Genomic DNA, 47,531 nt, shown 5'->3' on the forward strand with positions numbered 1-47,531 from the left:
GCCTGAGAGCTTACCGATACGTATTCGCCTGCGGCCATGGACAATGCACCTGCCACTAAACCGGCTGTTGCCGCCAGCAGAATAGGTTCTCTGCTCACGCTTGCAGCTGCCACGCCAATAGCCAGGCTGGTGGTGGATAAAATTCCGTCATTGGCGCCCAGAACTGCTGCCCTCAGCCACCCGCTTCTGGTGATGTAATGATTTTCAGCTTCCATGATTTTTTTGCATTAATTTAACCCAGTCCCGATTTTCAGATATTTTTGGACTGCCTCCAAAATTGGTTTTCAGCAGTTCCCTGATCTGAAATTGTGTCTTGTTCCGGGTGCTGTTTTTCCATTCATTAAAATCGTAAATATGAATCTGCTCTGCATTAGGATTTGCAATAAAAGAGATTCGGGATATGGAATACTTATATTTCTTCAGTTCATTTAAAGTACTGCGGCTGGGAACCACAATAAGTATGTTTTCCCAGTTCAGATAATCTTTAGCAATGTCATCTCTTTGCTCCAGTCCCAGAGACTCAAAGAAGGCTTTAATTTTTTGATTATTTAACCCTTCAATTTTTTTATCTATGTTTTTAAGAGTGTCCGAGAGAATCTCTCTATCCATAACATCCATTTTCATAGGTCTATAATTTCCAAATAAAATTACTTCAAAATACCTTTGGTTATCAGGCTGCTGCCGTTAGAATGATTCTAAATTTTATTCAGGCTTTTATTGCAGGATTAAATTGCAGGATTAAATTGCAGTAAGTTAGCAGTACAATAACAGTATCGGCTTTTTAAAATGATGCGGCTCCTGGTCATGGCATCAGTAATGAAACATAATGAAATCAGGGTAACTTTTTAAAATTGAATAGGAGAATTAAATTTAACAAAGGAAAGTCTTCATGTATACCATAAATACACAGCTGGCATATTTTAACTGCAGTTTTAATTCTAAAAGGTTAATTCTAAATCTCAAATGGTTCAGACTTGACAAGGCCGATAGTTCCAGTTTAAACGCACTGTGCTTTAATAGTACTGAGCTTGAGCAGTTTCAGGCTTTTATAGGGCAAAATCCACTTAACTTTCCAGGTCAGTCTTTTGTGGAGCCCACTAAAATAGAAGAATTTGTTTTTTTTATAAACGGTAATGTTCCGCAGGGAATATTGTCATTTTACCCTGTTCTTTCAAAAAATGCAGATACAGACACTCATCCTTCAATTCATCAGGTCATGAAAATTGTCCTCACCGATGAAAATTATCAGCCTGCTGCCCATTACACATTGGATTTTGATGTGATTGGCAAGATTGAAATTTACAGGAATGCAAAATAAAAAAAATATGTGTTTATGAAGCTGTCTAATATTATTTTATCAGACAGATTGCTGTTATTTGTAAAATTGCTCTAACGGCGGGAAGTTGTAAATTTCAATTTCTACAGCGTATCGGCTTTTTGTTGTAAAGGAAGGGTCACCGTAAATTCAGCGCCGTTGTCCTTTTCCCCGGCTGCAGTTATTTTACCATTATGCCTTTCGGCAATCTTTCTGCACAGGGCAAGCCCAAGGCCATTTCCCTCGTACTGGTCTTTGGAATGCAGTCTTTCAAATGCCGTAAAAATCTTTTCTGCAAATTCAGCCTCAATTCCAATACCATTATCCTTTATTTTTATCTGTACAAAATCCTGGCCGTCACTATTGATGATGCTGCTTGTTATGATAATCCTTGGAGGCTGGTCCGCTTTGGAAAATTTTAAGGCATTTTGCAGGAGGTTATAGAAAAGCTGGTTAATTAAAATCGGGGCTCCCTGAATCTGTGGAAGATCAGAAGTAACTAAAATAGCACCTTTTTCCCTTATTATGAGCTCAAGGTCTATTTTTATGTCTTCAATAACCTTATTAAGATTAATTGTTTCTATAACCTGTGAAGTTTTGTCAAGGGTGGAATAGGTCAAAATTCCCTCTATGATATTTTCCATTCTCTGGGCGGACTGGCTTACTTTATGAAGGTATTTTTTAGATTTTTCATTAACATTTTCTTCTATGTCATTTCGTAAGAGTGTATTGAAAATTTTAATTTTTCGCAGCGGCTCTCGAAGATCGTGGCTCACTACGCTGGCAAAATGCATCAGATCACGATTGGAACGCGTGAGCTCATTTGTACGGCTTGCGACCTGCTTTTTTAGTTCCTCCTGAAATTCCTTATGCTCGTGTATATCCTGAACAATACCAATGATGGTCTTTGCAGACCCGTCCTTGTCCTTGATAATCTTTCCATTGATTTTAGCCCAGCGGTAGGCGCCGTCATCATTTAAAATCCGCGCTTCATAGCATATTTTTCCCGTTTCCTCGGACTGCTGGTGCGCTTTTTCGCGCGCATGAAGGTCCTCTGGGTGCAGCTTTGCAATTAAATCGTCATTTGTTGTTTCGCTTCCAATCGAGCAGATCGTATTGAAATTTGCTGAAGTCTTGATTTTTTTGGTTTCAAGGTCTATTTCATAACTTCCTATCCCGGAACTTTCTATGGCTATGGTTAATTTTTCATTTGCTTTCAGGGTTTCTTCTTTTGCTTTGTGCAGATCTGTGATGTCAGCGCCGGTGTTAAGCACGCCATAGACTTTTCCATGCTCGTCAAAAAGCGGAATAAAACTATAATTAAAGTAATATTCGGTCATAATTCCCTGCATGACCAGATCTACTTTTCTGCCCACAGCATGAAAGGCAGTTCCGGTTTTAAGAACGCCAAGGGCCTCATCGAGAATCTGCTGGTTTTCAATTTCAGGAACCACGCTGAGATAGGTTTTTCCAAGCACATCATTTCCTTTGCCCCATGTTTTGACCATGGCATCATTGGCCAGTGCAATTTCTAAATTATCTCCCACATACACCCCGACGGGAAGAGGGATAGCATCAATTATATTTTGTAGAAGCCCTGGATTTCGGTACATAGCGTTAGGTTTGATTGGTGTTTTGGTCTTTAATGGCGAATATACTGGTTTTTAAAAAGTTTCCTGTTACAGGGATTCCATATTTTTTATCATAATTCCAATAATTGGCAGGTAATCATTTTTATTATTTCTTCTTTGCTATTTTGTTATTGGAAATGCCCCGCTGCTCTCTGCACTTAAAGCGGCTGATCTGCTCACAGCGTTTCTGCAGATGCTTTGTTTTACAATTTTCTACCCTTTTACGCCAAAGTATATAACTGCCGGTTTTGAGTTCCTTCTTCATTAAAGTTTTTACATCAGCTTCCTTAAGCGCAAACTGGTGTTCAATAGCCTCAAAAGGGGTTCTGTCTTCCCATGCCATTTCAATAATGCGGTCCAGGTCACGATCAGCAAACTGCTGTTTTAATTTTTTCATGATTGTATTTTTTGAGGGATTCTCCTTGAAGAATTGAGAAGAGCATAGCTAATTTAGATAAAATAATTTTTATTTTGTTTAATATTTATTTAAAATTGTCAAACAATTGTTATCTTTAAGATACTAAGATAACTTTATGCTAAAACACAGTTTAGCTTTTTTGATAATTAATAAAGAATATCTTATTTTATTAATAAAGAATATCTTATTTTATTGAAAATCATAGCACAAACAGTCCTCCCAGCTCTTAAATTTAATCTTAAAAAAATGAAAACTATTGTAATTGTTGGCGGCAGTAAAGGAATAGGGAATGCTGTTGTAATGCAGAATCTGGAAAACTGCCGGATTATCAATATCAGCAGGACAGCTCCTGATATTACCCATCCGAATTTAATTCATTTTGCAATCGATGTGCTCGGGGATCCTTTGCCTGAATTTGAAAGTATGGATGCCCTGGTTTATTGTCCGGGATCTATAAACCTGAAACCCATTCTGGGCTTAAGCCTGGATGATTTCAGAAATGATTTTGAAATTAATGTGGTGGGAGCAGTCAAAGTGATTCAGCATTATCTGCCTGCGTTAAAGAAAGGGGAAAAACCTTCTATTGTTTTATTCAGCAGTGTTGCGGCAAAACTCGGAATGCCTTTTCATGCCAGTATTGCGGCCTCGAAAGCAGCAGTAGAGGGTCTGGTTAAATCGCTCGGCGCCGAGCTTGCCCCGTTAATCCGTATCAATGCTATTGCCCCGACTATTACAGAGACTTCTTTGTCAGGATCTATTTTAAGAAACGACCGTATGAAAGAAAATATGATCGAGCGCCACCCCTTGAAAAATTACCTCAAGCCCGCAGAGGTGGCCCGTATGGCAGGGTATCTTATCTCTAAAGATGCAGCATCAATTTCAGGCCAGATTTTCGCGATGGATTATGGTTTGGTAAGCTTTAAATTGTAAAACAGCTCAGAGATGAAAATTCTTTTAACAGGCGCTACAGGTTATATCGGCAAGAGGCTGCTGCCCTTGCTGCTGGATCACGGAAATGAAGTAATCTGCTGCGTTCGGGATAAAAACAGGTTTTATTTTCCTGAACAGTTTAAAAATAAAATACAGGTCATTGAAGCTGATTTTCTGGATCCGGAAAGTCTTAAAAATATCCCTGATGATATAGATGCAGCTTATTACCTGATCCATTCCATGTCCGGCGCTTCCAATTATGATGAATTGGAAAGCATTTCGGCACATTATTTCATTGAAAAAATAAACCAGACAAATGCAAAACAGATTATTTACCTCAGCGGAATTGTAAATGATAAATCACTATCCAAACATTTATCATCAAGAAAGGCGGTGGAAGATATTTTAAAGACCGCAGCAGTGCCGTTAACTGTACTTCGGGCGGGAATAATAGTAGGATCAGGAAGCGCCTCTTTTGAAATAATACGCGATCTGGTGGATAAACTGCCTATTATGGTTACCCCTAAATGGCTCAATACAAAATGCCAGCCGATTGCCATCAGCGATGTTTTGGAATTTTTAATTCGCTCGCTGTTAAACCCAGTAGTTTATAATGAAAGTTTTGATATCGGGGGACCTGATATTTTGACCTACAAGGAAATGCTGCTGGAGTTTGCCAGAGTAAAAAAACTCCAAAGATACATTTACACCGTACCGGTGATGACCCCGAAATTATCGTCTTACTGGCTGTATTTTGTGACTTCAACTTCTTTTAAGCTGGCCTCGGCGCTGGTTAGCAGCATGAAAGTGGAAGTCATCTGCGGAGATAACAGAATTAATAATTTACTTGGAGTTACACCGATCTCTTACCAGCAGGCATTAGAAAGGGCTTTGAAAAAGATCAGTGATGATGATATTATTTCGAGCTGGAAAGATTCACAAGTAAGCGGACAGTTTAAGGGAAATGTTTCCCAATACCTGAAGGTTCCAAAAAAGGGATGTTACATTGACAGGAGAAAAAGAACAATTATAAACAGGGAATATACCATCGCACGGATCTGGTCCATAGGTGGGGACACAGGATGGTATTATGCCGATTGGCTTTGGGATCTACGTGGGTTCATCGATAAGATTTTTGGCGGTGTAGGCACAAGGAGGGGAAGAACACATAAAAAGGAAATACATGCAGGAGATGCGCTGGATTTTTGGAGGGTGGTATACGCCGATAAGAAGCAGGGCAAACTGCTTTTATATGCCGAGATGAAACTTCCCGGCGAAGCCTGGCTGGAATTTAAAATAATCAACAATACCTTATATCAGGCGGCCACTTTTAAACCGTGCGGGATTATGGGTAGGCTGTACTGGTATGCTGTCTTGCCATTCCATGGATTTATATTTAACGGCATGCTTAAAAAACTAATTTAAGGGATTGTCGGATAACATGGGCTTAGCCTGTGGACTATTTTACAGCAGGGGGTATATTGTACGGGCATAATTCTGTTTTCAATATTTCGCAGTTTAAAAGGGTTTGTAAAATGAGATCCTTTGACCATTAATTTTGTACGGCATAATTTCATTTGGGCATTTTTAGTACATTTGGAAATTATAAAACCGCTTCAATATGATAAGTGCTGAGAATCCGGATGCTGAAAGCCCAAAAGAAAAAGAGCCGATAAAAATTCTGCTGGCCGAGGATGATACCGAAGACCAGGAATTATTCATCGATGCCCTGGATGAAGCGCAGATTGCTTCTGAGGTAACGACCGTTGAAAATGGGCAGGAGCTCCTCGATACGCTCAGGGATGAATCGCAGAGCGATCCCGATATTATTTTTATAGATGTCAATATGCCCGTTAAAGGGGGCAAAAAGGCGCTGGAAGAAATAAAGAAAGACGATGATCTTCGTGGCATTCCCACCGTTATGCTCTCCACCTGGGATCATCCTGCCGATATTGAAGATACCTTTGCTAAAGGGGCAGACCTTTATGTGCAGAAACCAAATTCTTTTAACGCTTTTGTGCTGCTGCTGAAAAAAGTCTTTCTTCTGCACTGGGCAAAAGCCTTATTGGGTCCGGTGAGAAATTTATTTTTTGTTTCGGAAAAGAATGTCGGAAAGGGGTAAATGATTGCTTTTTAGTCTGCGTGTTTGATCTTGCGCGCTCCTATAATTGATTTGGCTAATTTAGTTTCAGGCTGCTCAGGGAACTTTATAAAACTTCGGGCTGTCGAAAATCCGGTCTATAGTATCCCGGGGCAATTTTATATGATATTATTTTTTTGGAGCTCTTCTGCTATACGTTCCACCCGAGCGCAGCGAACTTGCGAAGCAATCTTTTGCACCAAACACCAGCACAAAAGGATTTTCACTGCTATCGGGGCTAATAGGGAAAGGGCGTATCTATTTTTTCGAATTTATCTAATATTATATATTGTTTATTTAGTATCAAAAAATTACAATAAACCAAAAGAGAAAAAAAACTTATATCATTAACGGGATTTCGAACCATCGTTCAGCTTTGATTAAATCTCTAATAGCGACACTTTAAGACTGTTTATTTCAAACAGACTAAGAATTTCTTGTGGAAAAGTCGAATCACAAATACTAGGCTGTAAAGTATTCAAAAATTTACATATTTGTGTATAAAAAAAGAGACAACTATTAATTAGTTGTCTCTTTTAGTGACCTCGACTGGATTCAAACCAGTAACCTTCTGAGCCGTAATCAGATGCGCTATTCAGTTGCGCCACGAGGCCTTTTTGTTATCAATTAGCTATTTTTTTGTAGCTTTGTTGATTGCTTATTGCGGGTGCAAAGATAGACATAAATGTGAGATATACAAGAGAAAAATAACAGAAAAATAAAAAAAAATGCAGATTAAAAATTATATACGTGATATTCAGGGTTTTCCAAAAGAAGGAATTTTATTTAAAGATATAACACCTTTACTAAATGACCCTGAAGCACGAACAAATTGCTTAAAAATTTTGGTAGATTCTTAAATGATCAAAAAATAGATAAGGTTGTTGGTGCTGAATCTCGTGGTTTTTTCTTCGGAATGCTACTTGCGCAAGAATTAAATGCAGGATTTGTTCCCGTAAGAAAACCAAAAAAGCTTCCGTTTGATACCATTTCTGCTTCTTATGAATTAGAATATGGTTCTGATAGTTTAGAAATGCATACAGATGCTATTAAAAAAGGAGATAGAGTTTTAATTCACGACGATGTTTTAGCAACTGGCGGAACTGCAAAAGCAGTTTGCGAATTGGTAGAGAAATTAGGTGGCGAAATTGTACAATGCAACTTCTTAATGGAGCTGACTTTTCTCAACGGAAGAGAAAAAATAAAAGAGTATTCCGTTTTTGCTGCGCTAACATACTAACAGAAACGAAAAAAAAATCTAGTGCAGTAAAGGTTTGAGTCTGATTTCGCCTTTTATTACGCATTTAAGGCTAGAAAATTGTAAAATCATGATTCAGATTTAAAAAGAAGATAAAAGCCAAACAAAGCACCCTGTTTGGCTTGACACAATTTTAAACGCGCTAAAACTTGAAACTTGAAACCTGAAATAAAATAAAAAACCCGACAATTCATTTTGTCGGGTTTTTTACTTTTGAAGTAAGAAAGAAATTATCTTAAACTTGCACCAAGTTCAGTTTCGAAAGTCTGCTGTAATTTAGACATGATTTTGTCGATTTGAGCATCGGTTAATGTTTTAGTATTGTCTTGAATAGTAAAACTCAAAGCATATGATTTTTTTCCTTCTGGTAGTTTGTTTCCTTGATAAACATCAAATAGATTAATGTCTTTTAAAAGCGCTTTTTCTGTTTGTTTTGCCAGGTTGAAAATGCTTTCATAAGTCGTTTTTTCATCGATTAATAAAGCCAAATCTCTACGAACTTCTGGATATTTAGGAATTTCAGTATACTTAATTTTTCCTGTAATGATTTTTAAAACCAAATCCCAGTTAAAATCTGCGTAATAAACATCTTGTTTAATACCGAAATGCTTCAAAATGGGTTTTTTAACAATACCCATTTCAACCAAAATATCGTTGTTGTAAGTAATTGCTGTTCCTTCAGAATAAATATCAGATTGAACAGGAGCGTTACCTATTTTTTCAATTCCTAAACGAGATAGAATTGCTTTTACATATCCTTTCAACAAGAAGAAATCTGTTGTTTTCTGCGGATTTGTCCAACTTTCTTTGTTTCTGTTTCCAGAAATCAATAAAGAAAGGTGTTTATGCTCTTCGTAACCGTTTAAATACTTATGATATGTTTTTCCGAATTCAAATAATTTTAAATCTGAATTTTTTCTATTAATGTTATATGAAACGGCTTCCAATCCAGAAAATAATAAAGACTGGCGAAGTGTAGCTAAATCACTACTCAACGGATTCAACATCGATACATTATGCTCTTCTTTTAATGAAGCTGATAATTTCGCGTAAGCTGCAGTCGTCAATGAATTAGCCATCATTTCATGGAAACCTTGCGAATTCAGCTGAGAAGCTATTACGTTTTGTACTTTGTAATCTTCTGTTCTTGGCGAATTTGCTACTGTAGCATTAAATTTCTTAGAGAAGTTAATGTTATTATAACCGTAAACTCTCAAAATTTCTTCGATTACATCAATTTCGCGCTGAACGTCTACACGATATGCAGGAATCGTTAAACCTAAACCAGTATCAGAAACGCTATTTACTTTAATGTCTAAAGAAACTAAGATTTTTTTGATCGTGTCTTTTGGAATTTCTTGTCCGATAATTTTAGATACATGGCTAAAATTCAACAAAACAGAGAAATCTTCAACCTTTTTAGGATAAACTTCTACAACATCAGAAGTGATTTTTCCACCCGCAACTTCTTGAATTAGAAGCGCTGCACGTTTTAAAGCATATTCTGTAATCGTTGGATCAATTCCTCTTTCAAATCTAAAAGAAGCATCTGTGCTTAATTGGTGTCTTTTTGCTGTTTTACGAATGCTTACAGGATCAAAATAAGCACTTTCTAAGAATATAGAAGTAGTTCCTTCAGAAACTCCAGATTTTTTTCCTCCGAAAACCCCAGCAATACAAAGTGGACCTTTTTCGTCACAAATCATTAAATCTTCTTTATGAAGCGTTCTTTCAACATCATCAAGAGTAACAAATTTAGTTCCTTCTGCAACTGTCTTTACAATAATTTTTCCGTTGATTTTGGCAGCGTCAAAAGCATGTAAAGGTTGTCCTAATTCATGTAGAACATAATTAGTAACGTCAACAATATTATTTTTTGGAGTTAGACCAATAGCTTTTAAACGGTCTTGTAACCAGCTTGGAGATTCGTGTACAGAAATTCCAGAAATAGTTACACCGCAATATCTTGGAGCTAAATGGTTATCCTCAACATTCACGTCAATTTTAAGCGTACGCATATCAACTCTAAAATTGCTTACAGAAGGCGTAATCAATTCTACGTTTACACCACGTTGTAGCATTCCTGCTCTTAAATCACGAGCAGTTCCATAATGGCTCATTGCATCGGCACGATTTGGTGTTAATCCGATTTCGAAAACTTCATCATTTGCAATTTGAAAAACTTCAGAAGCAGGAGTTCCTGGAACCAAATCTTCGGCCAAAACCATAATTCCGTCATGGCTATTTCCTAAACCTAATTCGTCTTCAGCACAGATCATTCCGTGGCTTTCCTGTCCGCGAATTTTTCCTTTTTTAATAGTAAACTCTGCACCATCTTTATCGTATAAAACGGTTCCAATTGTTGCAACAGGCACTTTTTGTCCTGCAGCCACATTTGCAGCGCCGCAAACAATTTGTACAGGAGCTTCTAAACCTACATCAACTGTAGTAACTTTCAATCTATCAGCATCAGGATGTTTTTCGCAAGTTAGAACGTGTCCAACAACAACGCCTGCTAAACCTCCTTTAATTGATTCGTATTTTTCAACAACTTCAACTTCTAAACCTAAATCTGTTAGTAATTCAGAAGTCTGCTCAGATGTCCAATCAGTTTTAATAAATTGTTTTAACCAGTTGTAAGATATTTTCATTGTAGTTCTTTAATTCTTTGTATGAGGTTACAAATATAAGGATTGCGCGTTGGAGTAAGAAAAAATTGAGTAGTTTTTTCTATTTGTTTTTAAATGACCGAAAAATGCTGTCTACTAATTATTTAGTAATTTATGGATTAAAATTTTGCCAAATGATTATTATAAAAGTCTAAAAAAAACGAATGTGTAATTTTTGTGCTACAAGATGAATGAAAAGTGCTATTCTGTTTCTTTTTATGAAACTAAATTTGGAGTAAATCAAAAAAAGAAAATTATGAGTACCGCAGTAAAAAGACCTGAATTTAAGGCAAAATACGATAACTATATTGGTGGAAAGTTTGTAGCCCCAATTAAAGGAGAATACTTTGATGTTGTTTCTCCAATTGATGGAAAAGTATTTACAAAAGCAGCACATTCTGGGAAAGAAGATCTAGAATTGGCTGTAGATACTGCTTATGAAGCATTTAAAACTTGGGGAAAAACTTCGGTAACCGAAAGGAGTATTTTGTTAAACAATATTGCACAAAAAATTGAAGATAATTTAGAATATATTGCAGCAGTTGAAACGGTAGACAACGGAAAACCAATTCGTGAAACACTTGCTGCCGATATTCCATTGGCCATTGACCACTTTAGATATTTTGCAGGCGTAATTCGTGCAGAAGAAAGTTCGATAGCAGAATTGGATTCGCAAACTGTTTCTATTGCATTAAGCGAACCTCTTGGTGTTGTGGCGCAGATTATTCCGTGGAATTTCCCGATTTTAATGGCAGTTTGGAAAATTGCTCCAGCTCTCGCAGCAGGAAACACAATTGTTTTAAAACCAGCAGAAAGCACGCCAATTTCGATTATAGTTTTAATGGAATTAATTGGAGATATTCTTCCTACAGGAGTTTTAAACATAGTAAACGGTTTTGGTGCCGAATTAGGCCGTCCGTTGGTAACCAATAAAAAAGTGTCAAAAGCAGCATTTACGGGTTCTACTACAACAGGACGTTTGGTAATGCAGTACGCTACAGAAAACATTATTCCGGTTACTTTAGAATTGGGTGGAAAATCTCCAAATATTTTCTTCCCGTCAGTAGCAGATCACGACGATGATTTCTTTGATAAAGCCGTAGAAGGTGCTGTATTATTTGCTTTAAATCAAGGTGAAATCTGTACTTGTCCTTCTAGATTATTAATTCACGAAGATATTTACGACAAGTTCATCAAAAAAGTAATCGAAAGAACTGAAGCCATTATAGCTGGAAATCCGTTGGATAAATCGACTATGATTGGGGCTCAGACTTCGATTGTTCAGAAGGAAAAAATCATGTCTTACATTAAATTAGGAAAAGAAGAAGGAGCAGAGGTTTTAACTGGAGGGGATGAAAATAAATTAGGAGGCGAATTAGAAGGCGGTTATTACATCAAGCCAACTTTGTTTAAAGGTCACAATAAAATGAGAATCTTTCAAGAAGAGATTTTCGGGCCTGTTCTGGCGGTTACGACTTTTAAAACTACAGAAGAAGCGATTGAAATTGCAAATGATACAATGTACGGTTTAGGTGCAGGAGTTTGGACTCGTGATGCGCATGAAATTTATCAGGTTCCAAGAGCAATTCAGTCCGGTCGTGTATGGATAAATCAATACCATTCTTATCCTGCTGGTGCTCCGTTTGGCGGTTACAAACAATCTGGAATTGGTCGCGAAAACCATAAAATGATGTTGAGCCAATATCGTCAAACCAAAAACATGCTGATTTCTTATGACAAAAAGAAATTAGGATTCTTCTAAAGAATATAAACTTGAGAATAGAAAGCTAAAAAAGTTTTCTATTCTCTTAAAACCATAGAATTATGCTTCCAAAAACAATGAAAGCTGCGGTCGTTCGAGAATTCGGTTCTCTTTTAAGAATAGAAGAAGTCGAAGTAAAACGCCCTGGTAGAAATGAAATTCTTGTAAAAGTAATTGCAAGTGGAGTTTGTCACACTGATTTACATGCTGTAGAAGGCGATTGGCCAGTAAAACCGAAAATGCCTTTAATTCCTGGACACGAAGCCGTTGGCTATGTTGCTGCAGTAGGTCAGGATGTCAAAAATGTAAAAGAAGGAGATGCTGTTGGTGTGCCTTGGCTTTACAGTGCTTGCGGTGGCTGTGACCATTGCATTACAGGCTGGGAAACCTTATGCGAAAGCCAGCAGAATGGCGGTTACAGTGTAGATGGCGGATTTGCAGAATTTGTAATTGCAGATGCCAGATATATTGGAATTTTGCCTTCTAATGTGAATTTTATAGAAATGGCTCCCATCTTATGCGCAGGAGTTACGGTTTACAAAGGATTGAAAGAAACTGAGGTGAAACCTGGAGAATGGGTTGCAATTTCAGGAATTGGAGGTTTAGGACACGTTGCAGTGCAATATGCAAAAGCTATGGGAATGAATGTTGCAGCAATTGATATTGGAGATGATAAATTGGAATTGGCAAAAAAATTAGGTGCCGATTTGGTGGTTAACGCTAAAAATCAAAATCCTGGAGAATTCTTAAAGAAAGAAGTCGGTGGTATGCATGGGGCATTGGTTACCGCAGTTTCTCCAATTGCTTTCAAACAAGGGCTTGAAACATTGAGAAGAAAAGGTACAATGGCATTAAACGGACTTCCTCCAGGCAATTTTGATTTGTCTATTTTCGATACTGTTTTAAATAGAATTACGATAAGAGGTTCTATTGTTGGAACTAGAAAAGATATGAAAGAAGCTATTGAATTTGCTGTTGATGGCAAAGTCAAAGCAACCGTAACGCCTACAAAATTGGAAGATATTAATAATGTATTTGACAAAATGAAAAAAGGCGAAATAGAAGGAAGGGTTGTGCTCGATATAGCACAGTCTTAAATAGTTGGTTATGTTAAAGCAGTAAGTTCTTAATTGAATTTACTGCTTTTTTTAATACTTAAAAGTTATGATTAAACGAATTGATGCCACAGAAAAAGCAGTTGAACTGATAAATATTCTAAAAGAAAAACACGGTGATTTGATGTTTTACCAAGCTGGCGGATGCTGCGAAGGGACACAGCCACAGTGTTTTGAAAAAGGAGGCTATTATCAGCGAACTGGAGATGTTTGTATTGGTACAGTAGAAGATGTTGAATTTTGGGTAGATAAAGATTTATTTGAATATTGGAAACACGCACATTTTACCTTAACTGTAATTGATGCATTTGGAGTAGGGGGTTTTTCGCTAGAAACTCCATTAAAAAAGACTTTTCAAATAGAATATAGAATTTTTACTCCCGAAGAAGAGAAGGATTTGGAACCGGTTTTTAGGATTGAATAGTTTTTTTTGTTTTAAGTTTCAAGTTTCAAGTTGAAAAACTTAGAATCTCAGAATCTTAGCATCTTAGCATCTCTAATTGATATATAGTAACTGATACTGTTTTGGTGTAATTCCTTCATATTTTTTGAATAATCTAATGAAGTAATTCGCATCTTCAAACCCTGCTAAATAACAAACTTCGTTAATTTGAAGCGTTGGGTTTCTTAATAGGTTTTTAGCGCATTTTATTTTTTCATTTAAAATATATTCAATCGGACTCATTCCGAGTTCGCGTTTAAAGAAACGATAGAAAGAAGTGGTGCTCATACAAGCTTTTTCGCTCAGCGATTTCAAATTGATATTCTCTTTTAAATTTTGCTTAATATACTCAGTAACTTCTTTAATCGGATTGTTATCTTCAAAAGGTTTTCCTTCGTCAAGAGATTTTACGGTCTGAGTTTGAATAATCCTAATTAGTAATTCTTTTAAAGTCAAATCGGCAAAAATGTCTTTGGTAATCGAAGTACTCATACATTCTTTGATGAGTTTGTTTATGGTAGCAGCCATTTCGATATTATTGTAAAAGAAATAATTCTGGTAATTGAGTTGCCAGTACATATTACTGCCTTCTTTTGGGTATTGCTCATTTAAGAAATTTAAAATCTCGGCAATTTTATCCTGATCGATGGCCAATGCTAAACATTGCGTCGGATTGTTTTTTGAAGCTTCAGGAAAATCAATTTTCATTTCTACATTCGAAGGAACAATCACCGTTTCGCCAGGAAGATATACAAATTCAGGGTCATCAAAAAGATGCATGATTTTTTTACCGCGAAGCATGCTGGTCACCACCAAATCATTAAATTTTAATGGAACTTTTTGAGTCGATTCGTAGGTTTCAAATAGATTTAATTCACAATGATTCAAATTGTAAATAGTTCTATTTTCTACAAGAGTTTTTAATGATTTTTCTTGCGATAATTGGAGCGGATTGACTAAGAATCGTTGATTGTTCATTAAATTTATTTTTTGGTGAAGACTTTAAATTTAATGAAAATAAGAATATAAACTGCAGATTTAACGTTTAATTATATCAATTCTTCCACATGTTTTCTGATGTTTTCCGATATTTTTTTTGTTGGAAGGTCGTTCTCATCATTTCCAAACGGATCTTCAATTTCTTCAGCAATAAGTTCTAAACTTGCTAAAACATAAAAAATAAAAACAACAACAGGAGCAACTAGATAACCTAAACTAACAGAATATCCAAACGGAAGCGTCATAGTATAAAAGAAGATGAATTTCTTTATAAAAGCACTGTAAGAGTAGGGAATAGGAGTGTTTTTAATACGTTCGCATGCTCCGCAAATGTCTGTGAAAGCAACTAATTCTTCATTTATAGTAATGAGTTGTTCTCCAGATATTTTTTTAGCATCATACAAATCATTGATTTTATGGTACATGATTCTCTTTAATTGATTCGGCTTGTGTTTATGCTGATCAATCTCAAGTTCAACATCTTCAAACAGCATTTTGCCAGTATCTTCATCTTTTAAATGATGATGAAGTATATCTGCGTACATGGGAATGTATTTTCTAAAAAACTTTCTATCATTTTCATCTTTTAAAATTGCGGATAGTTTTATAGCAAGATTACGACTGTTATTTACAAGTCCGCCCCAAAGTTTTCGGCCTTCCCACCATCTGTCATAAGCGGTATTGGTTCTAAAAACAAGCAAAAGTGAGATTACAAATCCAAGCATTCCGTGCATGATTGGAATGTTGTGGATATAATCGTTTTTGGTTACTTTAAAATAATGAAGTTCAAGATAGCAGACAGCTGTGGCATAAACTCCAATTGCAATCATAATTGTAAACAGTTTTCGAACTGTATCTGACTTATGAAAATGAAAAATAAAAGTAAACCAATCTTTGGTATTGTATGTAATCATTGAAACTTGTTTTGTAACAAATTTAAAGTAAAAAAATATTCTGTTGGAAGTAAATTATAAAAATATTCAGCACCAAGAACAAACAGAATGTTTTCTTAAAAACGTTATGTAACTTTTGCTGAAATTTAAAAAAAAATCTGCTAAATCTGCGAGCTATTTTCTCTCGCAGATTTAGCAGATTGGGCAGATAATATTTGATTTTTAAAAGTGAATTAAAAATTAATATTTCCCGCTAATTCTTTTAAAGCAATTTCAGATAATTTTGCTTCGTATTGCGCGTTGCTGTAACGCACTTTTGCATTAACGTAATTGAGCTGGGCAGTTCTAAAATCTAGCGTTGTAATAGTTCCGATTTTAAATTTGTCCAAAGTAATTTCTAAATTCTGCCTTGCGATTGCTTCGTTATCTTCTTCTAAATCAATTAATTCTAAATTGGTTAAATAGGTTTGGAAAGCAGTGCTCAACTGTGTGTTTAAAGTTATGTTCTGCTGTTCTATAGCAAGCTGTGAATTTTCGATCTGTAATTTGGCAACTTTTTCATTACGATGCTGATTGAAACCGTCGAATATATTCATAGAAGCATTAAAACCATAATTTAAACCTTTAGAAGATGTTTCACTAGTAAATCCTAAACTAGACTGGCTTTCAGAAAAATTGTATCCCGTAGTTAACCTCAAAGTAGGGTAGCGGTCTGCTTTTACTTGTTTAAGTTGTAATTCGGCTATACGTTTGTTTATAATTTCAGCTTCTAAACCTGGATTTTGCTTTTGAGCCAATTCCATTAAATCAGCCAAAACCAATTTATTATCAACTGTAACTTTATCAGTCACTTTAAAGTCAATTTTAGGATCGCGCGCTAAATGCTGATTCAGCAAAATTTTACCATTAGCATACGCTTCTTTTTGTCTCAATAAAGCAACCTGATCTGAGTTTAAATCCACCTGTGCATTTAATACTTCCAGTTTTGAAGCTTTTCCTATGCTAAAGCGGTTTTTAGCTAAAGTCAAACGTTGGTTCGAAATTACGATTGTAGTGTCTAATGCAGACAATTGCTGTTGCATTTGAACTAAATCATAATAAGCCGAATTTACCTGAGCAATTTTGACTAAAATAGTTCTTTTAAGTTCTGCATCGCCCAGTTTTTGAAGCTCTTTTAGCTGGTCTAGTTTGGCAAACATTTTCATTCCGTCAAAAACGGTCCAGCCTAAGCTCACGCCATAATTTAAACTATTGTTTTTAGCATTGTTCAATGTAGTTGATGTACCATCTTGACGTACTTGTGTTGAATTCGTAAGATTATTATTGTCTGTAATATTTGCGGTTGCAGTCGGCAACATTCCTGCATTACCAATTGTTACATTTGTTTCGGTTATTTTGGAATTATTTTTAGCAATTTTAATCTCAAAATTATTTTCCAAAGCTATGGTCATAGCTTGTTCAATAGTAAGAACTTCCTGTGCCTTTGTCTGAATTGCACAAAAAAGCAGGATAAGTACTGTACAGTATATTTTTTTGATATTCATATTCGTTTTCTTTAACCAGAAAGTATATTTCTGGTTTTTATTTAATGCTTTCTCTTTCGTATTCGTCAATATGATCAAACTCAGGATAATGTTTTCTGGCTTTAGACCACATTAAATAAATGGCAGGAATTACAAAAAGCGTTAAAGCCAATGAGAAAATAGTTCCTCCCACAATTACAACTCCCATACCAATTCTACTTGTAGACGCGGCTCCAAGAGACATTGCAATTGGAAGCGCTCCCAATGCAATAGCCAAACTCGTCATTAAAATTGGACGTAAACGTGCTTCTGAAGCTTCTAAAATAGCCTCTAATTTAGGTTTGCCTTGTTCTCGCAACTGATTGGCAAATTCTACAATCAAAATACCGTTTTTGGTTACCAGACCAATCAACATTACCGTACCAATCTGGCTAAAAATATTCCATGTTTGATTGAAGAGCCATAATGAAAATAAAGCCCCTGCAACCGCCATTGGAACCGTCAAAATGATAATGAATGGATCAATGAAACTTTCAAATTGTGCCGCAAGAATCAAGAAGATTAACAATAAAGCCAATCCGAAAGCGAAAGAAGTATTAGAGCTACTTTCTACGAAATCTCGTGATTCTCCAGCTAAATCTGTAGTGAAGCTTTCATCTAAAACTTTTGCTTTAATACGATCCATTTCTTGAATTCCGTCTCCCATACTTTTTCCTGGCGCTAAACCAGCAGAAACTGTTGCAGACATGTATCTGTTATTATGATACAATTGCGGCGGATTACTTTGTTCGTATACGTTTACAACGTTATCCATCTGAATCAATTCGCCATTTTTGTTTTTCACAAACATAGAAGTCAAATCCAAAGGTTTCGATCTGTCTTTTTGGTCAAATTGTCCAATTACTTGATATTGTTTTCCGTTTTTAATAAAATAGCCAAAACGCTGTCCACTTAAAGAAAGCTGCAAAGTCTGTGCAATGTCAAGGATGGAAATTCCTAAACTTTCTGCTTTTGCACGGTCAATGGTAACGTTGATTTCAGGCTTGTTAAATTTTAAGTTTACATCTGTTGTCGAAAATACATCGCTTTTACCTACTTCATTCATAAAAACAGGGATTTTTTCTCTCAACTTATCAAAGTTTGGAGCCTGAATAATATATTGTATTGGTAAACCGCCACGTCTGTTAACGGCAATTGTAGGCTGTTGAATTACTGCTATTTTAGCATCAGGATATCTTTTTGTCCATTTGCTTAATTTGTCTGCAATTTCTTTTTGAGATCTGGTTCTTTCGTCTGGTTCTTTTAATGACAGTCTCACAAAACCTGAGTTAGTTGCAGAACCTCCAGATCCTCCAGCAGTAATTACTAAACTAACTTTTTTTTCAGGGATTGAATCGTCAACAAGTTTTGAAATTTCTTGCATAAAACGATAAGTATAATCATAAGAAGAGCCTTCTGGCGTGGTCATACGCATGGTAACAGAACTTCTGTCATCATAAGGTGCTGTTTCTTTTGGAAGAATCGTAAAGAATAAATAAATAATTCCAAAACAAGCAATTAAAATAGGAAAGCTGATCCATTTTTTGTCCATGAATTTTGTCAGTGATTCAGCATAACTGCTGTTCATTTTTTCAAAAAATGGCTCAGTTTTAATATAGAATTTTGATTTCTTTTGTTCGCCGCCTTTCATTAAATAGGCATTTAACATTGGTGTTAAAGTCAAGGAGACAAAGGCTGAAATCAATACTGCAGCTCCAATTACAACTCCAAATTCTCTAAAGAGTCGGCCAACAAAACCTTCTAAGAAAATTACTGGCAAAAATACCGCTGCTAAAGTGACAGAAATGGATATAACAGCGTAAAAGATTTCATTAGAACCTTTAATAGCTGCTTCGATAGGAGACATTCCTTCTTCGACCTTTTTGAAAATATTTTCAGTTACAACAATTCCGTCATCCACAACAAGTCCTGTTGCAAGCACAATAGCAAGAAGTGTTAATACATTTATTGAGAAACCAAAAAGCCACATAATGAAGAATGTAGCAATTAACGATACAGGGATGTCAATTAATGGCCTGAAAGCAATTGCCCAGTCTCTAAAAAATAAATAAATAATGATAATTACCAGAACGATTGATATTCCTAAAGTTTCGGCAACCTCCAATACAGATTTCTTTACAAATTGCGTGTTATCAAGCGCAATATTAAGTTTAATGTCTTTAGGTAAATCTTTTTTTAAGGCTTCAAATTTTTTGTAAAATTCAGCTGAAATATCCAGGTAATTCGCTCCTGGCATTGGAACAATAGCCATTCCAATCATTGGGAGCCCGGAAGACATCAAGGAAGTCTCTATATTCTCTGGACCTAATTCGGCACCGCCTACATCACTAAGCCTTACGATTTTATCGCCATCTGTGCGAATGATAATATTGTTGAATTCTTCTGGTTTAGAAAGATTTCCAACTGTTTTTACAGTTAATTCGGTATTGTTTCCTGTTAATTTACCAGATGGCAGTTCGACGTTCTGAGCATTTAATGCGTTTCTCACATCGGCAACTGTACACTTATAAGCATTTAGTTTTACAGGATCTATCCATAGACGCATTGCATAGCGTTTTTGCCCCCAAATTTGCACGCCACTTACGCCTGGAATAGTTTCCAAACGCTGAGAAATAACATTTTCGGCATAATCGCTTAATTCTAAAGAGCTTCTGCTGTCACTTTGAACCGTCATCGAAATAATAGATTCGCTATCTGCATCGGCTTTAGAAACAACTGGTGGGGCATCTATATCTTGTGGAAGATTTCTAATGGCTTGCGAGACCTTGTCTCGAACATCATTAGCCGCTTCCTCTAAATCCTTATCTAAATTAAACTCGATTGTAATTGTACTGCTTCCTTGGTTGCTGGATGAAGTAATATTTCGAATTCCATCAATCGCATTTACGGCTTTTTCTAGAGGCTCTGTAATTTGCGATTCAATAATATCAGAATTGGCACCAGTGTAATTGGTACGAATGGAAACCTGCGCAGGATCAATAGATGGAAACTCTCTGACTCCTAGAAACGTATAACCAATAAAACCGAATAGTATAATTAACAGATTCAGTACTATTGTTAAGACAGGTCTTTTTATACTTGTAGTTGATAAACTCATGTTTGATTTTAGATTGTAGAGTTCGGATTTTAGATTTTTGATTAGTAAGATTTACTTTTAACTCATAACCCAAAACTCATAACTCATAATTATTTTACTTTAACTTTGATAGGAGCTTCGTTTTTTAATGACATAACGCCGCTTGTAATTAAAGTGTCTCCAGGTTTTAATCCTGCTAAAATTAAAATTGAAGAATCTGTTCTTGTTGTTGCATCAACCATTACTTCTTTTGCTTGCCCGTTGTTGGCAACAAATACTTTTTTACCGTCTTGAATTGGAATAATTGCTTGAGAAGGAACAACTATTGCGTCTTTGATAATATTTAAAGGCAATTTGATGTCGGCAAAAGTCCCAGGAAAAAGTTTTCCGTCATTATTATCAGCAAGCGCACGAATCTGAAGTGTACGTGTAGCAACAGCAACTTCTGGTTCGATAGCATAGATTTTTGCATTATACGTTTTGTCAGATCCAGAAACTCTAAAATCGATTACAGATCCAGATTTTACTTCGGCAGCATATTTTTCTGGAATAGAAAAAGTAATTTTTAATTTACTGGTATTTACCAATTTTGCGACTAAAACAGTTGGTGTGATATAAGTTCCCGGAGAAATATTACGTAAACCAATTTTTCCTGAAAAAGGAGCTCTAACCGAGGTTTTAGAAATTTGCGCTCTAATTAATTGGCTTTGAGCTTGAGCAGAAGCAAGATCTGCTTTTGCGACATCTGCTTCTTCTTGACTTATGGCTTCTTTTTGCAGTAATAATTTTGCTCTTCTTGCGTTTTCAGCAGCCAAATCTTCTCTAGTTAGAGCTTGTCTTAGCTGTGCTTTTAATTCGATATCATTTACTTTAAGAAGCACTTGTCCTTTTGTTACATTGCTGCCTTCGTTAAAAAATATTCCTTCAACAATTCCTGAAACCTCACTATGAATTTCTACTTGTTCGTTTGCTTCAATAGATCCTGATAATGCTAAATTATTGTCAAAAGTAGCCGTCTTTATTACAATTCCATTAACAGTTGTTGGAGCTTTTTTATCATTGAAATTTTTAGATTCATCGTTTTTACCCTTGTTCGAAATAATTCTGTAGGTGATAAAGCCACCAATTGCAACAATTAAAAGGGTGTAAATGAGGTGTTTTAGTTTCATAAAAATGAGGTGAGTATAGAATTTAGGTTTTTGTTTTTAGTAAGCTTACAAATTTAACTTTTTGGTGCGAAATCGAAAGCTGTTAGCGTTTATTTAACATTTGTAGGTACAAAGGTTTGCATTTAGACTACAAGCAGGCAAAAAGGTTTAATTTAAGTTTAATTTTTTTGAAGAAAGTAGAGACGCTTAGGGTAAAATTACGTTCTAAGACTTAGATAAGCGCTTATCGTTTCTAGTATAGAAGATTTTTTTTGCAATTTGTCTGATTTTTTTTGCACTTTATCGATTTTATTTGTAACATTGATATGTTAAACAAAATTAAAGATTTTAACACGAATGCTGACGGTTATGTTTGATTTTTTTGTTAAAATACGTATGTAGAAGTTGTTTTTTTGGTTTTTGATTATATATAATGAATAATTATATTAACAAGTGTTTATTGTTTGTTGTTGAATGATATTAAAAAAAATAATTTATGAAGAAAAAATTACTTCTAAGCTTATGGTTTACATTTTTGCTTCTTTCAATTGGTTATCTGTTTTGGCAGAATGAGTTCCAATACAGTCTTCCAACACCTATTCCCAAAAATTATCATGCGATTGCAATGGGTTCAAAAATAGAACTTGGTCCGTGCTGTGCATTTGACAACAAACCTATATTTATCCATTTTTATAATCCCGAATGTCCCTGTTCGCGGTTTAATGTCCCACATGTTAGCGACTTAATTAAAAAATACGGAGATCAGGTCAATTTTAAAATTGTAGTGTTAAACAAACAGAAGAGTTTTACGATTGATGAAATTCAGGAAAAGTTTGGCGCTGAGATCCCTGTATATTTTGATGAAGCAATAGCCAAAAAATGTGGTGTTTTCTCTACTCCGCAGGCAGTTTTACTAGATCAGTCACATAATTTATATTATAGAGGGAATTACAATAAAACAAGATATTGTACAGATACCAAAAGCAATTATGCTCAAATGGCGATTGATTCTCTTCTCAACCAAAAAGAGAAACCTTCTTTTAATGCTTTAGCTCTTAAAGCATATGGATGTTCGTTACCAAAATGTACTAAATAACTTTTTCCAAAAACCTAAATCTAAACCTATGAAAACAAAAGCTAGCTTAAACGAACAAGATTATCTGCATAGTTTTATGTCTACAATGACGCAAAAATCAGATACCATTATTAATTATGTACTTGCAGTATATTTTCTTCTTGGTATCGGACTTTCTTTTAAATATGATACTTTCGAAATTGGTGTTGGCGTTGGGACATTGAATCTTTTGCTTTATTATTCGGCAAAATTTTTCATGAAAAATTCCAAATTTTACCAATACGTTTTATCTGTCGTTCTGGCTATTTTTATGGCGCAGTACATTTATCAGATGCATGGAATGTTCGAAATGCATTTTACAGTATTCATTGCCAGTACCATTTTGATTATTTATCAGAATTGGAAACTTCAAATTCCGCTTACTTTATTGGTTGTTCTCCATCATGCTGGATTGGCGTACCTGCAAAACTATATTTATAATGATGCCAACGGCCTTCAGGTGTATTTTTCGCAAGTAAATTTTGATCTTGAAACGTTGATTATTCATACCGTTTTGGCCGCAGTGGTTTTCTTTATGAATGGCTATTGGGCATATTATTTTAAAGAACATAGCGAAAATCATATCTCTAAAATTTCAGACGAATATGAGTTGGAAAACATGAAATTGGCTTCGGCAAAATACAGCTCAATGTCAGCTACAAAAGATTATAATGATTTTATTCATAGAACAACTTTAGACTTAAAACTGCCCGTAAATTCAGTTTTAAAATTAATTGATGTTTCAAAAGGACATACAGACAACGATAAACTGCTTAGTTATCTTGAAATGATGAGAGAAAGCGCCAAAAAAATTGATGATTTAGTCAATGATATTCATGTAAAATCAACAACCAATAGAAACTAGTTTTTTAAAACTAGAATTATAATCAAGTCCCAAAGAAAACAATATTAATATTTTTTAAACCCGTTGTATGTTTAAGCATGATTTACCCACTGCAGTGCCTACGCTGCATAGTCTTAAAAGAATAATTGAAGATTTTTTGAATGAAAGCATAACATTAGATTCGATTGAAAAAATAGGGATTCAATCTGATTTTGAAATAGAGGTAAAGGAGATTTTTAAAAATTACCGAACGAGTTCGCATGTTTACGATCTTGATTTTCAATATAAAAAGCTAATTCAGATTATGAATGATATTAGACAGCTTAATCTAGCTGTTAATAATGAAATTCCAGAATGGCTTGAAAATGAATTGGAAACAGTTTTTCGTAAAATCAGAAACATTCTACTTGTCTTAGAAATCGAGTCAAATTAAGGTTTAAGGATTCATTTTATACGAATTGAATTGTAAATTAATTTAAATGTAAGAGTTATGGATACCAGATTACACCGTCCAACACCTTCGGATAGAGAAGTGGACTGGAATAAGAATAAAGTATTGCTTAGTAAAACTGATAAAAAAGGAACCATTTTATATGCCAATGAAGACTTTATAGATGTTTCTGGTTATGATGAATTTGAGCTTGTTGGCCAGCCTCATAATATTGTACGTCATCCCGATATGCCAAAAGTAATTTTTAAATTCTTGTGGGATAGTATAAAATCTAGTGAAAACATTCATGTCATTATAAAAAACATGGCCAAAACAGGTCGTTATTACTGGGTTGTAACCGATTTTAAAATTGTGGCAGATACAGATGGTGAAATTGTTGGCTTCTTCTGCACTCGAAAATCGGTTCCAAACGATATTATTGTAAAATTTATTGAACCCTTGTACAAGAAACTTTTGCAGATTGAAGAAACCAGTGGTATGCACGCTTCTGAGGAGTATCTTGTAGGTTTTCTAGAAGAGAGAAAGAAAACGTACATGGAATATATCGACCACATGATTGCAACCGGAAAGGATGATAAAAATAAAATAAGCAAAGGTTTGTTTAGCGGTCTTTTTGAAAAGAAAAACGAGGCAAAAAAATAACAACTGATTATATACTTCATTGTGTCTGATAAAAATATTCACCCCTTAAATTTGTCCCCCAGCAAAACTAAATCACATGAATGAAAATAAAGGATGCAATGGAGTTTTTTTTAAAGTTGCTAAGGTTCTGAGATGCTAAGCCTCTAAGTTTCTAAGTTACTAAGATGCTGAGTTTTGAAGTCCAAAGATTTTAAGTTTAAAATCTTTGGACTTTTTTAATGTTGAATATAAGAGCTAGAATATAAACCTTAATAAATTAGTATCTTAGAATCTCAGCATCTCAGAATCTTAGAGTCTTAGAATCTTAGCAACTTAGAAGCTTTCTAACTTATATAATTCCAAATATTCTTTTTCTTGGTTAATTCTATAAAGATGTTTCTTAGAACAGCATGTTCTGGTTTTTGAAGAGCAGAATCTTCTTTTAAGATTTTCATGGCATAATTTCTTGCCAGAGATAAAATATCTCTATCTTTTACAATATCAGCAATTTGCAGGTTCAAAACACCGCTTTGTTGTGTTCCCATTAAATCACCAGGACCACGAAGTTTTAAATCAACTTCGGCAATTTCAAAACCATCGTTGGTTTGCACCATGGTTTCCATTCTAGTTTTGCTGTCAGAGCTTAATTTGTGACCAGTCATTAAAATGCAATAACTCTGTTCGGCACCACGCCCCACACGCCCGCGGAGCTGATGCAATTGAGAAAGCCCAAATCGTTCTGCGCTTTCTATGATCATTACACTCGCATTTGGCACGTTTACACCAACCTCAATTACAGTTGTTGCCACCATGATATTGGTTTTTCCTTCAGAGAAACGCTTCATTTCAGAATCTTTATCAGCTGGCTTCATTTTTCCGTGAAGAATAGAGATCGAATATTGCGGAAGCGGGAAATCGCGAGATATACTCTCGTAACCGTCCATTAAATCCTTATAATCCATTTTTTCAGACTCCTGAATAAGCGGGTAAACAATATAAATTTGTCTTCCTTTTGCAATTTCATCACGAAGAAATTTCCAGACTTTTAATCTATTCGTATCATAACGATGTACGGTCTGAATTGGTTTTCTTCCAGGAGGTAATTCATCAATAACCGAAATATCCAAATCGCCATATAAACTCATTGCCAGCGTTCTCGGAATAGGAGTAGCGGTCATGACTAAAACGTGTGGCGGAATATTGTTTTTCTTCCACAATTTAGATCTTTGCTCTACGCCAAAACGATGCTGTTCATCAATTACAGCTAAGCCTAAATTCTGAAATTGCACTTTATCTTCCAATAAAGCATGAGTTCCAATCAGAATTTTAAGTTCTCCGCTTTCTAGTTCTTCATGAATAATTTTTCTTTCAGCAGTTTTAGTAGAACCTGTTAAAATTCGAATATTGATATTTAGGGTTTTAGCAAATTCAGATAAGCCCAAAAAATGCTGATTGGCCAAGATTTCTGTTGGTGCCATCAAACAAGCTTGAAAACCGTTATCAATTGCCAAAAGCATACTCATAAAAGCCACAATCGTTTTTCCAGAACCCACGTCACCTTGAAGCAAACGATTCATTTGAGCATTACTGCCCATATCTGTCCTAATTTCTTTGATAACTCTTTTTTGAGCATTCGTTAAATTAAAAGGCAAATGATTTTTATAAAATTCATTAAAAAGTTCTCCCACTTTGTCAAATGGATGTCCTTTTATTTTATGTTTTCGAATGAGATTCTTTGTAATTAATTGCAGCTGAATAAAGAACAATTCTTCAAATTTTAGTCGGAATTGCGCTTTCGCTAAAATCTCGGCGCTCTTTGGAAAATGAATGTTGAATAATGCGGCGCGTTTCGGAATCAGTTTTAATTCTTCAATTAAAAACGGCGGAAAAGTTTCTGTAAACAATGCCTGTGTTTCCAAGAAAAGCTGTTCCATCAACTTATTAATGGTACGGTTGGAAATTCCTTTATTAGCCAAAGCTTCTGTCGAAGGATAAACGGGCTGCATAGCCGAACGTAAACTTCTTTCGTGTTCGCTTAATAGCTCAATTTCGGGATGTGCCATACTAAATTGGCTTCCGTACAGCGAACATTTTCCAAAAATGACCAAAGTTTCGTTAATTTTTAAGCTTTCACGAATCCATTTATGGCCTTGAAACCAATTTAAATCAATTTGCCCAGTATCGTCAACAAAAGTTGCTACGAGACGCTTTTTGTTTTTGGCAAATTCAACGGTTTTAATATTGATTATTTTTCCAATAATTTGGACTTCAGAACCCGTATTCTGCAATTCATTAATCTTGTAATAACGTGTTCTGTCAATATATCGATTCGGAAAAAGATTGACTAAATCTCCATATTTATGAATGCCCAATTCCTTACGAAGCAGCTGGCCACGGCTCGGACCAACACCTTTTAAGTATTCAATTGGAGTTTCTAGAAGATTATTAGACATTCGAAGATTAGATTTTGTAGAGTCAATGAGAAAGAAAAAAGATAAAGCTCTTGTCTTTTTTCTTTCTTCTATTTTCTTTTCTCTTTAAAAAGCGAAGATAGATTTTAATTGGGAATTTTAAAAATGATTTATTGTTTTCAAGTGTTTGAATATTAACTTATCGTTAAGTTGCAATGTTTAAACGCAACTGTTTTTAAGAAAGTAAAATCTTAATAATAATTAACTCATTAAAAACTATAAAAATGAAAAAAATTGGACTTTTGATTGCAATGTTTGTTTCTTTAATTTCTTGTTCTAACGACGATTCAAGCGACAAGGCAGATGCAGTCGTTACAGATTATTACGGGAAGTGGATACAGTATACCGAGGCTAAGTTTTCAAACGACCCTTCTTCAAAACAGTATTCTTATGAATTTAATAAAGACAATACATTTTCAAAAAGGAGAGTTTATGAAAATATCGATGTAACGCTTACAGGAACTTTTGAGATTATAAGCAAAGAAAATCTAACTCGTTTTATATTAACTTATAAAGAGAAAAAGGAGAATTCATTCATTTCAAACTGTACAGGCAGTTTGATAGAAAGTTTTACTCTGGACAAGTCAGGACATCTGCTAGATGATGCTCGCGCATGTGACGGCAGTTTTGTATTTAAGAAAGCAAATTAAAATTGAAATAAGTAAAAGCTGTAAAACTCTGTTGGGAAACTAACAGAGTTTTTTATTTTTATCGTCAGTATAATTTTAATAAAAAAGATTATTAGATTTGTTAAAACATTTAAATTATAAGCCTCAAATTATGATTAAAGAAGAAAAAGTTCCTTTTGAAACTATGGTGTTTTCTGGTATTACATTCAAGGTAATTAACCGACACGAAGCCCACAATATTATCGGAGATCTTACCGATTTCAAGAATCAGAAAATTTATAATGTTTTTGAAGATACTTGGCGTTTTCCTGATTACGAAGAAAATCCGATATTTCTATTGGCAGAAGATGATGTAGAAATGGACTTGTTTGAGATGGATTTTAGTACCAATGAACATCCGGATATTTTCATTTTAGGATTTATTTTCAAAGGAAATCTAACAGTTGCAAAGCTTATCAGTTCTTATGATACGGATAATTCTCCGGCTTTAATTGTTTTAGGAAAGACAACAACAGTCAATATTAATTTGTTCGGAAGCGTTCATTATTTGGGCGGAGGCTTACAGTGCGATACGCTTGCAGGAGAATATAATCACGGAGAACTTTTTGTAAAAGGTGATCTTATAGCTTGGCTGGTTTATACAGATGACATGCTCTTTCATTTTGAACGTTTTACAGATGTCCAGGCGATCATAAGTTCAGGCAGACCCGACGTTTTAATTTGCAGCAATGTGCAAGACACTGACGGATCTATTATAACTGTCGAGAATTATCTGCCTTCAACACACAAACTGTCGGATATTGTAGACGATGCTTTTGTAGAGCTTTCAAGTTATGGCAGCGAAATATTGGGCAATAACTATTTAGATATTTTTAAAGAAGGACTTTCAATCTTAGATTACGATAAAAAAGAGCAGTATTCGTATGCAGATTTCCGTAATCAGTTTATCAATATGGTCGAAGTTTTGTCTGAAAATGAAGAATTGAAAGAAAACGGAAAAATCGTTAGACATATTTCTGGAACCACTTATTTGTTTATTCCTTTTGATTATGAAGGAAAAAAATACAGCCAGATTTCTGAGGAAATTTCAAATGGTTTTAATATCCGAATGCGCGCTTTGTGGTGTCATAAAGATGAAGAAATTATGATTATTCTGGAATATCTTGATGAAAACGGAGATCCAAAATACCAATGGATGAATGACGAAAATGCTCCTGGAATTGAGTTTTTCTGCGTAAAAAATGCTGTCATGAAAACATTTGAAATATTGATGGCTCCAGAAGCTGAAGAAGAAGATGACGAAGATAATGAAACAGAATATGCAGATTATGATAGCAGTTTTTCATTAGAAGAATTTGCAGTTCAATTTGGCAGCTATAAATTACCTGAAGATTTAGTGAAATTATATGAATTCGAGCAAGAACATGGAGTAGAATCTTATTCGGAATGTTTTGGACTTACTATAACTGAAGAGAAAACAGGAATAAAAACATGGTCTGAAGAAGAAGAGTTTTACAATAGCTTTATCGAATTTGCAGGCGCAAACGGATCTGGAAGTTCATATGCGTATTGGCTTATTGACAAAGATTTGAATAATTGCCCGATTGTTGTTTTTGGTGACGAAGGTGGAGTTCACGTTGTGGCAGAAAGCACTCGTAAACTAATTCAGTTGCTGACATTAGACACTGAAATTTCTGTAGACTTTGATTCTGCTTATTTTTATAAAGATGAAGAATATTATGAAGAAAGCGAAAATAAAGAAGAGTTTCAAGAATGGGTTAAAGAACAGTTTGGTTTTGATGCAATAGAATCTAATGAAGAAGCAGACGAAATTGTAGCACAAGCAAAAAGAAAGTACAAGCAAAAGTTCAATGATTTCTTAGTGAAATTTGATATTGAAATCAGTGAAGAAGATGATGACGAATAGTTTTTTATCTTTGACCTAAATTAGAAAAAATGAAAACACATTTAGCGCTTTTACGCGGAATCAACGTTTCTGGGCATAACATGATGAAAATGGAAGCTTTGAAAGCAATGCTGGAAAATATTGGTTTTAAAAATGTTCGAACGTATCTGCAATCTGGAAATGTCTTTGTAGACAGCGAAGAAGAAGCTTCTAAAGTTGGTTTTATGATCAAACAAGAAATATTTAAAGTTTTTGGACACGAAGTTCCTGTTGTGATGATTACCAAAGAAAACTTAGAATCTTGTTTTGCCAATAATCCGTTTTTAAAAGAGAAAGATATTGATATCAAAAAGCTTTATGTGGCTTTTGTTTCAATGAATTTAAAAAAGGAAAGTATAAACGATTTGAAAATCAGTCAGTTTAAACCAGACGAAGCCAGTATTGATGAAAACAGGATTTTTATTAAATATGCCGTTGGTGCTGGAAAAACACGTTTTGATCAAAAATATATCGAGAAAAAATTAAATGTAACAGCAACAATTCGAAACTGGAATACCGTTACGAACTTGCTTAAAATGTATGAAGAATAATGAAAAAGTACTTTTTTATAGTTTTTGTTTTTGCAATGAGTTTAAATGCTGCAGTTTACGCTCAGAACGCCAAAACAGCTCCAGAAGATTTTAATGTCTTTTTTAAGAAATTTAATGAAGATCAGAAATTTCAAATTAGCAGAGTTATTTTCCCTTTAAAGTATAAAATGAATAATGATGATTTTGAATTAGCGGATTATACAATGCCAAAAGAAAATTATAAATCCCTTAATTTGAATAGAAAATCGGATGAGAAATATTTAAAGCGCGCCTTGGTGGTAAAGAAAAATAAAGTCACACTTCAAGAACGAGGACTTGATAGCGGAATTTATATTGATTATATTTTTGAACTAAAAGATAACAAATGGTTCTTGAAAACTTTTGTAGACCAATCTACTTAAGATTAATCGCGAAGCCATTTTTGCATAGCCGGAAAAGGAGATTTATTTTCTTTTTCGGCTTTTTCATTTCCAAGACACAATCCCATCCATTCCAGAAGAGGTAATCCCATATAATTTTCAGATTCGAAGTTAGAAATAAACCAATCCGAATGACCTTTGTAACCGTTTGGATGAAATACAAAATCAGCAGGAAATTGTAAATGATGCAATGCGGCATACGACCATAAAATAGCGGCAATTTCGTCGCCCTGTGTCGGCCAATCTTTAGAAATTTCTGTTGTACCGACCAATTTTCTTTCAGCAGGAATAGTTACGGCAAGATGCCCTGCTTCATGCAAAATATCGCCAGGATATAATAATTTATTGTAATCAATATAAATGCAGTTAGAACCTAAATCCAATCCTGGCAGAAAGGTTTCTCCAAGCTCTTTTTCGATAATATCAATACCGATTTCTTTCAAAAAGAATAGTACTTTTTTTACTTCATCATTTTCTTTTAAAGCCATATTAGTTTGTTTTTAAAATAGTCTTCTTGATGTAAATAGTGTCTGCATTATGAAAAGCTCCTTTTTTCAATCCACCGCCAAAAGGCTGTATAAATTGAATGTTTTGAGATTCGTAACCTTCTTTTTTAATCACTTCATTTACAGCTAAAGTTGGCGCCTCAAAACCTAAAAATGTAAATTGGCGATAGCGCTTTTCTGCCAATGAAAAGTAACCGTTTGATTGGCTTAAAGTCTCTCCAACTGTACAATTTTCTATAGGTTGTTTCGTCTCTGCATCGTAAATATAGCCAGTAATTTGAGGCCTTTTGCATCTGTTAACCAAGCAACTTTGCAAAGAGAAAGAAATAAGAACTAGAAATATAAATTTATAAAAAAACTTCATTTATTTTTTAATTAAATCACAATACCAAAATCCAAAATCAAAAGCAGTTTCATCATTGGTATCGCAAGCTGTGTTTGACGAATCTTTCTTTTCTGGTTTTTCATATTTTCGATAAACAATTTCGCCAATTTCAAAATCAATTGGTTTAGAAAATATTGGCCCGTCGAAAGTAAAAGTATGAAATTCACCGTTTTCACCACAAACATCTACATTTTTAGGTAAGTCATTTATGAAATCCTGATCGATAACTCTACCAACAAAACTTTTGTCTAAATATTTTTCGTTTACACAAACCACAATTGTTTTGAATCCCAATGCAATAAACTCGTGAATTAAATCTTGAGTTGGAATTTTCCAGATAGGGAAAACACCTTTAAAGCCAATTTTTGCCAACTGATTTTCGCGATATTGACGCAAATCTTCCAGAAAAATATCTCCAAAAATAGAATATGTTATTCCGTTTTCTTTTAATTCGGTTAAGACTTCAGTCATTACTTTTTCGTAAACTTCCATAGTTGGCATTTCTGGAACTTCAAGAATTTTTAACGGAATTCCGATGCTTTGCGCTTGTTCCTGCAATAGTTCAACGCGAATTCCGTGCATCGAAATGCGTTGATATTGCTGGTTTACACTTGTCAATAAACATTCTATCTGAAAATCAGTATTTTGAAGTATTTTGTATAAGGCTAGAGCAGAATCTTTACCGCTGCTCCAGTTAAATAAGGCTTTTTGAGGTATAGACACGATTTGCGGTTTTATATGGTAAACTTACAAATTTCATTCTATTTGTAAAGGAAACCTTTTGTAACTTTGGGTTTTTACATGCCAAATGATGTTATTATTTAAAGATAGATTCAAAATAAATTCACACCGACTGCAAAACTGGGATTATTCTAGTGAAGCAGTTTATTTTATTACTATAGTTACAAAAGATAGAAAATGTATTTTTGGAGCTATTGAAGAAGAAAAAATGATTTTAAATGAAAATGGAAAGATTATTGAAAAAGAACTTTTAAAATCAATAAAGATTCGTAAAAATTGGTTTTTTCATAATTGGGTTATTATGCCGAATCATATTCATTTATTAATCGAAATTCAAAATGAAGATACTGTTGTTGACGCAGAAACCACCGCGCATATTGTAGAGACGCACTGCAGTGCGTCTACGTCCAGTATATCCACAACAGAAAACAAAATTTCGGACATATCTTTGTCGACATACGGGCGTGAGACGCACAGCAGTGCGCCTCTACAGAGCCAATCTAATTCCGATTTTCTATCCGAAACGCATATCGTAGAGACGCACCGCAGTGCGCCTACGTCCAGCATATCCACAACAGATATTTCTTTGTCGACATACGGGCGTGAGACGCACAGCAGTGCGCCTCTACAAAACCAATCTGAAGAAAAAATAGGAATTAACACAATGCATATCGTAGAGACGCACCGCAGTGCGTCTACGTCCAGTATATCCACAACGGAAAACAATATTTCTGACCTATCTTTGTCGACAAACGTTGCGGAGACGCACTGCAGTGCGCCTCTACGAAATCAAACGGAATCTAAATTTTCCAGAAAATCCAATTCTATTTCATCATTTGTAGCCATTTTTAAATCAATTACTACTAAACAAATAAGCGGTTCAGAATCAATTTGGCAGGCTAATTACCATGATCATATTGTTAGAAATTATAAGAGGTTTGAAAAGATTTACGATTACATTAAAAACAATCCAAGATCTTGGGAAACAGATTCTTTAAAATAAAATTTTCAATGAAATACATTTTTTTATTATTCACTGGTTTTCTTTTTGCACAGCAAACGCAATACGCCGATTTCAAATCTGTTTCAGGTCAATTGTCTTTGAATTCAAAAGAAAAAACAGTTTCAGGTGCTGTCGATTTTCAATTTGAGGTTTTAAAGGATTGTGATACGATTTCGCTTGACGCTAAAAACATGGAATTCTCGAAGGTGAAAATCAACGAGAAAGAAATTATTTTTATTAATACAACCAAACAATTAAAATTGGTTTTTCCATTTAAAAAAGGAGAAAATCATCTAACTTTTAATTATTCGACAAAACCAAAACAAGCCTTGTATTTTGTTGATATGGAAAATGACGAAATACAAATCTGGACACAAGGGCAGGGAAGATACACGAGCAATTGGTTTCCGAGTTTTGACGATGTGAATGAAAAATTGATTTTTAATCTAGGCATTTCTTACGACAAAGACTATCAAGTAGTTTCAAACGGAGTTTTAAAAGAAAAAACAGCCAACGGAAATCTAAATCACTGGCAATATCAGATGGAGAAGCCAATGAGTTCATATTTGTTAATGCTGGCAATCGGAAAATATGATAAAAAAGAGTTTAAATCTAAAAGCAGAATACCTTTAGAATATTATTACGAGCCTAAAGATGCAGATCGTTTTGAACCCACTTATCGTTATTCAAAACGAATTTTTGATTTTCTGGAAAAAGAAATTGGCGTAAAATATCCTTGGAAGATTAACAGACAGATTCCTGTTAGAGACTTTTTGTATGCTGGAATGGAGAATACAACTTCAACTCTTTTTGCAACACGATATGTAGTAGATTCAACAGGTTTTTGCGATCGAAATTATACCAATGTAGATGCGCATGAATTGGCACATCATTGGTTTGGAGATTTGATTACTGCTGAAAGTAGTACGCACCATTGGCTTCAGGAAGGATTTGCGACATACTTTGCCTTGCTTGCTGAAAAAGATATTTATGGAGAAGATTACTTTTATTCTAAATTATACGATACGGCGCAGCAGATAAAATTTGCTTCTCGCACCGATACGATTCCAGTTTTAAATCCAAAAGCAAGTTCGCTGACATTTTACGAAAAAGGAGCTTGGGCGCTATTTGTTTTGCATGAATCTATTGGAGATAAGGCGTTTAAAAAAGCAATTAAAAGTTATTTAAATAAGTACGCTTATCAAACTTTAAACACACAGAATTTTTTCGACGAGATAAAAAAAGTATCTGATTTCGATTTGGATAAATTTCAAAAAACTTGGCTGGAATCAACTGCTTTTGACACGCCAACTGCAAATGTTTTATTAAGTAAAAACAAAGCAATCCAAAAAAGATTGGAAATCGATAAATTGAAAAAAACGCCATTAGGAGAGAAAACAGATGTCTTGAAAAACGTTTTAGAATCAGATGTTTACCAATCTGTAAAAGAAGCGGTTGTTGATCAGTTGGAAAATGAAAAATACGAAGATAAAAAGTCACTTTTGCTTTTAGCAATGCAAACCAATAATATTAAAGTCCGTCAAAATCTGGCTGGATCTTTAACCAAAATTCCAGAAGATTTTAGAGCAAATTATGAAACACTTTTAGATGATAAATCCTATCAGACACAAGAAGCAGCACTGTATTGGTTGTGGAGAAATTTCCCCAATCATAGAACAGGATATTTGGATAAATCTAAAGATTGGATTGGCTTTAATGATTATAATCTAAGAACGTTGTGGCTTTCTCTTGCTTTGTCAACACCAAACTATAGTAATGATCCAGATTCTTTGGTTAATGAGTTGATTGCATTTTCGTCTACAAAATATGAAGCTACAACACGACAAAATGCTTTAGAAAAGCTAATTGCTTTTAAAATTATTAACGATCAGGTTTTGAGTAATTTAGTTGGCGCTACTACACATCATATGTGGCAATTTTCAAAATTTGGAAGAGATACAATTAGACTTCTGTTAAAAAATCCTGAAATGCGTGCTTCATTTAATAGAATTTTACCTAATTTGACACCCGATGAACAATTCCAATTGAATCGTTTATTGAAAGAGCTTTAGAGAATAGAAAATAGTTGAGTAGAAGTCTTTTTTTTCTTTGTTCTATATTCTTTAAGCTTAAATAAAATCCAAAAACAAAACCTATATTACAATTTATGAGAGCATTGGTTATTTCAGGTGGCGGCAGTAAAGGCGCTTTTGCCGGTGGTGTTGCCCAGTATTTAATAGAAGAAAAAAGACATGAATACGATTTGTTTTTAGGAACTTCAACAGGAAGTTTATTAATTCCGCATTTAGCTCTCGGTCATATTAAAAAAATACATTCAGTATATACCAATGTAACCATGTCGAGTATTTTTAATATTTGTCCGTTTGTGGTAAAAAATAAAGATGGTGTTGATATTGTTACCATTAATCACTTTAATGTATTACGTCAGTTTTTTAAAGGGAAACGTACTTTTGGAGAAAGCAAAGGACTAAAAAAGTATATTCAGAATAATTTTTCTCTTTCAGATTTTAATAAACTCAAAAAACTAAAAACCGACGTTATTGTTACGGTAACCAATTTTACTAAAAACGAATCTGAATATAAATCGGTAAAAGACTGTACGTATGAAGAATTTTGCGAATGGTCTTGGATATCGAGCAATTATGTTCCTTTTATGAGTTTGGTTGAAAAAAACAACTGCGAATATGGTGATGGCGGATTTTCGAGCTTGGTTCCAATACGTGAAGCAATTAACAGAGGAGCTACAGAAATAGATGTAATCGTGCTTGAAACAGAGGTAAATACAACGAAAACAGTAATTGGTAAAAATCCGTTTTCCTTAATGATCGATTTGTTCCGAATTGCTTTAGATCAGGTTGAAAAACATGATATTGCTATAGGAAAACTTATGGCAAACAATAAGAATGTAAAACTAAATTTATATTACACTCCCATAAAATTAACCGATAATGCCTTGATTTTTAATAAAGAGGTAATGAAAGAATGGTGGGAACAAGGTTATGAATACGCTCAGAATAAATCTGAAGTAATGAGCGATAATAAGATCTTCATTTAATTTTAGATTTTAGATTTTAGATTTTAGATTTTAGATTGGAGAACTTAATCTACCTTCTAAAATCTAAAATCTGCAATATAATTAATACCAAAGGTCTGCAACTTCACTTTTAATGAAACTCAAAGCGGCGTTACTTGGAGATTGTTTTTCTAATAAATCATTTAAGATTACTTCGCGAAGTTTATCAGCATTTTCAACTTTATCACTCATTGCTGCTTTACGAATCATTTGTATTGTTGCATTTTTTGCAGTTATAATGATTGTCCAGCATTCTTCGGACATATAAATTTGCTGTGTTAAATTGTGTTCAAATTCCTGTTCAATTTGGTCAATTATATAATTTTCGTAATCATGTTTGTTTTGAGAGATAGGAGAAATTCTAATTAACAATTTTGTCAAGTTAATACGTTCCAAAAACAAAGTCATACGCTCGTAAGCCTGTAAACGTAAGGGCAATGATTCTTTGTGTGCTTGTTTGTTTAATAAAAAAGCACGTTTTCTGTCGTTGTTTTTAATATGTAACTCAAAAAAACGATGAGCTACAACTCCTGTAACTAAGGCTGGTAAAGTATAACTCGCAAGTTCTATTATTTTGTTGAAATCCATTTGAATAATTTTTAAGCAAAAATATACTTTTTGATCAAAAATCAACTTTAAATTTATGGTAATAAACAAAAAGGAAGATGTACTTTTGCAACTTGTTTTTTATTGAGACCAAAATATATTTTTAATGGATTCATACTTAATACTTTTTCTTTGTTTAGCGGCGTTTGCTGCAGGTTTTATTGATGCAATTGTAGGCGGCGGCGGATTAATCCAAACCCCAATGGGATTAGTTTTATTACCAAATCTTCCTGTTTCGACTGTAGTGGGAACCTTGAAAATTCCAGCATTTAGCGGAACTGCTTTTGCTGCTTTTCAATATTTAAAGAAAGTAGTGATTCAGTGGAAACTCTTAATTATTATGATGTGTTTGGCGGTTCCGTCAGCATTTTTAGGCTCTACAATTTTAACATTGGTTAGCAATGATTTTATGAAACCGCTTTTGTTAGTGGTTTTATCGTTGTTATTTGTATATACCTACGCCAAGAAAAATTTCGGACAGCATGTTGCTAAAGACCATTCGGCGACAACCCAAATATTTTATGCTGTTGTTATTAGTATAATTGTTGGATTTTATGACGGATTCATCGGGCCAGGAACAGGAAGTTTCTTTGTTGTAGCTTTTATTGCGCTTTTAGGTTTCGATTTTCTTCACGCTTCTGCGAATGCTAAAATGGTAAATTTAGCAACCAATTTCGGTTCGATTTGCCTATTTATGATTAAAGGAAAAATCATTTGGGCAATTGCAATTCCAATGGCAATTAGCAATGGACTTGGGGGTTGGCTCGGAGCAAAACTAGCCATCAACAAAGGCAACGGATTTATTAGAATTTTCTTTTTGATAGTTGTTGTGGGTACTTTGATCCGATTTGCTTACGATGTGTTTTTTAAATAAGGATTCTAAGTTGCTAAGGTTCTAAGATGCTAAGTTTTTCCTTTTAAACTTATAGTTAAAGTTGTTTTTTGTAATTATAAATTGACTATTTTTGTATCATATTTTGAGAATTTAATTTACATGAAATGATAGAAATAGTTGATAATTATGAGAAATATATTAATTCATTGCCTGAACTAATAGATAAATCGTATTACAAAACGGAGTTTTTTATTCAAAAACTAGGATTGAAACACGCGACTTATTATAGAAAATTGAAGTCAAATAGTTTTACACATCAAGAAGTAAAGCTAATTACTTCTTTACTATTTCCTGAAGAAATCTTAATGCAGGAATTACAGAAAAGTCAAGAAGATATAAAGGCTGGAAGAACAGTAGACTTTGAAGATTTTAAACAAAAATTAAGAGCTAAGTATAATATCTAATTCTAGGGGATTTCTTTTGTTGTCCCAGAATAAAGCAATGTAAATTGTTTGTTCTTCTATTAGATAAAATAAAAACACTTGATTTGATATTGGAAACTTTCTATAGGAAGTTTTTTTATATTTAGAGCCTATGAAATTATTCTGAATAATTACTTCTATTGTGGAGATGGTTTGATTTGAAAACTTAGCAGCTTTTTGATCACTATAGTTACTAATAATTTGTGAAAATGTCTTTTCGGCATTTTCTGTTAATTTTATTTTCATTTGCTTTTACATAAGTTGCAAATATAAAAATAATTTTAAAGAATTTTCTTTCAAAAAAAATCAACAACAATTGTTTGAATTTTATCCCAAATTGAGGCGGTATCCTCCTAGCGGAGCTGAGAGATATGGCCGAAAGTGGGAAACTATGTTTGTTTGGCTTCGAAAAAAAAACTTAGCACCTTAGAATCTTAGGAACTTAGAACCTTCCAAAAGCATCTTAGGAACTTTCTTTTTTAATTCTTATTTTTGCATAAAAGGAGAAAATTACATGCAGAAATATATTGACCAGCTCAACGAAGCGCAGAGAGCGCCTGTTTTAAAGAAAGACGGGCCAATGATTATTATTGCTGGTGCAGGTTCGGGAAAAACACGTGTTTTAACAATTAGAATTGCGTATTTGATGGCTCAAGGTATTGATGCCTTCAATATTTTGTCGCTTACTTTTACCAATAAAGCAGCCCGCGAGATGAAACACAGGATCTCGGATATTGTGGGAGCGAGCGAAGCAAAGAACCTCTGGATGGGAACTTTCCACTCTATTTTTGCCCGTATTCTGCGTGCCGAATCAGATCATTTGGGGTATCCTTCAAATTTTACTATTTATGACTCTCAGGATTCGGCTAGATTGATTTCTTCTATTATAAAAGAAATGCAGCTGGATCGTGATATTTACAAACCAAAACAGGTTTTAGGACGTATATCTAATTATAAGAATAGTTTGATTACGGTTAAAGCTTATTTTAACAATCCAGAATTGGTTGAGGCTGATGCAATGGCCAAAAGACCGAGATTAGGAGAGATTTATCAGCAGTATGTTGATCGCTGTTTTAAGGCTGGTGCAATGGATTTTGATGATTTGTTATTGAAAACCAATGAGCTACTAACTCGTTTTCCTGAGGTTTTAGCTAAGTACCAAGATCGTTTCCGTTATATTTTGGTTGATGAGTACCAAGATACGAACCACTCTCAATATTTGATTGTTAGGGCTTTATCAGACAGATTTCAGAATATTTGTGTGGTTGGAGATGATGCTCAGAGTATTTATGCTTTCCGTGGTGCGAATATCAATAACATTCTGAATTTCCAGAAAGATTACGAAGGTGTAATTATGTTTCGTTTAGAGCAGAATTACCGTTCGACAAGAAACATTGTAGAAGCGGCAAATACCGTGATGGAACACAATAAAACCAAATTAGATAAAGTAGTTTGGACAGCAAACGAGTTTGGACCAAAAATTAAAGTTCACAGAAGTTTGACTGATGCAGAAGAAGGTCGTTTTGTTGCAAGTACGATTTTCGAACAGAAAATGCAAAATCAATTGCATAATGGTGCTTTTGCAATTTTGTATCGTACCAACGCTCAGTCGCGCGCAATGGAGGATGCCTTGAGAAAACGTGATATTCCGTATAGAATTTATGGCGGTTTGTCTTTCTATCAACGTAAAGAGATTAAGGACGTTTTATGTTATTTGCGTCTGGTTCTAAATCCGAAAGACGAAGAAGCTTTGGTTCGTGTAATCAACTATCCAGCACGTGGAATTGGAGATACTACCGTTGAAAAATTAACTATTGCAGCCAATCATTACAAACGTTCGATTTGGGAAGTAATGGTAAACATTGATAAAATCGATTTGAAATTGAATGCTGGTACAAAGAACAAATTGAAGGATTTTGTTACTATGATCCAGAGTTTTCAGGTTATCGATCAGAATCAAGATGCTTTTTATATTACAGATCACGTTGCAAAGAAAACCGGATTGGTTCAGGAATTGAAGAAAGATGCTACTCCTGAAGGAATGGCAAAAATTCAGAATATCGAAGAGCTTTTAAACGGTATTAAAGATTTTACGGAAGGACAAAGAGAAATTGACGGAGCAAGAGGTGCGCTTTCTGAGTTTATGGAAGATGTAGCTTTGGCAACCGATTTGGATAAAGATACAAACGATGATGATCGTGTTGCTTTGATGACGATTCACTTAGCAAAAGGACTGGAGTTTCCGCATGTATTTGTGGTGGGTATGGAAGAAGATTTGTTTCCAAGTGCTATGAGTATGAGTACGAGAAGTGAATTGGAAGAAGAGCGCCGATTGTTCTACGTAGCGTTAACCCGTGCAGAACATCAGGCGTATTTGACTTATGCTCAGTCTCGTTACCGTTGGGGAAAATTAACGGATAGTGAACCTTCTCGTTTTATTGAAGAAATTGACGGTCAGTTTTTAGAATATTTAACTCCAGCTGAAACAAATTATCGTTATAAGTCTCCAATTGATGGCGATATTTTTGGTGATGTAGATAAATCAAAATTGCGATTGGCAAAACCGGTAGGAGGAACTCCACCAAAACATATTACAGACAACAATCCGAAGCCTGATTTAAATATTAGAAAACTAAAACCAGTTTCTGGAAATGCGCCAAGTAACGGAAATTCGAATTTATTTGACAGTAAACTAACTGTTGGAAATGTGGTAATGCACGAACGTTTTGGAAAAGGAGAAGTGATGAATCTAGAAGGTGTTGGGCCAGATAGAAAAGCAGAAATTAAATTTGAAGTAGGAGGAATTAAGAAATTGTTGTTAAGATTTGCTAAATTAGATGTCGTAGGATAATAATATTTTTGTTTCAGGTTTAAAGTTTCAAGTTTCAGGTTGCTTGACTTTGAGAATGACTGCATAACTTGAAACTTTAAACCTGAAACAAAAACTAACAAAAAAGAAAAATGGCCGAATTTATAAAAATATATCCAGATAAACCTAGTGAAGCGGCTATTGCAAAAGTGGTAAAAGTGCTTCAGAATGGCGGTTTGGTAATTTATCCGACAGACACTGTTTATGGGTTAGGTTGTGATATTACCAATTCGAGAGCGTTAGAAAAAATTGCTAGAATAAAAGGCGTAAAATTAGAGAAGGCAAACTTTTCATTTATTTGCCACGATTTGAGTAATTTGTCAGATTATGTAAGGCAGATTAATACGTCAACGTTTAAGATTCTAAAGAGAGCCTTGCCGGGACCATATACTTTTATTTTACCTGGAAATAATAGTTTGCCAAAAGAGTTTAAAAAGAAAACTACAGTTGGTATTCGTGTACCGGATAATAATATTATATTAGAGATTGTTCGACAATTAGGAAATCCGGTTGTTTCAACTTCGATTCGAGATGAAGATGATGTAATAGAATATACTACCGATCCAGAATTAATTTTTGAAAAATGGCAGCATCTTGTAGATATGGTAATCGATGGTGGCTATGGAGATAACGTAGGTTCTACAATTATTGATCTTTCTGAACATGAGCCAGTTATCGTAAGGGAAGGTAAGGGAGATGTTGATATTTTGTAAAAAAATACACTAAAAGTATAAAAGTAGAGAAATTATGAGTAACTTTATTATGTTAAAATTTAGTTAGTTATTTAAAAATAATGCTATTCTTGATTTATATTTAATTGGTTATTAAAAAAATTAAGGATACATAAAAGCAGGTCATTAGACCTGCTTTTTCTGTATTATAAAGTATGTGAAACTTTAATTATTTTTGTTGTTTCTTCATTTCTTTTTCAATCATATCATAGAATTGATCGATTTTTGGCATAACAACAATACGAGTTCTTCTGTTACGAGCTTTGTTCTCAGCAGAATCGTTTGCAACTAATGGTACATAAGAACTTCTACCTGCAGCAATTAATTTAGCTGGGTTAACACCAAGATCGTTTGTTAATACACGTACAATTGAAGTAGAACGTTTAACACTTAAATCCCAGTTGTCTAAGATAATTCCGTTGCTTTTGTAAGGAACGTCATCAGTGTGTCCTTCAACCATACATTCGAAATCTGGTTTATCGTTTACAACTTTAGCAACTTTAGCCAAAACAGATTTAGCTTTGTCACTTACGTCGTAGCTTCCGCTTTTGAATAATAATTTATCAGCGATAGAGATAAATACAACTCCTTTTTCAACATTGATTTCGATGTCTGGATCATTGATTCCAACTGCACCTTTCAAGCTTGTAACTAATGCTAAAGTAACACTGTCTTTTTTAGTTAAAGCGTCTTGAAGTCTAGAGATTTTCAAATCTTTTTCTTTTAAACTTTCAAGAGATTTTTCAAGGTTTTCAGCACCTTTAGTAGTTAAGATAGTTAAATCTTTAGAGCTGTTGATTAAATCTTGATTATGTTGTTTGTAGCTTTCAGCTGTAGCAGCTAATCCAGCTTTTTCTTCTAAGCACGTGTTTAATTTTACAGTACAAGAGTTTAACAAATCTTGAGTCTCTTTGTTTTTAGCTTCTAACTCTGCATATTTCTTTTTAGAAACACAAGATGTTAGGGCCATTAATACTGATAGTGCGATAACTATTTTTCTCATAAATTTAATTTTAATTAGACTTGATTACAAATTTAGTTTTTAATATTTTGAATACTGTTAAAGATTTCTTTAAATAAGGTCAATTTCTTGATATAATAAAGGAAAACGATGCTTTTCACCGAATAGTATTGCTGTATTTGAAAATCTTTTCGTTTTTTAAGATATTTTAAAGATAAGCAATAAAAAGAAAAATGGGCCTTTAAAATGGCAAAAGTGTGCCCGAATTTGCCTTGTGTAAGAAAACGGATACCAGCAATACCATCTAATACCATTCTGAAAAAAATCACAAAAAACAATCCTTTTGAAGGCAGATTTTTAACCAGCATTAGTAATGAATTTCTAAAATTCAAATACGTTTTTTTAGGATTTCCTTGTTGTAAAGTTGCGCCGCCAACATGATAGACAACAGATTGGTAATTGTATTTTATAATATGCCCTTCATTTGCAGCTCGCCAGCATAAATCAATTTCTTCCTGATGTGCGAAGAAGCTTTCATCAAAACCTCCCAATTCATGAAAAACGTTCTTTCTAATAAAAAAACAAGCACCTGAAGCCCAAAACAATTCAATATTGTCATTGTATTGTCCATTGTCTTTTTCAATTGTATCGAATATTCTTCCTCTGCAAAAAGGAAATCCGTATTTATCGATAAAACCACCGGCAGCACCTGCATATTCAAAATATTCCTTGTTTTTGAAATCAAGAATTTTAGGCTGAATAATAGCAGTTTGATTTTCTTTTTCGAAAGTGTCTAGAATAGGTTGAAGCCAATTTTCTGTGACTTCAATATCTGAATTTACTAATGCATATATTTCAGCATCAATATGTTTTAAGGCGTCATTATAACCTTTTGCAAAACCATAATTGCCTGAGTTTTTTACAATTTTTACGGTTGGAAAATGTTCTGTAACATACGCAACAGAATTGTCCGTAGAATCATTGTCAGCAACATAAATTGCTGCTCCTTCTGAAAACTGAATAACAGAGGGTAAAAACTGCTCCAGCAATTTTACTCCGTTCCAATTTAAAATTACAACTGCTATTTTATCCAAAAGTACTTAGTTCTTTATTATTTGTTAGTGGTTTTCTTTATAGTCAGGCAGATTTTTTAAAAACTCATATTTCTCGTTTTGAAAATCCATTTGACAATAAAAATGGTTCAGTCCGTTTGTAACATTCAAAAACCGTGCCTGCATTGTCATATTGTAACGTGCAATTTGATCAAAAGTTGCCTGAGAGATTTTAACTTCTGGCGCTTTGCACTCTACTAATATGTGTATAGAACCGTCTGGGTTAAATACAACAACGTCGTATCGTTTTCGTAATCCGTTGACGGTTAAAACTTTCTCGACATTAATAAGTGATTTGGGATATTTTTTTTCATGCATTAAAAAATGAACTACGTGTTGGCGAACCCATTCTTCTGGCGTAAGAATTATAAATTTTTTCCTGATTTCATCAAAAATAGACACTTTATTTTCGCTATTTTTGAATCGGAAAGTATAAGCTGGGAAATTAAGTTTAAGCATAAAGCAAAAATATAAAATAGTTTCAGGTTTCAAATTTAAAGTTTCAAGTTTTGAAACAGAATTTGAAACCTGAAACTTGAAACAAAAGATTGAATGGACGAAGTAGTAAAAATTGTTAATGAAATTAAAGCCGGAGATATTAAACCGATTTATTTTTTAATGGGTGAAGAACCTTATTATATAGATAAATTGTCTGAATATATTGAACAGAATGTATTAGCTGAAGAAGAAAAAGGTTTTAATCAGACAGTTTTATATGGAAGAGATGTATCAATTGATGATATTGTTTCAACGGCCAAGCGCTATCCTATGATGGCTGAACGTCAGGTTGTTATTGTGAAAGAAGCGCAGGATTTATCCAGAACAATTGATAAAATAGAATCTTATGTAGAAAATCCAATGCAAACAACTGTTTTAGTTTTTTGCTATAAATATAAGACACTAGATAAACGTAAAAAAGTTACTAAGCTATTAGGACAAAAAGGTGTTGTTTACGAAAGTAAAAAATTATACGAAAATCAAGTAGGAGACTGGATTAAACGCGTTTTGGCTGGGAAAAAATATACAATTGATCCGAAAGCCAATGCCATGCTTGTAGAATTTTTAGGTACAGATTTGAGTAAAATCAACAACGAGCTAGAAAAACTACAGATTATTTTACCGCAAGGCACGATGATTACTGCAGAGCATATTGAAGAGAATATTGGTTTTAGTAAAGATTATAATGTATTTGAACTTAGAAAAGCAATCGGAGAGCGCAATCAATTGAAAGCTTATAAGATAGCAGAGAATTTTGCTCATAACCCTAAAGAATATCCTTTAGTTATGACTACTGGATTGGTATTTGGGTTCTTTGTCCAGCTTTTAAAATACCACGGATTAAAAGATAAAAACCCTAAAAATGTCGCTTCGGCACTTGGAGTTAATCCGTATTTCTTAAAAGAATATGATTTGGCAGTAAAAAATTATCCAATGAGAAAGGTGAGTCAAATTGTTGGAGCCTTACGTGATATTGATGTTAAAAGTAAAGGTGTGGGAGCCAACGCTTTGCCACAATCGGATTTGCTAAAAGAAATGCTCTATAAAATATTTAATTAAGCCATTAAAATTCACGATATTTGCGTTTCTAAAAAATTTACTACTTAAAAATAATTGCACAATTATGGGAATGAATAAAAACACCATTTTAGGATGGGCAACTTTGATAATGGTACTTATGGGGTTGTTGCTTATAGCTCTTGGAATCTTTAGATATAGTGATGTTTCAGGATGGGGATTTGCTGCTGTTGGAGTTGGATTTTTTGCTAATGCTTGGGTATTCAATGCTTTGAAAGGCAGAGTTTAGAATTTTGAGATTAAAAAAAAAGTAAATAATTATAATAAAAAAAATAAAAAATGTCAGACGATAAGAAAGTAATTTTCTCAATGCAGAAATTGAGCAAAACCTATCAAGGAGCAGACAAACAGGTTCTTAAGAATATTTATCTTAGTTTCTTTTATGGTGCTAAGATTGGTATTTTGGGACTTAATGGTTCTGGAAAATCTTCTCTTTTAAAGATTATTGCTGGAGTTGACAAAAACTACCAAGGAGATGTAGTTTTTCAACCTGGATATACAGTAGGATATTTAGAGCAAGAACCAATTCTTGATGATTCTAAGACGGTTATCGAAATTGTACGTGAAGGAGCTGCAGAAACAATGGCAGTTTTAGAGGAGTACAACCAAATCAATGACTTATTTGGTCTTCCAGAATACTACGAAGATCAGGATAAAATGGATAAATTGATGGACCGTCAAGCGGCATTACAAGACAAAATTGATGCTCTTGGTGCTTGGGAAATCGATACCAAATTAGAAATCGCAATGGATGCGTTGCGTACTCCAGAAGGAGATACACCAATCAAAAACCTTTCAGGAGGAGAGCGTCGTCGTGTAGCTTTATGTCGTTTGTTGTTGCAACAACCAGATGTATTGTTATTAGATGAGCCAACCAACCACCTTGATGCTGAGTCAGTTCTATGGTTGGAGCAGCATTTAGCGCAATATTCAGGAACTGTAATTGCTGTAACGCACGACCGTTATTTCTTGGATAATGTTGCCGGATGGATTCTAGAGTTAGATAGAGGAGAAGGTATTCCATGGAAAGGAAATTATTCTTCTTGGTTGGATCAAAAATCAAACCGTTTGGCTCAAGAAGAAAAAGTGGCTTCTAAACGTAGAAAAACTTTAGAGCGTGAGTTGGAGTGGGTTCGTCAAGGAGCTAAAGGTCGTCAGACTAAACAAAAAGCGCGTTTACAGAACTACGACAAATTATTAAATGAAGATCAAAAACAACTAGACGAAAAATTAGAGATCTATATCCCGAATGGTCCTCGTTTAGGAACAAATGTTATTGAGGCTAAAAATGTTGCGAAAGCTTTTGGTGATAAATTATTATATGATAATTTGAACTTTACGTTGCCACAAGCTGGTATTGTTGGAATTATCGGACCTAACGGTGCTGGTAAATCGACTATTTTCAAAATGATTATGGGTGAACAAGCTACAGATAGCGGAGAATTTTCTGTTGGAGACACAGTAAAAATTGCTTACGTAGATCAGTCGCACTCTAATATTGATCCAAACAAATCTATTTGGGAAAACTTTGCTGACGGTCAGGAATTGATTATGATGGGTGGAAAGCAAGTGAACTCAAGAGCTTATTTATCACGTTTTAACTTTGGTGGTGGTGAGCAAAACAAAAAAGTTTCAATGCTTTCTGGTGGAGAGCGTAACCGTTTGCACTTGGCAATGACATTAAAAGAAGAAGGAAACGTACTTTTACTGGATGAGCCAACGAATGACCTTGACGTAAATACACTTCGAGCTCTTGAAGAAGGTTTAGAAAATTTTGCAGGTTGTGCTGTAATTATTTCTCACGACAGATGGTTCTTAGATAGAATTTGTACACATATCTTGGCTTTCGAAGGAGATTCTGAAGTTTATTTCTTCGAAGGAAGTTTCTCTGATTATGAAGAAAACAAAAAGAAACGTCTTGGTGGTGATTTAACTCCAAAACGTTTGAAATACAGAAAATTGATCAGATAATATTTTTGATAAATTTTCAAATAAAAAATCCCAAATTCCAAATTTACCGGAGTTTGGGATTTTTATTTTGAATTATATACGCAAAGAAAACCCGACAGTTTTTTAAGACCTGTCGGGTTTGAATTGAATATATTTTTTTTAGGTAAAGTATGTCATTTCTGTAAAAGTTACTTATTTCGGTAACGGATTTATCATTTCAATTGGCTTTTTTCCATCAATTCCCTGATGTGGTCTTT

At 34.2% G+C, this 47,531-nt stretch carries 43 protein-coding genes, 1 tRNA gene and 2 pseudogenes (1 of these 46 cut by a window edge); 26 read left to right on the forward strand and 20 right to left on the reverse strand.

The features are described 5' to 3' along the window. A pseudogene (locus tag AC3Y25_RS13055) lies at positions 1-215 on the reverse strand (VIT1/CCC1 transporter family protein); it reaches 475 nt to the left of the window's first position. Continuing rightward, entirely contained in the window at positions 205-624 is a 420-nt protein-coding gene (locus tag AC3Y25_RS13060; RefSeq protein ID WP_240622578.1) for a hypothetical protein, read from the reverse strand. The pseudogene AC3Y25_RS13055 and the gene AC3Y25_RS13060 overlap by 11 nt, the downstream one beginning before the upstream one ends. 265 nt (positions 625-889) lie before the next feature. Between AC3Y25_RS13060 and AC3Y25_RS13065 the strand changes: the two genes are divergently transcribed. Continuing rightward, positions 890-1,318: a hypothetical protein gene (locus AC3Y25_RS13065; RefSeq protein ID WP_109193309.1), complete on the forward strand. Its 429-nt coding sequence runs from the start codon at positions 890-892 to the stop codon at positions 1,316-1,318. A gap of 101 nt (positions 1,319-1,419) precedes the next feature. Here AC3Y25_RS13065 and AC3Y25_RS13070 read toward each other — a convergent pair whose 3' ends face one another. Beyond that, entirely contained in the window at positions 1,420-2,928 is a 1,509-nt protein-coding gene (locus AC3Y25_RS13070) for a sensor histidine kinase (RefSeq protein ID WP_489903040.1), read from the reverse strand. Positions 2,929-3,052: 124 nt separating this feature from the next. Further along, positions 3,053-3,343 (reverse strand): TIGR03643 family protein, encoded by a 291-nt coding sequence (locus AC3Y25_RS13075; protein ID WP_109193311.1) that lies wholly within the window; start codon positions 3,341-3,343, stop codon positions 3,053-3,055. Positions 3,344-3,610: 267 nt separating this feature from the next. Between AC3Y25_RS13075 and AC3Y25_RS13080 the strand changes: the two genes are divergently transcribed. The 3 genes from AC3Y25_RS13080 (at position 3,611) to AC3Y25_RS13090 (ending at position 6,416) form a co-directional block, all read left to right on the forward strand. Beyond that, positions 3,611-4,294 carry an SDR family NAD(P)-dependent oxidoreductase gene (locus AC3Y25_RS13080; protein WP_489903041.1) on the forward strand — a complete coding sequence of 228 codons (684 nt, stop codon included), beginning with the start codon at positions 3,611-3,613 and terminating at the stop codon, positions 4,292-4,294. A 12-nt stretch (positions 4,295-4,306) separates the two neighbouring features. Then, positions 4,307-5,719 (forward strand): SDR family oxidoreductase, encoded by a 1,413-nt coding sequence (locus tag AC3Y25_RS13085; protein WP_489903042.1) that lies wholly within the window; start codon positions 4,307-4,309, stop codon positions 5,717-5,719. Between the two features lie 196 nt (positions 5,720-5,915). Continuing rightward, the gene (locus AC3Y25_RS13090; RefSeq protein ID WP_489903043.1) at positions 5,916-6,416 is read left to right on the forward strand and encodes a response regulator; all 501 of its coding nucleotides are present in this window, start codon (positions 5,916-5,918) and stop codon (positions 6,414-6,416) included. Between the two features lie 558 nt (positions 6,417-6,974). On the opposite strand, the gene AC3Y25_RS13095 is transcribed toward AC3Y25_RS13090, so the two are convergent. Further along, positions 6,975-7,048: transfer RNA gene (locus AC3Y25_RS13095), tRNA-Arg, on the reverse strand. 114 nt (positions 7,049-7,162) lie between these two features. Between AC3Y25_RS13095 and AC3Y25_RS13100 the strand changes: the two are divergent. Continuing rightward, positions 7,163-7,674: pseudogene (locus AC3Y25_RS13100) on the forward strand (adenine phosphoribosyltransferase). A 248-nt stretch (positions 7,675-7,922) separates the two neighbouring features. On the opposite strand, the gene pheT reads toward AC3Y25_RS13100, so the two are convergent. Beyond that, positions 7,923-10,343, reverse strand: coding sequence for a phenylalanine--tRNA ligase subunit beta (gene pheT / locus AC3Y25_RS13105; protein ID WP_489903044.1), 2,421 nt, complete (start codon positions 10,341-10,343; stop codon positions 7,923-7,925). A gap of 274 nt (positions 10,344-10,617) precedes the next feature. Here pheT and AC3Y25_RS13110 point away from each other — a divergent pair, with 274 nt between their 5' ends. The 3 genes from AC3Y25_RS13110 (at position 10,618) to AC3Y25_RS13120 (ending at position 13,662) form a co-directional block, all read left to right on the forward strand. Beyond that, positions 10,618-12,123 carry an aldehyde dehydrogenase family protein gene (locus tag AC3Y25_RS13110; RefSeq protein WP_489903045.1) on the forward strand — a complete coding sequence of 502 codons (1,506 nt, stop codon included), beginning with the start codon at positions 10,618-10,620 and terminating at the stop codon, positions 12,121-12,123. A 62-nt stretch (positions 12,124-12,185) separates the two neighbouring features. Continuing rightward, positions 12,186-13,220 (forward strand): alcohol dehydrogenase AdhP, encoded by a 1,035-nt coding sequence (adhP, locus tag AC3Y25_RS13115; protein WP_489903046.1) that lies wholly within the window; start codon positions 12,186-12,188, stop codon positions 13,218-13,220. Between the two features lie 67 nt (positions 13,221-13,287). Then, the gene (locus tag AC3Y25_RS13120) at positions 13,288-13,662 is read left to right on the forward strand and encodes a DUF779 domain-containing protein (RefSeq protein ID WP_091497581.1); all 375 of its coding nucleotides are present in this window, start codon (positions 13,288-13,290) and stop codon (positions 13,660-13,662) included. A gap of 72 nt (positions 13,663-13,734) precedes the next feature. On the opposite strand, the gene AC3Y25_RS13125 is transcribed toward AC3Y25_RS13120, so the two are convergent. The 5 genes from AC3Y25_RS13125 to AC3Y25_RS13145 all read right to left on the reverse strand — a co-directional run bounded on the left by AC3Y25_RS13125 (position 13,735) and on the right by AC3Y25_RS13145 (position 21,400). Then, positions 13,735-14,658, reverse strand: a complete 924-nt coding sequence (locus tag AC3Y25_RS13125; RefSeq protein ID WP_250836054.1) for an AraC family transcriptional regulator — start codon at positions 14,656-14,658, stop codon at positions 13,735-13,737. A gap of 71 nt (positions 14,659-14,729) precedes the next feature. Then, positions 14,730-15,593 carry a bestrophin family protein gene (locus tag AC3Y25_RS13130; protein ID WP_489903047.1) on the reverse strand — a complete coding sequence of 288 codons (864 nt, stop codon included), beginning with the start codon at positions 15,591-15,593 and terminating at the stop codon, positions 14,730-14,732. Positions 15,594-15,805: 212 nt separating this feature from the next. Further along, on the reverse strand, positions 15,806-17,116 hold the full coding sequence (locus tag AC3Y25_RS13135) for a TolC family protein (RefSeq protein WP_489903048.1): 1,311 nt from the start codon (positions 17,114-17,116) through the stop codon (positions 15,806-15,808). Between the two features lie 37 nt (positions 17,117-17,153). Beyond that, positions 17,154-20,252: an efflux RND transporter permease subunit gene (locus tag AC3Y25_RS13140; protein WP_489903049.1), complete on the reverse strand. Its 3,099-nt coding sequence runs from the start codon at positions 20,250-20,252 to the stop codon at positions 17,154-17,156. An 89-nt stretch (positions 20,253-20,341) separates the two neighbouring features. Then, on the reverse strand, positions 20,342-21,400 hold the full coding sequence (locus AC3Y25_RS13145) for an efflux RND transporter periplasmic adaptor subunit (protein ID WP_489903050.1): 1,059 nt from the start codon (positions 21,398-21,400) through the stop codon (positions 20,342-20,344). A 475-nt stretch (positions 21,401-21,875) separates the two neighbouring features. On the opposite strand from AC3Y25_RS13145, the gene AC3Y25_RS13150 reads away from it, so the two are divergent. From AC3Y25_RS13150 to AC3Y25_RS13165, 4 genes are all read left to right on the forward strand, one after another. Beyond that, on the forward strand, positions 21,876-22,475 hold the full coding sequence (locus AC3Y25_RS13150; protein ID WP_320493604.1) for a peroxiredoxin family protein: 600 nt from the start codon (positions 21,876-21,878) through the stop codon (positions 22,473-22,475). Positions 22,476-22,503: 28 nt separating this feature from the next. Then, positions 22,504-23,358 (forward strand): histidine kinase, encoded by an 855-nt coding sequence (locus tag AC3Y25_RS13155; protein WP_095929242.1) that lies wholly within the window; start codon positions 22,504-22,506, stop codon positions 23,356-23,358. 67 nt (positions 23,359-23,425) lie between these two features. Further along, the gene (locus AC3Y25_RS13160) at positions 23,426-23,770 is read left to right on the forward strand and encodes a hypothetical protein (RefSeq protein ID WP_250836060.1); all 345 of its coding nucleotides are present in this window, start codon (positions 23,426-23,428) and stop codon (positions 23,768-23,770) included. Positions 23,771-23,827: 57 nt separating this feature from the next. Beyond that, entirely contained in the window at positions 23,828-24,430 is a 603-nt protein-coding gene (locus tag AC3Y25_RS13165; protein ID WP_489903051.1) for a PAS domain-containing protein, read from the forward strand. A 323-nt stretch (positions 24,431-24,753) separates the two neighbouring features. Here AC3Y25_RS13165 and recG read toward each other — a convergent pair whose 3' ends face one another. Continuing rightward, on the reverse strand, positions 24,754-26,862 hold the full coding sequence (gene recG / locus AC3Y25_RS13170; protein ID WP_489903052.1) for an ATP-dependent DNA helicase RecG: 2,109 nt from the start codon (positions 26,860-26,862) through the stop codon (positions 24,754-24,756). Positions 26,863-27,104: 242 nt separating this feature from the next. Here recG and AC3Y25_RS13175 point away from each other — a divergent pair, with 242 nt between their 5' ends. From AC3Y25_RS13175 to AC3Y25_RS13190, 4 genes are all read left to right on the forward strand, one after another. Next, positions 27,105-27,530: a hypothetical protein gene (locus tag AC3Y25_RS13175; protein WP_489903053.1), complete on the forward strand. Its 426-nt coding sequence runs from the start codon at positions 27,105-27,107 to the stop codon at positions 27,528-27,530. A 130-nt stretch (positions 27,531-27,660) separates the two neighbouring features. Then, the gene (locus AC3Y25_RS13180) at positions 27,661-29,436 is read left to right on the forward strand and encodes a hypothetical protein (RefSeq protein ID WP_489903054.1); all 1,776 of its coding nucleotides are present in this window, start codon (positions 27,661-27,663) and stop codon (positions 29,434-29,436) included. Between the two features lie 29 nt (positions 29,437-29,465). Further along, positions 29,466-30,005 (forward strand): DUF1697 domain-containing protein, encoded by a 540-nt coding sequence (locus tag AC3Y25_RS13185; protein ID WP_489903055.1) that lies wholly within the window; start codon positions 29,466-29,468, stop codon positions 30,003-30,005. Continuing rightward, positions 30,005-30,406 carry a hypothetical protein gene (locus AC3Y25_RS13190; RefSeq protein WP_482501455.1) on the forward strand — a complete coding sequence of 134 codons (402 nt, stop codon included), beginning with the start codon at positions 30,005-30,007 and terminating at the stop codon, positions 30,404-30,406. The genes AC3Y25_RS13185 and AC3Y25_RS13190 overlap by 1 nt, the downstream gene beginning before the upstream one ends. Positions 30,407-30,408: 2 nt before the next feature. Here the strand turns inward: AC3Y25_RS13190 and AC3Y25_RS13195 are convergent, their stop codons facing one another. The 3 genes from AC3Y25_RS13195 to AC3Y25_RS13205 are packed head-to-tail and all read right to left on the reverse strand — an operon-like array spanning position 30,409 to position 32,032. Further along, positions 30,409-30,912, reverse strand: a complete 504-nt coding sequence (locus AC3Y25_RS13195; RefSeq protein ID WP_489903056.1) for a hypothetical protein — start codon at positions 30,910-30,912, stop codon at positions 30,409-30,411. Between the two features lies 1 nt (position 30,913). Next, a complete protein-coding gene (locus AC3Y25_RS13200) occupies positions 30,914-31,294 on the reverse strand; it encodes a peptidase associated/transthyretin-like domain-containing protein (protein ID WP_489903057.1) in 381 nt (126 codons plus the stop codon). After that, on the reverse strand, positions 31,295-32,032 hold the full coding sequence (locus tag AC3Y25_RS13205; protein WP_489903069.1) for a Dph6-related ATP pyrophosphatase: 738 nt from the start codon (positions 32,030-32,032) through the stop codon (positions 31,295-31,297). Positions 32,033-32,123: 91 nt separating this feature from the next. Between AC3Y25_RS13205 and AC3Y25_RS13210 the strand changes: the two genes are divergently transcribed. From AC3Y25_RS13210 to AC3Y25_RS13220, 3 genes are all read left to right on the forward strand, one after another. Beyond that, the gene (locus tag AC3Y25_RS13210; RefSeq protein ID WP_489903058.1) at positions 32,124-33,059 is read left to right on the forward strand and encodes a hypothetical protein; all 936 of its coding nucleotides are present in this window, start codon (positions 32,124-32,126) and stop codon (positions 33,057-33,059) included. Between the two features lie 8 nt (positions 33,060-33,067). Beyond that, complete coding sequence (locus tag AC3Y25_RS13215; protein WP_489903059.1) at positions 33,068-35,131, forward strand: M1 family aminopeptidase; 2,064 nt, start codon at positions 33,068-33,070, stop codon at positions 35,129-35,131. A 95-nt stretch (positions 35,132-35,226) separates the two neighbouring features. Beyond that, on the forward strand, positions 35,227-36,135 hold the full coding sequence (locus AC3Y25_RS13220; protein WP_250836069.1) for a patatin-like phospholipase family protein: 909 nt from the start codon (positions 35,227-35,229) through the stop codon (positions 36,133-36,135). 81 nt (positions 36,136-36,216) lie between these two features. On the opposite strand, the gene AC3Y25_RS13225 is transcribed toward AC3Y25_RS13220, so the two are convergent. After that, on the reverse strand, positions 36,217-36,741 hold the full coding sequence (locus AC3Y25_RS13225) for a DUF7935 family protein (RefSeq protein ID WP_489903060.1): 525 nt from the start codon (positions 36,739-36,741) through the stop codon (positions 36,217-36,219). Between the two features lie 124 nt (positions 36,742-36,865). Between AC3Y25_RS13225 and AC3Y25_RS13230 the strand changes: the two genes are divergently transcribed. Both AC3Y25_RS13230 and AC3Y25_RS13235 read left to right on the forward strand, forming a co-directional pair. Beyond that, entirely contained in the window at positions 36,866-37,633 is a 768-nt protein-coding gene (locus AC3Y25_RS13230; RefSeq protein WP_379800977.1) for a sulfite exporter TauE/SafE family protein, read from the forward strand. 125 nt (positions 37,634-37,758) lie between these two features. Continuing rightward, positions 37,759-38,058 (forward strand): hypothetical protein, encoded by a 300-nt coding sequence (locus AC3Y25_RS13235; protein ID WP_489903061.1) that lies wholly within the window; start codon positions 37,759-37,761, stop codon positions 38,056-38,058. On the opposite strand, the gene AC3Y25_RS13240 is transcribed toward AC3Y25_RS13235, so the two are convergent. Further along, positions 38,035-38,322, reverse strand: a complete 288-nt coding sequence (locus AC3Y25_RS13240) for a type II toxin-antitoxin system RelE/ParE family toxin (RefSeq protein WP_489903062.1) — start codon at positions 38,320-38,322, stop codon at positions 38,035-38,037. The genes AC3Y25_RS13235 and AC3Y25_RS13240 overlap by 24 nt on opposite strands. 268 nt (positions 38,323-38,590) lie before the next feature. On the opposite strand from AC3Y25_RS13240, the gene AC3Y25_RS13245 reads away from it, so the two are divergent. Together AC3Y25_RS13245 and AC3Y25_RS13250 are read left to right on the forward strand one after the other, a co-directional pair. Further along, on the forward strand, positions 38,591-40,927 hold the full coding sequence (locus AC3Y25_RS13245; protein WP_489903063.1) for an ATP-dependent helicase: 2,337 nt from the start codon (positions 38,591-38,593) through the stop codon (positions 40,925-40,927). A 110-nt stretch (positions 40,928-41,037) separates the two neighbouring features. Continuing rightward, positions 41,038-41,658, forward strand: coding sequence for an L-threonylcarbamoyladenylate synthase (locus tag AC3Y25_RS13250; RefSeq protein ID WP_489903064.1), 621 nt, complete (start codon positions 41,038-41,040; stop codon positions 41,656-41,658). Between the two features lie 187 nt (positions 41,659-41,845). On the opposite strand, the gene AC3Y25_RS13255 is transcribed toward AC3Y25_RS13250, so the two are convergent. From AC3Y25_RS13255 to AC3Y25_RS13265, 3 genes are read right to left on the reverse strand one after another with little or no spacing between them, the layout of a single operon-like run. Continuing rightward, on the reverse strand, positions 41,846-42,679 hold the full coding sequence (locus tag AC3Y25_RS13255) for an OmpA/MotB family protein (RefSeq protein WP_095929259.1): 834 nt from the start codon (positions 42,677-42,679) through the stop codon (positions 41,846-41,848). A gap of 32 nt (positions 42,680-42,711) precedes the next feature. Beyond that, a complete protein-coding gene (locus tag AC3Y25_RS13260; RefSeq protein ID WP_489903065.1) occupies positions 42,712-43,731 on the reverse strand; it encodes a glycosyltransferase in 1,020 nt (339 codons plus the stop codon). Positions 43,732-43,755: 24 nt separating this feature from the next. Then, a complete protein-coding gene (locus AC3Y25_RS13265) occupies positions 43,756-44,208 on the reverse strand; it encodes a type I restriction enzyme HsdR N-terminal domain-containing protein (RefSeq protein ID WP_489903066.1) in 453 nt (150 codons plus the stop codon). 93 nt (positions 44,209-44,301) lie between these two features. On the opposite strand from AC3Y25_RS13265, the gene holA reads away from it, so the two are divergent. From holA to ettA, 3 genes are all read left to right on the forward strand, one after another. Continuing rightward, a complete protein-coding gene (gene holA, locus AC3Y25_RS13270; RefSeq protein ID WP_095929262.1) occupies positions 44,302-45,306 on the forward strand; it encodes a DNA polymerase III subunit delta in 1,005 nt (334 codons plus the stop codon). A 64-nt stretch (positions 45,307-45,370) separates the two neighbouring features. Then, positions 45,371-45,553, forward strand: coding sequence for a CAL67264 family membrane protein (locus AC3Y25_RS13275; protein ID WP_095929263.1), 183 nt, complete (start codon positions 45,371-45,373; stop codon positions 45,551-45,553). 50 nt (positions 45,554-45,603) lie between these two features. Further along, complete coding sequence (gene ettA / locus AC3Y25_RS13280; protein WP_489903067.1) at positions 45,604-47,295, forward strand: energy-dependent translational throttle protein EttA; 1,692 nt, start codon at positions 45,604-45,606, stop codon at positions 47,293-47,295. Positions 47,296-47,531: the final 236 nt, after the last annotated feature.

The sequence above is a fragment of the Flavobacterium sp. LK-23 genome (assembly GCF_058135255.1).

Excerpts from the sequence above, each read along its gene's own strand:
- AC3Y25_RS13065 (WP_109193309.1), top strand. The coding sequence starts at position 890 with ATGTATACCATAAATACACAGCTGGCATATTTTAACTGCAGTTTTAAT.
- AC3Y25_RS13210 (WP_489903058.1), top strand. The coding sequence starts at position 32,124 with ATGATGTTATTATTTAAAGATAGATTCAAAATAAATTCACACCGACTG.
- AC3Y25_RS13120 (WP_091497581.1), top strand. The coding sequence starts at position 13,288 with ATGATTAAACGAATTGATGCCACAGAAAAAGCAGTTGAACTGATAAAT.
- AC3Y25_RS13165 (WP_489903051.1), top strand. The coding sequence starts at position 23,828 with ATGGATACCAGATTACACCGTCCAACACCTTCGGATAGAGAAGTGGAC.
- AC3Y25_RS13075 (WP_109193311.1), bottom strand. The coding sequence starts at position 3,343 with ATGAAAAAATTAAAACAGCAGTTTGCTGATCGTGACCTGGACCGCATT.
- AC3Y25_RS13090 (WP_489903043.1), top strand. The coding sequence starts at position 5,916 with ATGATAAGTGCTGAGAATCCGGATGCTGAAAGCCCAAAAGAAAAAGAG.
- AC3Y25_RS13175 (WP_489903053.1), top strand. The coding sequence starts at position 27,105 with ATGAAAAAAATTGGACTTTTGATTGCAATGTTTGTTTCTTTAATTTCT.
- AC3Y25_RS13265 (WP_489903066.1), bottom strand. The coding sequence starts at position 44,208 with ATGCTTAAACTTAATTTCCCAGCTTATACTTTCCGATTCAAAAATAGC.
- AC3Y25_RS13155 (WP_095929242.1), top strand. The coding sequence starts at position 22,504 with ATGAAAACAAAAGCTAGCTTAAACGAACAAGATTATCTGCATAGTTTT.
- AC3Y25_RS13255 (WP_095929259.1), bottom strand. The coding sequence starts at position 42,679 with ATGAGAAAAATAGTTATCGCACTATCAGTATTAATGGCCCTAACATCT.
- AC3Y25_RS13070 (WP_489903040.1), bottom strand. The coding sequence starts at position 2,928 with ATGTACCGAAATCCAGGGCTTCTACAAAATATAATTGATGCTATCCCT.
- AC3Y25_RS13085 (WP_489903042.1), top strand. The coding sequence starts at position 4,307 with ATGAAAATTCTTTTAACAGGCGCTACAGGTTATATCGGCAAGAGGCTG.
- AC3Y25_RS13145 (WP_489903050.1), bottom strand. The coding sequence starts at position 21,400 with ATGAAACTAAAACACCTCATTTACACCCTTTTAATTGTTGCAATTGGT.
- AC3Y25_RS13220 (WP_250836069.1), top strand. The coding sequence starts at position 35,227 with ATGAGAGCATTGGTTATTTCAGGTGGCGGCAGTAAAGGCGCTTTTGCC.
- AC3Y25_RS13200 (WP_489903057.1), bottom strand. The coding sequence starts at position 31,294 with ATGAAGTTTTTTTATAAATTTATATTTCTAGTTCTTATTTCTTTCTCT.
- AC3Y25_RS13080 (WP_489903041.1), top strand. The coding sequence starts at position 3,611 with ATGAAAACTATTGTAATTGTTGGCGGCAGTAAAGGAATAGGGAATGCT.
- AC3Y25_RS13185 (WP_489903055.1), top strand. The coding sequence starts at position 29,466 with ATGAAAACACATTTAGCGCTTTTACGCGGAATCAACGTTTCTGGGCAT.
- AC3Y25_RS13225 (WP_489903060.1), bottom strand. The coding sequence starts at position 36,741 with ATGGATTTCAACAAAATAATAGAACTTGCGAGTTATACTTTACCAGCC.
- ettA (WP_489903067.1), top strand. The coding sequence starts at position 45,604 with ATGTCAGACGATAAGAAAGTAATTTTCTCAATGCAGAAATTGAGCAAA.
- AC3Y25_RS13130 (WP_489903047.1), bottom strand. The coding sequence starts at position 15,593 with ATGATTACATACAATACCAAAGATTGGTTTACTTTTATTTTTCATTTT.
- AC3Y25_RS13135 (WP_489903048.1), bottom strand. The coding sequence starts at position 17,116 with ATGAATATCAAAAAAATATACTGTACAGTACTTATCCTGCTTTTTTGT.
- AC3Y25_RS13110 (WP_489903045.1), top strand. The coding sequence starts at position 10,618 with ATGAGTACCGCAGTAAAAAGACCTGAATTTAAGGCAAAATACGATAAC.
- recG (WP_489903052.1), bottom strand. The coding sequence starts at position 26,862 with ATGTCTAATAATCTTCTAGAAACTCCAATTGAATACTTAAAAGGTGTT.
- AC3Y25_RS13140 (WP_489903049.1), bottom strand. The coding sequence starts at position 20,252 with ATGAGTTTATCAACTACAAGTATAAAAAGACCTGTCTTAACAATAGTA.
- holA (WP_095929262.1), top strand. The coding sequence starts at position 44,302 with ATGGACGAAGTAGTAAAAATTGTTAATGAAATTAAAGCCGGAGATATT.
- AC3Y25_RS13250 (WP_489903064.1), top strand. The coding sequence starts at position 41,038 with ATGGCCGAATTTATAAAAATATATCCAGATAAACCTAGTGAAGCGGCT.
- AC3Y25_RS13060 (WP_240622578.1), bottom strand. The coding sequence starts at position 624 with ATGAAAATGGATGTTATGGATAGAGAGATTCTCTCGGACACTCTTAAA.
- AC3Y25_RS13235 (WP_489903061.1), top strand. The coding sequence starts at position 37,759 with ATGATAGAAATAGTTGATAATTATGAGAAATATATTAATTCATTGCCT.
- AC3Y25_RS13190 (WP_482501455.1), top strand. The coding sequence starts at position 30,005 with ATGAAAAAGTACTTTTTTATAGTTTTTGTTTTTGCAATGAGTTTAAAT.
- AC3Y25_RS13215 (WP_489903059.1), top strand. The coding sequence starts at position 33,068 with ATGAAATACATTTTTTTATTATTCACTGGTTTTCTTTTTGCACAGCAA.
- AC3Y25_RS13240 (WP_489903062.1), bottom strand. The coding sequence starts at position 38,322 with ATGAAAATAAAATTAACAGAAAATGCCGAAAAGACATTTTCACAAATT.
- AC3Y25_RS13180 (WP_489903054.1), top strand. The coding sequence starts at position 27,661 with ATGATTAAAGAAGAAAAAGTTCCTTTTGAAACTATGGTGTTTTCTGGT.
- AC3Y25_RS13125 (WP_250836054.1), bottom strand. The coding sequence starts at position 14,658 with ATGAACAATCAACGATTCTTAGTCAATCCGCTCCAATTATCGCAAGAA.
- AC3Y25_RS13160 (WP_250836060.1), top strand. The coding sequence starts at position 23,426 with ATGTTTAAGCATGATTTACCCACTGCAGTGCCTACGCTGCATAGTCTT.
- AC3Y25_RS13195 (WP_489903056.1), bottom strand. The coding sequence starts at position 30,912 with ATGGCTTTAAAAGAAAATGATGAAGTAAAAAAAGTACTATTCTTTTTG.
- AC3Y25_RS13150 (WP_320493604.1), top strand. The coding sequence starts at position 21,876 with ATGAAGAAAAAATTACTTCTAAGCTTATGGTTTACATTTTTGCTTCTT.
- AC3Y25_RS13275 (WP_095929263.1), top strand. The coding sequence starts at position 45,371 with ATGGGAATGAATAAAAACACCATTTTAGGATGGGCAACTTTGATAATG.
- pheT (WP_489903044.1), bottom strand. The coding sequence starts at position 10,343 with ATGAAAATATCTTACAACTGGTTAAAACAATTTATTAAAACTGATTGG.
- AC3Y25_RS13245 (WP_489903063.1), top strand. The coding sequence starts at position 38,591 with ATGCAGAAATATATTGACCAGCTCAACGAAGCGCAGAGAGCGCCTGTT.
- adhP (WP_489903046.1), top strand. The coding sequence starts at position 12,186 with ATGCTTCCAAAAACAATGAAAGCTGCGGTCGTTCGAGAATTCGGTTCT.
- AC3Y25_RS13230 (WP_379800977.1), top strand. The coding sequence starts at position 36,866 with ATGGATTCATACTTAATACTTTTTCTTTGTTTAGCGGCGTTTGCTGCA.